Origin of the sequence: Streptomyces sp. ME02-8801-2C, from assembly GCF_033793965.1 — a bacterium.
Lineage (GTDB): Bacteria > Actinomycetota > Actinomycetes > Streptomycetales > Streptomycetaceae > Streptomyces.
In genome coordinates, this window is the sequence record NZ_JARAXP010000007.1 from 393,030 (window position 1) to 450,283 (window position 57,254).

Sequence of the window (57,254 nt, forward strand, 5' to 3'; positions counted from 1 at the left end):
CCAGCGCGTTGAGGCCGGTCGGCTTGGCGGCGGTGCGCCCGATGGAGATGGCGATGCGGTCGATGGTCGACTCGCGCTTGCCGTTGAGCGGACCGACGATCGCGTTCTGGACGAAGTTGGGGCCGCCCTGACCCTGGGTGTTCACGAGCCGCGTGTTCGCCTCGGCGATCTGCGTGTTCAGCAGCGCCAGGTTGCGGGTGACCTCGGCCTGCGCCGACGCCGGGATCGCGGGCAGCTTCGAGGCCACGTCCGGGCAGCTGATGGTGCCCGCGCCGCCGTTGTTGCCGGCGTTGCCCGCGTTGCCCGTGTTTCCGGCGTTGCCGGTGTTCCCCGCATTGCCGGCGTTACCGGCGTTGCCGCCCGCCTGCTGGGGCGGCGTCGCGGCAGGCGCGGCCACCCCGGCCCCGTTGAGCGTGCAGGGCGCCAGCGCGTCGAGGCCGACCGGCTTGGCGGCGGTGCGGCCGATGGCGGTGGCGATGCGGTTGATGGTCGCCACACGCTTGTCCTTGAGCGGACCGACGATCGCGTTCTGGACGAAGTTGGGGCCGCCCTGGCCCTGCGTGTCGACGATGCGCTTGTTGGCCTCGGCGATCTGCGTGTTCAGCAGGGCGAGGTTGCGGTCGACCTCGGCCTTGGCCGACGCCGGGATCGCGGGCAGTCTGTTCGCGACCGCCGGGCAGTTCACCGTGGCGACGGCGGCCTTGGTGGTGGCCTGCGCGGTGGTGTTGCTCTTGGACGTTTCCCCGGCAAGGGCGGAGCCGGCGACGATCGCACCGGACAGAGCCACCGCGGCGGCGCCGCCGATGATGCCCACACGACGCTTGTTGTACTTCGGAAGAGCCCTGGACATGCGGATGCCTCACTCGGGTCAGGGGTGGGTGCGTGCTTCAACTCGCTTTACAGACGCGGCGCCTGCGTCGGCGTGAAGTACGGGCAAGCGGTTTCCAGTGTTCAAAGCCTCGTCAAACATCTGGAAGAAAATTTCCCGAGATTGACGAACCATGCAGACTCCTGCATACTCATGCATGTCAGCGAATGCACTGTGAGGAGAAAACCCGTGACCGAGCGCGTCGTACTCGCCTACTCAGGCGGTCTGGACACCTCCGTCGCCATCGGCTGGATCGCCGAGGAGACGGGCGCCGAGGTCATCGCGGTCGCGGTCGACGTCGGCCAGGGCGGCGAGGACCTGGACGTCATCCGCAAGCGCGCCCTCGCCTGCGGCGCCGTCGAGGCCGAGGTCGCGGACGCCAGGGACGAGTTCGCCGAGGAGTACTGCCTCCCGGCGATCAAGGCCAACGCCCTCTACATGGACCGCTACCCGCTGGTCTCCGCCCTCTCCCGGCCGACGATCGTCAAGCACCTCGTCGCCGCCGCCCAGAAGCACGGCGCCACCACGGTCGCCCACGGCTGCACCGGCAAGGGCAACGACCAGGTGCGGTTCGAGGCCGGCATCGTCGCCCTCGCCCCCGACCTCAAGTGCATCGCTCCGGTCCGTGACTACGCGATGACCCGCGACAAGGCGATCGCCTTCTGCGAGGAGAAGCAGCTCCCGATCGCCACCACCAAGAAGTCCCCGTACTCCATCGACCAGAACGTCTTCGGACGCGCGGTCGAGACGGGCTTCCTGGAGGACATCTGGAACGCCCCGATCGAGGACATCTACGAGTACACCTCGAACCCGGCCACCCCCCGCGAGGCCGACGAGGTGATCGTCTCCTTCAAGGAGGGCGTCCCGGTCGCCATCGACGGCAAGCCGGTCACCGTCCTCCAGGCGATCCAGCAGCTCAACGAGCGCGCCGGCGCCCAGGGCATCGGCCGGATCGACATGGTCGAGGACCGTCTCGTCGGCATCAAGTCCCGCGAGGTGTACGAGGCTCCGGGCGCGATCGCCCTGATCACGGCCCACCAGGAGCTGGAGAACGTCACGGTCGAGCGCGAGCTCGCCCGCTACAAGCGCCAGGTCGAGCAGCGCTGGGGCGAACTGGTCTACGACGGCCAGTGGTTCTCCCCGCTCAAGCGCGCCCTGGACGGCTTCATCAACGAGGCCAACCAGCACGTCAACGGCGATGTCCGGATGACCCTGCACGGCGGCCGCGCGGTCGTCACGGGCCGGCGCTCGGACACCTCGCTCTACGACTTCAACCTGGCCACGTACGACACGGGCGACACCTTCGACCAGGCCGCGGCCAAGGGCTTCATCGACATCTACAGCCTGTCGTCGAAGATCGCGGCCAAGCGCGACCAGGCGTAACCGATACGGTTGTTGCGACCGCCTCCCCTCCGTACGGGTGGGGAGGCGGTCGCACATCCACCCCCTGCCTTTCTGTCTTCGAGGAGCAACGCAAGTGAGCAGCAACAGCGGTGACGTACGGCTCTGGGGCGGCCGTTTCGCCGACGGTCCCGCCGAGGCCCTGGCGAAGCTGTCCGCGTCCGTCCACTTCGACTGGCGGCTCGCGCCCTACGACATCGCCGGATCGCGTGCCCACGCGCGCGTGCTGCACAAGGCGGGCCTGCTCACCGAGGACGAGCTGACACGCATGCTGGCCGGCCTCGACCAGCTCGAGGCGGACGTCGCCGACGGCACCCTGGTCGGCACGATCGCCGACGAGGACGTTCACACGGCCCTGGAGCGCGGCCTGCTGGAGCGGATCGGCCCCGACCTCGGCGGCAAGCTCCGCGCCGGCCGCTCCCGCAACGACCAGGTCGCGACCCTCTTCCGCATGTACCTGCGCGACCACGCCCGGATCATCGGCGGGCTGATCGCCGACCTCCAGGAGGCGCTGATCGGCCTCGCGGAGGCCCACTCGGACGTGGCGATGCCCGGCCGCACCCACCTCCAGCACGCCCAGCCGGTCCTGTTCGCCCACCACGTCCTGGCCCACGTCCAGCCGCTGTCCCGGGACGCGGAGCGCCTGCGCCAGTGGGACGAGCGCACGGCGGTGTCGCCCTACGGATCGGGCGCGCTGGCCGGTTCGTCGCTCGGCCTGGACCCGGAGGCAGTCGCCAAGGACCTCGGGTTCGAACACGGCAGCGTCGGCAACTCGATCGACGGCACGGCGTCCCGCGACTTCGTCGCAGAGTTCGCGTTCATCACGGCGATGATCGGTGTGAACCTCTCCCGGATCGCGGAGGAGGTCATCATCTGGAACACGAAGGAGTTCTCCTTCGTGACGCTGCACGACGCCTTCTCCACGGGCTCGTCGATCATGCCGCAGAAGAAGAACCCGGACATCGCGGAGCTCGCGCGCGGCAAGAGCGGCCGCCTGATCGGCAACCTGACGGGCCTCCTGGCCACCCTCAAGGCGCTGCCCCTCGCCTACAACCGCGACCTCCAGGAGGACAAGGAGCCGGTCTTCGACTCCTGCGACCAGCTCGAGGTCCTCCTCCCCGCCTTCACCGGCATGATGGCCACGCTGACCGTCCACCGCGAGCGCATGGAGGAACTGGCCCCGGCCGGCTTCTCCCTCGCCACGGACATCGCCGAGTGGCTGGTCAAGCAGGGGGTCCCCTTCCGGGTCGCCCACGAGGTCGCCGGCGAGTGCGTCAAGGCGGCGGAGGCGGACGGGGTGGAGCTGGACGGCCTCACCGACGACCAGTTCGCGAAGATCAGCGCCCACCTCACCCCCGAGGTCCGCACGGTCCTGAACGTCAAGGGCGCCCTGGCCTCCCGCAACGGCCGAGGCGGCACGGCCCCCACCGCGGTGGCAATCCAACTGGCCGAGGTAAAGGCCAACGTGGCAACCCAGCAGGAATGGGCCACGGCCAAGAAAAAGTGAAGGGCCGCAGGCCTCTTCAGGGGCGCGGGGAACGGCGCGACAAGCCACAACGCACCCGCACCCGCCCACGCACCTCACGAACCGTGCTCCAAGGCGCAAGGGGGTCGAAGGGGCACAGCCCCTGAAGGATGGGACGGGTAGGGGCGGCGGGGGCGAAAACCACCCCGCACCCCATCCGCAGCAACCCCCACGAACTCATCGCGGGTACGTTGGTCGAAAGCCGCACCGGACCGACCGAACGGAACCCGCGATGCCCTTCACCCGACTGGCCACAGCAACCACCCCCACCTGCCACCTCGGACTGGGCCTCGCCGCAGTCGCCCGCCCCGGCTACATCAACCTCGGCCGGACAGAAGACCTCGGAGACAACCGCAGCGTCGAGACACTGCGCACCCGCACCCACGAACTCCTCGACGCCGCCTACGCCCAAGGCGTGCGCTACGTCGACGTAGCCCGCTCGTACGGCCGCGCCGAAGAGTTCCTCGCCGACTGGCTGAAGGCACGCCCCGAAGTCGACGACATCGTGATCGGCAGCAAGTGGGGCTACACCTACACCGCCGGCTGGACCACCGACGCCGAGCGGCACGAGGTCAAGGACCACAGCCTCCAGACGTACGAGCGTCAGCGCGCCGAGACCGACGAACTGCTCGGCGCGCGTCTGGACCTGTACCAGATCCACTCGCTGACCCCCGACAGCCCAGCCCTGTCGGACAAGGAACTCCACGGCCGCCTCGCGGAGGCCGCGGCGGCGGGCCTGACCATCGGCTTCTCCACCACCGGCCCCGCCCAGGCCGACACCGTCCGCGCCGCCCTCGCCGTCACGGTCGACGGCGAGCCGCTCTTCCGTACCGTCCAGTCGACGTACAACGTCCTGGAGACCTCCGTCGGGCCCGCGCTGGCCGAGGCCCACGACGCCGGACTGACGGTGATCGTCAAGGAGGGCATGGCCAACGGCCGCCTCGCCGCCGGGCAGGCCCCGGACGCCGTACGGGCGATCGCCGAGGAGACGGGGCTCGGCGCGGACGCCGTCGCCCTCGCACTGGTGCTGCGGCAGCCGTGGGCGGGAGTCGTGCTGTCCGGCGCGGCCACGGCCGGTCAGCTTGCCTCGAACCTGCACGCGGCGGTCGTCGACCTCGACGAGGACCAGCTGTCACGCCTGGCCGCGCTGGCGGAGGAGCCGCGCGCCTACTGGGAGCGACGCGGGCAGCTGCCCTGGAACTGAGAACCTCACGGAGCGAGCAACGGTAAGACGCCCATGCCCATCCTGAGACATGAGTGTCTCAAGTGGGCTATGCTTGTCTCATGGCTGTCGATCGTGACCACGTGCTGCGCACCGCCGCGGCCCTGCTGACCCGCAAATCCACCGCGACCATGGACGAGGTCGCCAAGTCGGCGGGAATCAGCCGGGCCACGCTGCACCGCCACTTCGCCGGCCGTGACGCGCTCGTGCGGGCGCTGGAGTCGCTGGGCATCGCGGAGTGCGAGGCCGCGCTCGACGCGGCCCGCCTCGAGGAGGGGTCGGCAGCCGACGCCGTACGACGTCTCGTACGCGAGATCGAGCCTGCCGCCGGACTGCTCAGCTTTCTCTACACCGAGAACCAGCTGTTCGAGGGCGAGGAGCAGAACGAGGGCTGGGCCCGGACCGACGCCCGTATCTCCGCGCTGTTCCGGCGCGGACAGCGGGACGGCGAGTTCCGCATCGACCTGACGCCCGCCTGGCTCACCGAAGCGCTGTTCGGCCTGTTGGCCAGCGGGGCCTGGATGGTGCAGAGCGGCAAGGGCGCACCCAAGGACTTTCACCACATGATCGTCGAGCTCTTGCTCGGCGGCGCACTACGGAGAGAGGAATCATGACCAGCACCCTGCAGCCGGCCCACGCGACGGAGGAAGGGAGGCGTCCGGGCCGCTGGCTCGCGCTGTCCGTCCTCGTGCTGGCCGTGCTGCTGGTGGCCGTCGACGCGACCGTTCTCGGTCTCGCGACCCCCTACATCAGCGAGGACCTGAAGCCGTCCGGCACGCAGTTGCTGTGGATGGGCGATGTCTACTCGTTCGTCATCGCGGGCCTGCTCGTCTCCATGGGCAGCCTTGGTGACCGCATCGGCCGCAAGCGGCTGCTGCTCATCGGCTCGACCGCGTTCGGCGCGGTGTCCGTGCTCAACGCCTACGCGACGACACCCGAGTTGATGATCCTGGCGCGTGCGCTCCTCGGTGTCGCAGGCGCGACCCTGATGCCGGCCACGCTCGCCCTGATCCGCAACCTCTTCCACGACCCGCGCGAACGCAGCCTCGCCATCGGCATCTGGGGCGCGACCGCCTCCGCCGGTACGGCAGTAGGCCCCGTCGTCGGCGGCTTCCTGCTCGAACACTTCTGGTGGGGCTCGGTCTTCCTGATCAACCTGCCCGTCATGGCGGTCCTCGTCCTGGTCGGCATCAGGCTGCTCCCCGAGTCGCGCAACCCGGCCCCGGGCCCGTGGGACCTGACGAGCGTCGTCCTGTCGCTCGTCGGCATGGTCGGCCTGGTGTACGGCGTCAAGGAAGCGGCGTCACACGGCTTCTCGTGGCAGGCGCTGGGCGTGGCGGCCATGGGTGCCGGGGCGCTGTACGGCTTCGTACGCCGCCAACTCGCCCTCCCCGTCCCGCTCCTGGACATGCGGTTGTTCCGCGACCGGGGTTTCAGCGGGGCCGTGCTCGCCGACCTGCTGACCGTCCTCGGACTGTCCGGGCTGGTGTTCTTCCTCTCGCAGTATCTGCAACTGGTGCAGGGCCGGGGCCCGTTGGAGGCCGGGCTTGCCGAACTCCCGGCGGCGATCGGCGCGGTCGTGGCGGGCCTGCTCGCCGGTGCGGCGGCCCGGCGTTACTCGGTACGGGCCGTGGTCTCGGGCGGCCTCGCGGCGATCGGCCTGGCCCTGGGGGCGCTCACCCTGGTGGACCAGTCCACCGGCTACCCGATGCTCGGCTCCGCGCTGCTGCTGGTGGGTGTGGGCGCGGGCCTGTCGTTCACGGTGACCTCCGACGTCATCCTGGCCGGCGTTCCCAAGGAACAGGCGGGCGCGGCGGCCGCGGTCTCGGAGACGGCGTACGAACTGGGCGCAGCCCTCGGCATCGCCCTTCTCGGCTCGATCGTCACCGGCGCCTACCGCAACTTCGCCGCCCCACCGGGCACCCCGTCCGAGGCCCACGAATCCCTGGGCGGCGCAGTGGAAACGGCGTCAACCCTGCCACCACACACCGCAGAGCCCCTACTGAACGCGGCCCGCGAATCCTTCACCGAAGGAATAGCCCTGGCCTCGGGCACAGGCGCCCTGGTCCTACTGGCAGCAGCGTGCGCATCCTGGACCCTGCTGAAAGGCCAACGCCTGGAAGGCCGTTTGTAGGGGCGCGGGGAACTGCGCGACAAGCCACAACGAACCCGCACCCGACAGCGAACCTCTGAAAACCCCTACGCAGCCTTGGCCTTGGTGGCGTACATGTCCACATACTCCTGCCCCGACAACCGCATGACCTCAGCCATCACAGAGTCAGTCACCGCCCGCAGCACATACCGATCCCGATCCATCCCCTCGTACCGAGAGAACTCCATCGCCTCACCGAACCGCACCGTCACCCGCCCCGGCCGCGGCATCCCCGCCCCACCCGGCTGCAACTTGTCCGTACCGATCATCGCGAACGGCACAACCGGCGCCCCCGTCATCAGGGTCAGACGGGCGATGCCGGTACGCCCCCGGTAGAGGCGCCCGTCGGGAGAGCGCGTGCCCTCGGGGTAGATCCCGAACATGCGGCCCTCCTCCAGCACCCGGCGACCTGTCATCAGCGCCGCGACACCACCGTTGGCCCCGTCGCGGTCGACCGGGATCATGCCGACGCCGGTGAAGAACCAGGCCATGAGGCGGCCCTTGAACCCCTTGCCCGTGACGTACTCGTCCTTGCCGATGAACACGACCTGCCGGTCACAGACCAGCGGCAGGATCATCGAGTCGATGAATGTGAGGTGGTTTCCGGCCAGGATCACCGGGCCGTCCCCCGGGATGTGCTCCATGCCTTCCACCCGAGGGCGGAACATCAGGCGCATGATCGGTCCGAGCAGTGCCTTGATGAGCGCGAAGCGGGACAACGGGCCCTCCGGTGTCAAGGGATCGGTATAAGTCTGTGCAGGTGAGGACGATACTCGCGCCTCGGGGGGTAGTGCACATCGGGTTCACCCACTGCTTACACACTGTTGACCCGCGTTTACCTGCGGTTGCACGGTGTTGTGGGCAGGTGACGGACCGCCACGATGTGACGGAGATCGCGCGAGTCGCGTGGCACACATCGAACGTGTGCCCGCCATACCCGCGTCGATGCCGACATCCGGCGTCACCCGCGTGTTCCGCCCGAGGCCTCCCTCTCGCCATGTACACGCACCTACGATCGGTCCGCTTGGGACAGATGACGGTGCGGCAGAGGAGCGCTCATGGGCACGCGGGAGTCGAACGGGCATGCGCAGGAGGAGTCGACGGCGACGGGGCGGCGGACGCTGCTCGGAGCCGCGATGCTGGGTGCGGGCGGCGCGGTCCTCGGGCTGCCCGGCGCGGCCAGAGCCGACGCGCAAGGCGCCGGGCCGGACACGCGGCAGGGCGGGAAGCATGGAGGCGTTGGCTTGAAGAGCCTGCCCGTACCGACGATCATCGGCCACCGGGGCGCCAGTGGCTACCGCCCGGAGCACACCTTCGGCTCGTACCAACTCGCCCTCGACCTGGGCGCGGACGTCGTCGAGGCCGGTGACCTGGTGCCCACCAGGGACGGTCACCTCGTCTGCCGCCACGAGCCCGAGATCGGCGGGACGACTGACGTCGCCGACCACCCCGAGTTCGCGGGCCGCAGGACCACCAAGGTGCTGGACGGCGTCTCTCTCACCGGCTGGTTCACCGAGGACTTCACGCTCGCCGAGCTGAAGAGGCTGCGCGCGGTCGAGCGGATTCCGGCCAACCGCCCGCACAACACCCTCTACAACGGCCGCTGGGAGATCCCCACCTTTGAAGAGGTCCTGCGCTGGCAGGACGAGCAGACGCGCAAGCGGGGCAAGCAGGTCTGGATCTACCCCGAGACCAAGCACCCCACCTACTTCCGGGCGCTCGGCCTGGGCCTGGAGGAGCGGGTCGCGAAGCTCCTGAAGAAGCACGGCAAGGACAGGAAGAACTCGCCGGTCATCCTCCAGTCCTTCGAGCCGACCAGCATCCAGCGGCTGAACCGGCTGGTGGACAACCCGCTCGTCGTCCTCCTCTCCGCCGCGAACACCCAGCCCTGGGACTTCAGGACGAACGGCGACCCGCGCACGGTCGCCGACCTGATCAAGCCGGCCGGGCTGAAGGAGATCGCCTCGTACGCGCAGGGCATCGGCCCGACCCTCGACCTGGTCATCCCCAAGGACTCCACGGGCGCCCTCACCACACCGACCACCCTGGTCGCCGACGCACACAAGGCGGGCCTGGTCCTGCACCCGTACACCATGCGCAACGAGAACCCCTTCCTCCCGGCGAACTTCCGCAAGGGCACGGACGAGGACGCGTACGGAGACGTCTTCGGGGCGTACCGGACGTATTTCGCGACGGGTATCGACGGCGTCTTCACGGACAACGCGGACACGGGTGTGCTGGCCCGCGCGGACTACCTGAACGACTGAGGCGGCCCAGGGGTCGCGTCAACAGCTGAGCGCACGGCCCCGGTTGGGGTGACAACCGGCCGCTTCGGCAACCTCCCGCCGGGGCGGCCGCGTCGTGCCGCATATGACCCACGACATGGTTGCCACCCTCAGCCCCCTGCTCGCCGCCGAGGCCTCGGCGGAGGCGTACGCCTACGGCGCCGAGCCGAGCGACCTCGAACAGGCCGTCTGGCTCCGTCTCCTCGAACGCCTCCAGTCCGACGGCCCGCCCGCCGACCCGCACAACTGGCTCCGCCGGGCCGTCCGCTCCGAGGCCCGCCGCAACCGTCGTACCGCTCGCGTCGAACGGCCGTACGGCGATGAGCCCGCTGCCGACGAGGGTCCGGGCCCCGAGCAGCTCGCCCTCACCGCCGCCCGGCACCGCGCCCTGCGTGACGCGGTGCGCCGGCTGCCCGGTCGCTGCCCGAGTCTGCTGGAGGCTCTGCTGTCGCCCAAGGACCTCACCTACAGGGAAATCGCGGGGGAGTTGGGTATCTCACAGGGGAGTCTTGGTCCGGAACGTTCCAGATGCCTGGGATGTCTCCGTCGATTGCTGACGCCGGAGGTTGCGGCCCGCGAAGCGCGGGGATAGGAGTGAGGACATACGACTGAGCAGGTGAGCGGGAGGCGTGCACACATGGGCATGAGCGTGACCATCTCCGTGGCGACGGAACGGGACGTCGAACAGATCTTCCGGCTGCAGTACCTGTGCTTCCAGAGCGAGGCCGCTCTGTACGGCAACTACCGGATCGACCCGCTTGTCCAGAGCCTGGACTCCGTACGGGAGGAAATCGGCACGGACTGCGTCTACGTGGCGCGGCTGGGCGAGGAAGTGGTCGGCTCGGTACGCGGCACGCCGAACGCCGACGGCACGGCGTCCATCGGCAAGCTCTGTGTCCACCCCCGCCTCCAGGGCCACGGCATCGGCGCCAGACTCCTGCGCGCCGCCGAGTCGGCCCTCGCGGAGGAGCGCGGCGCCAAGAGGTTCCGGCTCAGCGCGGGCCACCGCAGCGACAAGGGCCTGCGCCTGTACCGCCGGGTCGGCTACGAAACGGTGGGCACGGACAAGGGCACCGACGGCGTACCGATGATCGTCCTGGAAAAGCCGGCAGAAACGTACGCGGCGACTGCTTGAGGCGGCCCCGACAGGGGCGCGGGGAACTGCGCGACAAGCCCCCACCGGGCCGCAGTCGCGCACACCCTCAGCCAACCTCCCCCTGAGGCGCCCGAGCCTTACGCAACCAGTACATCGCGGAGACCGGCAGCAGCACCGGGATGAACAGGTATCCCACCCCATAGTCGGACCACACGGTCGAGTCGGGGAACGCGGACGGCTCGACCAGGGTCCACGTCCCCACGATCAGCACACCCGCAAGCTCACCCGCGCAACAGACCAGCGCAGCACGTCGCGCCGTCTCGCCACCCCGCACCAGCGAGTACGTGATGAACCCGTACACCACCCCGGCGACAGCCGACAGCGAGTAGGCGAGCGGGGCGTGCCCGAACTCGGTGGAGATCTGCACGGCGGACCGCGACACCGCCCCGACGACCATCACCCCGTACAGCCAGACCAACAGCATCCCCGGCCCACTGATGAGCCGCTTACGCACGGGCTTCTCCTCCGTGGGCTCCGCCATGTGCTCCTCCGTGGTGGCCACTTCACCCTCCCCAGATGTCATAGAGCCGCACCTCAAGGACGGCCAGCACCACACCGCCGGCGGCGACCGTCACCGAGCCCCAGCGGGTGCGTTCCGCGAGCGACATGAACCCCGTCACCGGTACGCACGCCAGTGCGCCCAGCAGATACGCCACGAAGATCGTCGTACCCTGCTCCGGCTTCTCGCCCCGTGCGAGCTGGACGATCCCGACGACCAACTGGACCACGGTGAGCAGGGTGACCACACCCATACCGATGAAGTGCCAGTCCTTGGTGGGCTGATCGCGGGAGGCGGCCCAGCCGCACCAGGCGGCGAGCGCGAGAGCGGCGACGGCGGTCGCCACCGTCAGGGCATCAAGCATGCCGTGACCCTATTACGGGCCAAAAGACCTGGTGCGGTCGGCCCCGCGGGCTCGCGCCACCCAGGTGGCCGCCCGTAACAGCTGTCCGAAATATGGACAGCCGTGAGACACGCTTTCTTGGCCGCGCCTATAGGTCTGCTTTACTGATCGCATGACCACTTCGAGCAGCCGCACCCTTGCGACCGAGGCGACCCTGACGCCCGGTGCTCGTTGTCTGTGTCGAATGTGCGCCTTCTAGAGGGCCCCCGCACCAACCCCTGAGCCTCGCGCCCCGAAGCGAGCCGCCCTGGCATGTCCGTGCGCCGCAGCCGTACGACTCCTCCGATTCGTACCCGGCACCCGCGCGCCCGTGACAGACCCGAGCCGCGCACCTCCTCCTCCGTGTCCGGGCACACCCACGCCCGCGCACTCGACAGTGACGGAACCCCCTGTGATCACCACGTCCGGCCTCACGAAGGTCTACCGCTCCCGCGGTCGTGAAGTCACCGCCCTCGACGGCGTCGACCTGCACGTCCGCGAAGGCGAGGTGTACGGCGTCATCGGCCAGTCCGGCGCCGGCAAGTCCTCGCTCATCCGCTGCGTCAACCTCCTGGAACGCCCCACCGCCGGCACGGTCACCGTCGCCGGGCAGGACCTCACCGCCCTGGCGGGGCGCGGCCCCAGGGCCGGCCGGGAACTGCGCCGGGCGCGCAGCCGTATCGGCATGGTCTTCCAGCACTTCAACCTGCTCTCCACCCGGACCGTCCAGGACAACGTCGAACTGCCGCTCGAGATCCTCGGTGTGTCGGGCAAGGAGCGGTCCCGCAAGGCGCTGGAGCTGCTCGAGCTCGTCGGCCTATCCGGCCAGGCCAAGGCCTACCCGGCCCAGCTGTCGGGCGGCCAGAAGCAGCGCGTCGGCATCGCCCGCGCCCTCGCCGGGGACCCCAAGGTGCTGCTCTCCGACGAGGCCACCAGCGCCCTCGACCCGGAGACCACCCGCTCGATCCTCCAGCTACTGCGCGACCTGAACCGGCAGTTGGGGCTCACCGTGCTGCTCATCACCCACGAGATGGACGTCGTCAAGTCCATCTGCGACTCGGCCGCTCTCATGGAGAACGGGCAGATCGTCGAGTCCGGCACCGTCGGCGAACTGCTCGCCACCCCCGGCTCCGAACTGGCCGCCGCGCTCTTCCCGGTGAGCGGCGACGCCTCCGGGGACGACCGCACGGTCATCGACGTCACCTTCCAGGGGGACGCGGCCACCCGGCCCGTCATCTCGCAGCTCTCGCGCACCTACAACATCGACATCTCGATCCTCGGCGCCGCGATGGACACGGTCGGGGGCAGGCAGGTCGGCCGGATGCGCATCGAACTCCCGGGCGGATACGAGGAGAACGTCGTGCCGATCGGCTTCCTGCGCGAGCAGGGTCTGCACCTGGACGTGCTGGGCCAGGAGTCGCCGCTGCTGAAGGAGGGGGCCAAGTGAACTGGTCCGAGATGCGACCCCTGCTGGAGCAGGCGTGTTGGGACACCCTCTACATGGTCGGCTGGTCCACGCTGATCGCCGTCGTCGGCGGGCTTCCGCTCGGCATCCTGCTGGTGCTGACCGACCGTGGCGGACTGCTCCAGAACGTCGTCGCCAACAAGGTCATCGGGCAGGTCGTGAACATCGCTCGCTCGATGCCGTTCATCATCCTGATGGTCGCGCTGATGAGCTTCACACGGACCATCACCGGTACGACGATCGGCCGGGAGGCCGCCATCGTGCCGCTCGCCATCGGCGCGATCCCGTTCTTCGCCCGCCTTGTCGAGACGGCTGTCCGCGAAGTGGACCACGGGCTCGTCGAGGCCGTCCAGGCGATGGGCGGCAACACCTGGACCGTCGTCCGCAGGGTCCTCGTACCCGAGTCCCTGCCCTCGCTGATCTCGTCGGCCACCACGACCGTCGTCGCCCTCATCGGCTACTCCGCGATGGCGGGCACGGTCGGCGCGGGCGGCCTCGGCGACATCGCCATCCGTTACGGCTACCAGCGCTTCGAGACCGGCCTGATGTGGATCACCGTGGCCGTCCTCGCGGTTGTCATCTCGGTCATCCAGTTCGCCGGCGACTTCGCGGCCCGCAGGCTGCACCGGCGCGGCGGCGGTTCCGGGGTGGCACCCAGGCTCCGGCTGCTGAAGGCCGGGCCGAGCGCGACCGCCGCCGAGGAACCCGCCACCGCGGACGTCGGCAAGGCCGCCTGACGGCTGCCCGCGACCCGTCGGACGCCCGCCCTCATCACCTCCCCCCTTCACCCACCCCCAGATTTCCCCGTACCACCCATCACGGGGACAGCCACACCCAAACGGAAAGGCACTTTTCGTGCGTAACGCCACAAAGTTCACCGCCGTCGTCCTCGCCACCGGAGCCCTCACCCTGGGTCTGACGGCCTGCGGTTCCGACAAGGACTCCGCCTCCTCGGACACCAGCGGCCCGCTGGTCGTCGCCGCGAGCCCCACCCCGCACGCGGAGATCCTCACCTTCGTGAAGGACAACCTGGCGCAGAAGGCGGGCCTCGACCTGGAGGTCAAGGAGTTCACCGACTACGTGACGCCCAACACGGCGACCGAGGACGGCTCTGTGGGTGCCAACTACTTCCAGAACCAGCCCTACCTGGACGACTTCAACAAGAAGAACGGCACCCACATCGTGCCGGCCGTCACGGTCCACCTGGAGCCGCTCGGCCTCTACTCCCACAAGGTCAAGAGCGCGGACGCCCTCAAGAGCGGTGCCACCATCGCCGTCCCGAACGACAGTGTGAACGAGGCGCGCGCCCTCAAACTGCTCGCCGCGAACGGGATCATCACCCTCAAGGACGGCGTGGGAAACGAGGCGACCCCCGCCGACATCACCAAGAACCCCAAGGACCTCAAGTTCAAGGAGCTGGAGGCGGCCCAGACCCCGCGCTCCCTGGACGACGTCGACGCCGCCGTGATCAACGGCAACTACGCCCTCGAGGCCGACCTCTCGCCCGCGAAGGACGCCCTCGTCTCGGAGTCCCCCAAGGACAACCCCTACGGCAACTTCCTCGCCGTGAAGGAGGGCAGCGAGGACGACCCCCGGGTCGCGAAGCTGGCGAAGCTGCTGACCTCCGCCGAGGTCAGGAAGTTCATCGAGGACAAGTACGACGGCTCCGTGATCCCGTCCTTCTGATCGGCCGCACTCCGGTAACTGTCACCCGTTAACCGCCACCTCGGTACTTACCGACACGTACGGGGTCCGTGCCCTCACCGGGTGTGGACCCCGTGCTGGGGTTCCGGCGCCGCATGCTGCATGCTGGGCAGTTCAGCAGGCCGTGCACGTTCGTAGGTTTGTAGGTCTGCAGGATTCGACGGCTACGGAGTGGCGCATGACGAGCACGTTCCCCAACATCTCCATCAGCACGGAGCGGTTGGTACTGCGCCCTCTCGACGAGGACGACGTCCCCGCACTGGCCGAGATGATGAACGACGAACAGGTGGCTGCCTGGACCCACGTCCCCCAGCCTTTCACCGAGGACGCGGCCCGCACCTGGATCACCGAGTACGCGCCCGCCGAACGCACCGGGGGCCGGGGCCTCGACTTCGCCGTCACCGAGTTCCTCACCCAGCGCCTGGTCGGCGTCGTCCAACTGTCCAAGACGAACTGGCACATCCGCTCCACCGAGCTCTCGTACATCATCGCCCCCTGGGCGCGCGGCGAGGGCTACGCCTCCGAGGCCGCGCTCGCCACCTCCCAATGGGTGCTCGGCGACCAGAAGTTCGAGCGCGTCGAACTGCGCACGGCCGCCGACAACACCGCCTCCCAGCAGGTCGCCCAGAAGATCGGCTGTATCAGCGAGGGCGTCCTGCGGGGCGCCTGTATAGCGCACGTCCGCACTGAGGACGGCACCTGGACCGACGTACGCACCGACTTCATCGTGTGGAGCCTGCTCCCCGAGGACCTCGAGGGAGCCGGCGACGAACTGGCCGACTCCGGCGGTTTCACCTCGTACTCCGACTGGAACTGACTGCGGGCGGTCGCCGCCGGCACACCAGGTACGCTCACGGAGCCCCGTGACGGCCGACTCCGTACGGCATGTCCTGTTCCATGCTGCCCCGCGCGAACCCTCTGGAGACTGACGACGATGGCCGACCGGGTCACGGTGATCGGCTGGGACGGCTCGCCCCTGACCGCCACGGCGCGCTCCGCACTCGGCGCCGCCACCCTGGTGGCCGGCGCGGCCCACCACCTCGCGCTCCCCGAAGTGCCCCCGGCCGCCGAACGCGTCCGACTCGGCAGCGTCGCGCTCGCCGCCCGCCGGATCGCCGGCCATCGCGGCACCGCCGTCGTCCTCGCCGACGGCGACCCCGGCTTCTTCGGTGTCGTACGCACCCTGCGCAACCCCGAGTTCGGCCTGGAGGTCGAGGTCGTCCCCGCCGTGTCGCCGGTGGCCACCGCGTTCGCCCGCGCGGGCATGCCCTGGGACGACGCCCAGGTGGTCGTGGCCCACCGCCGCACGCTTCGCCGCGCGGTCAACGTGTGCCGCGCCCACGCCAAGGTCGCCGTCCTCACCTCACCCGGCGCCGGCCCCGCCGAACTCGGCCTCCTCCTCGACGGCGTCCACCGCACCTTCGTCATCTGCGAGGAACTGGGCACCGAGCGCGAACAGATCACCGTCCTCACCTCCGACAAGGCCGCCGACCGCATCTGGCGCGATCCGAACGTCGTCATCGTCATCGGCGGCCCCACCGCAGGCGGCGACACCGGCTGGCTCGCCGGCCGCGACCCGGCGGCGGGCCCGCGCGGCTGGACACTGCCCACCGAGGCGTACGGCCACAGCTCCACCGCCGGCGGCCCGCCCGCCCCCGGCGACGGCGAGACCGAGCTGTTGCGGGCCGCCCAACTCGCCCGCCTGGGACCGCGCGTGGGCGACCTGGTCTGGGACATCGGCTGTGGCAGCGGCGCCTTCGCCACCGACGCGGCGCGCGGCGGCGCCGCCGTCATCGCCGTCGACCGGAACGTGGAGGCCTGCGCCCGCACCGACTTCGCCGCCCGCCGCTTCGGCGTCCAGCTCCAGATCGTGCGCGGCGAGGCCCCGCACATCCTGGAGAACCTCCCCGAGCCCGACGTCGTCCGGGTCGGCGGCGGGGGAGCGGCGGTGGTCTCCGCGGTCGCCGACCGGCGCCCCCAGCGCATCGTGACCCACGCGGCGACCCGCGACGACGCCGAACTCATCGGCCGCGACCTGACCGAACACGGCTACCGGGTCGAGTGCGCCCTCCTGCAGTCCGTCGAACTCGACACCCGGGCCTGGACGGAGACGGAGCGGAGCGTCGCGTTCCTGCTCAGCGGAGTCCTCCCCGACCGCGCGCCCTGACGCCGGTTGCCGTCCCGTGATCCTGTTGTCGTACTGCGCGAGGTAGGCTGGCCGACCGTTGTACCGCACTCGGTGGCCCGGCACTTCGTAGCCCAATGTCCGGAAAACGCGCCCGTTTTGGGGTGAGTGTGGTACGGCAGAACCGGTGGGGTGCGCAACGTGGCGCAGTCCACAGCGGACTGTGGCGGATCAAGCTCCCGTTACGACGGAACGACCGCAAGAATGCCAGTTGATGGCGACAATGCCAGTTAATGGCTTTGTCGTCTTTCTGGAGACGGGTCGTTCGTGCCGCTGGGCACGCATGCTCGTTCTTCACTACGGGGCGATCGGTGAGCCGTTACGGGTGAACCGGTCGTAGAAGCACTAACCGATGGGCGAGGGGTACGCATGACCGACACCGGCCAGGTCCCGGCCGAGGGACTGCCGGAGAGCGCAGGCATGGTGGAACAGCCGGGCGTTCCCGCGCACGGTGCGTACACCTACCTCTCCGAGACCACCGCCGAGGACGAAGACCTGCTGCTGCTCCCGGGCGCCCAGAGCGCGTGGGGCAACGAGGTCGCTCCACCCGCCCCCGCGCCCGTCGTCGAGGCGGTCCACGAGCCCGGTCCGCACGAGATGGGCGGCCGCGACAGCGGCTCGGTCGACCTCAGCGCCGTCCGCCTCGCGACGGCGGCGCCGAGCGCGCCCCGCCGCCCGCTGCACCTCGGCCCGCCCACCCCCGACGCCTCCGCGAGCCCGGTCCGCTCCCTCGCCGACCGGGGCCCGGCGGGCGCACCCGCACCGGTACGCCAGCTCGGCACACCGGCACCGGCCCCCGGCCCCGAGTACCTCGACGCGCCCCCACTGCCGGCCGACCCGGCCCCGCAGGGCGCAGCGCCCTGGGGCGCCCAGGCCCAGGCTCCGGCCCATGCAGCGGTACAGGCCGCACCGGCCCCGCTGCTCGTGAGCGAGGAGGCGCACCTGGCGGAAACGGTTGCCCCCCTCCTCGCCGAGACCCCGACCCCGGAGCCGTCCCCCGAGCCGGCCGAGATCCCGGAGCCGACAGACCCCGAACCGCCGCTCCAGGAAACACCGGAGGCCGCGTACGAGGCTCCGCAGGCGGCCTACGAGACGCCCGAGGTCACGCCCGCGCCCGCGTCCGAGAGCGCGTACGCCTTCGAGGCACCCGTTCTTCCGGAGCCCCCCGTGGTGATCCCCGAGGCAGCGGGCCCCGAGGTCGGCGGCGACCTCCCGGCGACCCCGGTGACTCTGGTGGCCCCCGAGGCGGCGCAGGCGGCGCAGGCTGCGCAGGCGACCGAGGAGGCCCCGGTCGTCGTACCGGAGGCGGCACCCGTACAGGCCGCGCCGGTCGCACCGGAAGAGCCGCTCGTGGCGGAAGCGCCGGTTGCGCCCGTAGCGCCGGACCCGCAAGTCGTCGTACCGGAGGCCCAGTTCGCCCCCGAGACGCACCCGGAGGCGACCCCGCAGATCACCCCGGAGATGACCCCGCAGGCCGCCCCCGAGATCACCCCGCAGGCAGTCGACCCCGGCGCACCTGTCGAGGCCTCGGCCGTCCCCGTGGAGGAGGCCCCGGCCGCCCCCGCCGCCGAGGAGCCCCCGGTCGCCCACCTGGCGGACCCGGCGTCCCAACTGGCGGACATCGGCGCTCAGGTGACCGAGGCAGCCCCACCGGCGGAACCCCAGCCCGAGGCCGTACCGGTGGAGGCGCCGCCCGCCCCCGAACCGGAGAACGCCGGGCACGCCCCTGTCGAGGCACAGCCCTCCGTCGCCGTGGCCCCGGAAGAACCGGCAGCAGCGCCCGACGCAGTACCGGCACCGGCGACCGCGAGCGACGAGGAGCCCACACCGGCCGCGCCCGCGATCCCCGCCCCGGAACCCGTTGCCGCGAGCGCTGAAGCGCTCATGCCCGAGCAGCTCACGGAGCCCGCCGAGGAGCCCGCCCAGTTCGTCGAGCCGCAGCCGGCCGAGCCCGTGGGTGAGTTCATCGCGGTGGACGGCACCGTGCCCACCGCCCCGCACCTGGCCCCGACGCCCCCGCACGCCCTCGTCCTCCCGCCGCAGACCGAACCCGTACCGGCGGAGGCGGAGAGCGAGGTCCCGGCCCTGCCCGAGGAACCCGAGGCAGAAGCCGAGGTCGCACCCGACGCCGTGCCGGTGGCCCAGCAGGTGGAAGACCTGGACACAACGGCCGCCGACGAGGACGCGCGGGGAGACCTGGCGGAGGGCGAGGAGAACCCGGCCGCAGCGGAGGCGGAAGAGGTACGGCAGCCCACCGGCCCCGCCGCCCCCGGCTACGACGACGCCGAGCGCGAGGCCGTGCTCAAGGTGATGCGCGAGCGCCGGGACATCCGCAACGGCTTCCGCAGCGACCCGATCCCGCACGACGTACTGCTGCGCGTGCTGGAGGCGGCGCACACGGCGCCGTCCGTCGGCCACTCGCAGCCCTGGGACTTCGTCGTGATCCGCTCGGCGGAGACCCGAGGCACGATGCACGAACTGGCCGCGCGCCAGCGGGAGGCGTACGCGAAGTCGCTGCCCAAGGGCCGGGCGAAGCAGTTCAAGGAACTGAAGATCGAGGCGATCCTCGACACGCCCGTGAACATCGTCGTCACGGCGGACCCGACCCGCGGCGGCCGCCACACCCTCGGCCGGCACACGCAGCCGCAGATGGCCCCCTACTCCTCCGCGCTCGCGGTCGAGAACCTGTGGCTCGCAGCCCGTGCCGAGGGCCTCGGTGTCGGCTGGGTCAGCTTCTTCGACGAGCGCGAGATGGTCCGGACGCTGGGTCTGCCCGAGCACCTGGAGGTCGTGGCCTACCTCTGCGTCGGCTACGTCGACGAGTTCCCGGAGGAGCCCGAGCTGCTGCAGGCGGGCTGGTCCAAGCGCCGCCCGCTGTCGTGGGTCGTCCACGAGGAGACGTACGGCCGTCGCGCACTGCCCGGCGAGGAGCCGCACGACCTGCTCGCCGAGACCGTCGCCAACATCCGCCCGCTGGACGCCAAGGCACTCGGCGAGGCGTGGGAGCGGCAGAAGCGCATGACCAAGCCGGCGGGCGCGCTCGGCATGCTGGAGATCATCTCCGCCCAGCTGTCGGGACTGTCCCGTATGTGCCCGCCCCCGATCCCGGAACCCGCGGCCGTCGCGATCTTCGCGGGCGACCACGGAGTGCACGCCCAGGGCGTCACCCCCTGGCCGCAGGAGGTGACGGGCCAGATGGTCGCCAACTTCCTCGGCGGCGGCGCGGTCTGCAACGCCTTCGCGAACCAGGTGGGCGCCGAGGTCTGCGTCATCGACGTGGGCGTCGCCTCGGACCTGCCGGCCACCCCCGGCCTGCTGCCCCGCAAGATCCGCGCGGGCACGTCCGACATGACGACCGGTCCCGCGATGACCCGCGAGGAGGCCAAGGCGGCCATCGAGGTGGGCATCGAGACGGCCCGCGACCTGGTGGCGGCCGGCAACAAGGCCCTGCTCACGGGCGAGATGGGCATCGCCAACACCACTGCGTCGGCGGCCCTGATCTCGGTCTTCACGGACACGGACCCCGCCGAGGTCACGGGCCGTGGCACCGGCATCAACGACGAGACCCTCGCCCGCAAGACCGAGGTCGTCCGCCGCGCCATCGACTTCCACCAGCCGGACCCGGCCGACCCGATCGGCGTCCTGGCGGCGATCGGCGGCTTCGAACACGCGGCCATGGTCGGCCTCCTCCTCGGCGGCGCCTCACTGCGTACGCCGGTGATCCTGGACGGAGTCAGCGCGGGCGCCGCGGCCCTGGTGGCCCGCGCGATCGCCCCCGAGGTCCTGGCCGCGTGCATCGCGGGCCACCGCAGCGCGGAACCGGGCCACGTCGCGGCCCTGAACAAGCTGGGCCTGCGCCCCCTGGTCGACCTGGACCTCCGCCTGGGCGAGGGCACGGGCGCGTTGCTGGCCCTGCCCCTGGTCCAGAGCACGGCAAGGGCGATGCACGAGGTGGCGACGTTCGACTCGGCAGGAGTAACGGAAAAGTAGCGCCGCGTGGCTGTGGGCAGTCGTTCCGCGGGGCGGAACGGGTGGGCACAGCCGCAAACGGACCCGCATGTACAGGGGGCCTGGGGGCAAAGCCCCCGGTCTCGGGAAGGGGTGGGCTCGGGGAAGAGAGAACCCCCACCCCAGCCCCCACCCACCCCGCACCGTAAAATGCGCACGTCAGGGCCCACGCCAAAACCCCAGGCCCCTGATCAGAACCACCCGCACGAGGGAGCCGCACCCCCATGGCCGAACACCCCGCCTACCCCGTAGGCCTTCGCCTCACCGGCCGCCGAGTGGTGGTCCTGGGCGCCGGCCAGGTGGCCCAGCGCCGCCTCCCCGCCCTCATCGCGGCGGGCGCGGACATCCTCCTCGTATCGCCGGAGGCAACCCCCTCCGTGGAGGCGATGGCCGACGCGGGCGAACTCACCTGGGAGCGCCGCCCCTACGCCGACGGCGACCTGGCGGACGCCTGGTACGCCCTGATCGCGACCAGCGACACGCAGGCCAACGCCCAGGCCTCCGCCGAGGCGGAACGCAGCCGTGTCTGGTGCGTCCGCTCCGACGACGCCGACGCGGCGACCGCCTGGACCCCGGCCACCGGCCACAGCGAGGGTGTCACGGTCGCCGTCCTCACCACGGACGCCAAGGGCCGCGACCCCCGCCACACCGCCGCCATCCGTGACGCGGTCGTCGAGGGCCTGCGCGACGGCACGCTCGTCGCGCCCCACCACCGCACCCGGGCCCCCGGAGTGGCCCTGGTCGGCGGCGGTCCCGGCGACCCGGACCTGATCACGGTCAGGGGCCGCCGCCTGCTCGCCGAGGCGGACGTGGTCATCGCCGACCGGCTCGGCCCGCGCGACCTCCTCGCCGAACTCCCCCCGCACGTCGAGGTGATCGACGCGGCGAAGATCCCGTACGGCCGTTACATGGCCCAGGAGGCCATCAACAACGCGCTGATCGAACACGCGAAGCTGGGCAAGCGGGTCGTGCGGCTCAAGGGCGGCGACCCGTACGTCTACGGCCGGGGCATGGAGGAGGTCCAGGCGCTGGCCGAGGCGGGCATCGCCTGCACGGTGGTCCCCGGCATCTCCAGCTCGATCTCGGTACCGAGCGCGGCCGGCATCCCGGTCACGCACCGCGGGGTCGCCCATGAGTTCACCGTGGTCAGCGGCCATGTCGCCCCCGACGACGAACGCTCCCTCGTGGACTGGCCGTCCCTGGCGAAGCTGACCGGAACGCTCGTCGTCCTCATGGGCGTCGACAAGATCGGCCGGATCGCGGAGACCCTGGTCGCGCACGGCAAGTCCCCGGACACACCGGTCGCCCTGGTCCAGGAGGGCACGACAGCGGCCCAGCGCCGTGTCGACGCGACGCTCGCCACGGTCGCCGAGACGGTCCGTACGCAGGAGGTGAAGCCGCCCGCGGTGATCGTGATCGGCCCGGTCGTGAACGTAGGCCCGGAACCGGAGCTGTAACCCCCGGTAACACAATCCGTCCCCAGCCGTTGGCACCGCACCCAGGACAAGGCAGTATCACCTCTGTGGCCGATCTCATCACCGTCGAGGACCCGGACGACCCGCGCCTGCGCGACTACACGGGCCTGACCGACGTCGAACTGCGCCGCAAACGCGAGCCCGCGGAAGGCCTGTTCATCGCCGAGGGCGAGAAGGTCATCAGACGGGCCAAGGACGCGGGGTACGAGATGCGTTCGATGCTGCTGTCCGCGAAGTGGGTCGACGTCATGCGCGACGTCATCGACGAACTCCCGGCCCCGGTGTACGCGGTCAGCCCGGAGCTCGCCGAACGCGTCACCGGCTACCACGTGCACCGTGGCGCCCTCGCCTCCATGCAGCGCAAACCGCTCCCGACCGCGCACGAACTCCTGCAGACCGCACGCCGGGTGGTGGTCATGGAGTCGGTCAACGACCACACCAACATCGGGGCGATCTTCCGCAGCGCCGCCGCTCTCGGGATGGACGCGGTACTGCTCTCCCCGGACTGCGCGGACCCCCTGTACCGACGCAGCGTCAAGGTCTCGATGGGCGCGGTCTTCTCCGTCCCGTACGCCCGTCTGGACACCTGGCCCAAGAGCCTCGACTCGGTTCGCGAGGCCGGCTTCACGCTCCTGGCGCTCACTCCCGACGAGAAGGCCAAGACCCTCGACGAGACCGCGCCGCACAAGATGGACCGCGTCGCCCTGATGCTCGGCGCGGAGGGTGACGGCCTCTCCACCCAGGCTCTGGTGGCCGCCGACGAATGGGTCCGCATCCCGATGGCCCACGGCGTCGACTCCCTCAACGTGGGCGCGGCAGCCGCGGTCGCCTTCTACGCGGTGGCAACAGGCCGCCCGAGCCTCTAAGGGGGGCGCCCCCGCCCCTAGGGGCGCGGGGAACTGCGCGACAAGCCCCCACCGGCGCACAGCGAACACACCACGCGTGCGCAGGTAACTACACGCACCGGAGGGCTCAGCCGACGTTCGAATCCGAACCCACCTGCGGCCTACCAGGCACCGGCAGTACGTCGCCCCCCGGCCGATCGTCCAACCGCACCTGCTCCGACCGCACCTGCTCCGACCGCACCTGCTCCGACCGCACCTGCTCCTGCCGCTGCTGCCGACTTCCGCCGCTGTCGTCCCCGAGCCCATGACTGGGCCCCTGGCACCCCTGAGCGGCCGCGATCCCCAGGGCGACGAGCAGCGTGACCACGACGAACACGAACAACCGCTGCCGCAGCAGACGCGGATTGGCGGGCCGCCGCCCGGTCCCCGTGCCACGCGGCCCAGGACGCCCGGTACCACTGCGGGGCCCGGGACGGTTCCCGGAACGAGTCGTGTTACGAGCCCCGGGAACCGGCCGCGCCCCGGAACGGGACGAGGGGCCACCACCACGCGAGACCCCGCCACCACCCCGGGACGGCACGCCCCCGCGCGACCCGGAAGTGCCGGCCCCCGAGGCAGGCCCCTGAGGCCGCCGCTGGGACTGTGACGGCGACTGGGACGGGGACGCGGAACGCGGGTGCGACTGCGTCTGGGCGTGATACGGGGGCCGCTGGTCCGGATAGCTCTCGGTGAGCCGCCCCGTCGGCCGGTCCGCCTCGGCGGCACGCGGCCCGGGCGGTCGTACGTCCGCCATCCCCTGTGCCTCGCGCGCCGCGATCTCCTTGAGCCGCAACGACAGTTGAAGCGTGCTCGGCCGCTCCTCGGGATCCTTCGCCAGACATGCCCGTACGAGGGGTGCCAGTGCGTCCGGAACACCCTGCAGGTGGGCCTCCTCGTGCACCACCCGGTACAGCATCACCTCGGAACTGCCGTGCCCGAAGGGCGAGTCGGCCATCGAGGCGTACGCGAGAGTCGCGCCCAGCGAGAACACGTCCGTGGCCGGAGTGACCGCCGCGCCGCGCACCTGTTCGGGTGCCAGGAAGCCCGGCGAGCCGACCGCCGTACCGACGTGGGTGAGGGTCGAGGCGCCGGTCGCCCACGCGATGCCGAAGTCGATGATCCGCGGCCCCTTCGGAGACAGCAGGATGTTGGACGGCTTCAGATCCCGGTGCACGACACCGGCCTCGTGCACTGCGACCAGCCCCTCGGCGAGGGCGGCGCCGATGGAGGCGACGTCGGCCGCGCTGAGCGAGCCCTCGTCGGCCACCTTGTCGTGCAGGGAGGGTCCGGGCACGTACTGCGTGGCGAACCACGGCCGGTCCGCGTCCAGATCGGCGGCGACGAGCCGCGCGGTGCACCCGCCCCTGATCCGCCGGGCAGCCGAGACCTCGCGTGCGAACCGGGAACGGAACTCCTGATCCTCCGCCAGATCGGGCCGGATCACCTTCAGCGCGACCCGCTGTCCCCGCTTGTCGGAGCCCAGGTAGACGACGCCCATCCCGCCCGCGCCGAGCCGTCTGTGAAGCTTGAACGAGCCGACGACGCGCGGGTCCTCGCGCCTCAGGCGCATCATCGCCATGTTCATCCCCGCTGCCCGGTCCGTTTGACGAGCGACAGCTTACGTTTCCGCGGCCGGGTGCGCGCAGAGGCCGCGCCCTCTCGTCCCGACGGATTGTCAGTGCCGGGTGGGAGACTTGAGGAGTGGTCAGGGAGCGCGCGAACAGGGCGGCTTGAGATCGCGTGTGATCCCAACCACCCGTCACAGAAGGGGGATTGGACCCGTGAAGGGTGACCGCGTGGAGATAGTCGTGGATGCCGGGGACACCACACGTACCTACGAGGTGGTGGCGAGCAGGGCGGGCCGCAGGGTGGAGACGGCGGTACGCCGAGGTGTCGTGGAAGTGAGCGAAGTCACCAGGAACGGGTCTGTCGTCCGTACAGCCCGCTTCATGGCGAACCGTGTCCTGGCGCTGGTCGAGCAGCCGGTGCCGAGGGAGGACAGCGCGGAACAGTAGGGACACACCGGGCACCCCTTCCGGGATGACCCTGAGACCTAGGACTCCGTCTCCACCCAGGGGAGTAGTCCGCAGGTCACAGGTCATCCTCCGGGAGGCCCGGCAATCGGTACGAGGGCATGACGACCGCTACCCGTCGGCAGCCTAGATTTGAGGTCAAGCGGCGGGTGCAGCACTCGTCCCCCGAGGTCAGACACCCGCCGCTGCCAACCAAAAAGAGAACGGTCAGGAGAGGGACCAATGGCCCACACGGCATCGCGGACGGCGCTCCGCACACAGGGACGCAAGGCGTACGTAGCCGCGTTCCGCCCGCGCCGACAGGGCCAGCGTCACCCACTGGTGGCGACAGCGATGGTCCTTCCCCTGGCAGCCCTGCTCGTGGTCGTCTTCGGCGGCTGGGAAGCAGTGGTCACACAGGCGTCGTCCGTGGGAGTGATGCTGGGGCGCTGAGCGGCGACCCCAGGCCCGGAAGAGCGGTCCGGGCGGGGACATCCACCCATGAAACCCCGTGGGGACGGGGGTGCGGCGGACGGCAAAAATGCCCGCGCAGCTGGGGAGCTGCGCGGGCATTGCTTTGCCCCTTGCAGCCCGTCCACCCTTCGAGGACGAGGCCACGCCAGGCGCTTTTCAGCCCGTCCGGCGTTTGAGGACGAGGCCGTTCAGGCCGAAGGGGGGTCCAGGGGGCGCAGCCCCTTGGCGGGGTCGAAGGGGCGGAGCCCCTGGGGATGGGACGGGTAGGGGCGGCGGGGGCGAAAAAACACCCCCGGCAACCGGCACCGTACCCTCGCGACCAGACCCACCCACCCCCCCGCCCGCCCCAGGGAGCCCCGTGACAGCCACCCCCTTGCTCTCAGCCCTCACCACCCGAGCCAAGGACCAGGCCCACACACGCACCCCCACCTGCCCCTGCGGCGCAGCCACCCTCACCGACCGCCCCGACGGCACAGTCGTCCGCCACGCCGACACAGTCGCGAAGGCCCACGCCCCTGACACAACCCCCACCGAACTCACCGCCCGCCTCACCACCGCAGCCGACCTCCCCGACATCCTCCTGCCCCCACTCGCCCCGACCCCCGTCGACCTGCACGGCAGACTCGTGACCTTCTGGCCGTACGGCACCCCGGTCGACCCGGAGGACCCGGACGCGGCCCCCTGGGAGGAGGCCGCCATCCTCCTCGCCCGCCTCCACCGCACCCCCGCCCCACCCGGACTCCCGCCCATGCGCGGCCCGGCCAAAGCAGCCCGCGCCATCGCCCGCCTCCAAGCCGCCACCCGCCACCGAGCCGTCACCCCCCAGCCGGCCACCGAGCCCGTACTGCGCGCCTGGGCGGCACTGCCCGCCTGGGCCAGAGCGGAAGCCCCCATGCCGGATCTCCCGGACCGGCCGGACCGGCACGGCCCGCCACCCCACCCGACCCTCTGCCACGGCGACCTCCACCTGGGCCAGCTCGTACGCCACCCGGCCCCGGACGGCCCCTGGCTGCTCATCGATGTCGACGACCTCGGCATCGGCACCCCCACCTGGGACCTGGCCCGCCCCGCCGCCTGGTACGCCTGCGGACTGCTCCCGCCCGACGAGTGGACCCGCTTCCTCACCGCGTACCGCGCGGCGGGCGGCCCGGCCGTACCCGCCGAAGGCGACCCCTGGCCCGCCCTGGACGTCGCCGCCCGTGCCCTCACCGTGCAGACGGCGGCCCTCGCGATCGTCAAGGCCGCGGCGGCGGACCGCCCGCTGGACGAGGTACAGCAGGCCGTCGTCGACGCATGTGCCCGAATGGGTGCGGTACCACCCGAGTTGACCCACGGCCACGCGAAGTAGGGTGCAACCGACCGGAGCCGGACAGAGTCTGTCCTGGCGAGAGGCGAAACCGGATCAAGAAGCAGTACCGACGGCAGGGAGTTGAACCGAGCATGCAGTGTCCGAAGTGTCACGCGCCGATGCACACGTACAACCGCAATGGTGTCCAGATCGAGCAGTGCAGTGGCTGCCGGGGGATCTTCCTCGACTACGGCGAGCTCGAGGCGCTGACCCGCGTGGAGTCCCAGTGGGCGGGGCCCGCCGCGCCGCCGCCTCCGGCCCCGCAGGCCTACCCGTCCGCTCCGGCACCGGCCTGGGGCGCCCCGCAGGGCGGTCACCACGGCGGCCATGGTGGTCACTACGGCCACAAGCGCCACAAGAGCTTCGGCCACATGCTGTTCTCCAGCTGACCGAAACGACGTGTCACCATGACCACGAAGAAGCCCCCAGCCGTACGAGACGGCTGGGGGCTTCTTCGACGTGTGGACGATACTGGGATTGAACCAGTGACCTCTTCCGTGTCAGGGAAGCGCTCTCCCGCTGAGCTAATCGTCCTCGGGACCACGATCCGAAGACCGCGTCGTGATGACAGCGTGCGCGATACTGGGATTGAACCAGTGACCTCTTCCGTGTCAGGGAAGCGCTCTCCCGCTGAGCTAATCGCGCGGAGACCCTTGCGGATCAAGGTCCTTGCGGACCAGTGGACGATACTGGGATTGAACCAGTGACCTCTTCCGTGTCAGGGAAGCGCTCTCCCGCTGAGCTAATCGTCCTTGGAGGTGGAGACGGGATTTGAACCCGTGTAGACGGCTTTGCAGGCCGTTGCCTCGCCTCTCGGCCACTCCACCAGGAATGCGGGGGTTCGGGAAGATCCCCCTCATCCTGCGAGCGGACGACCAGGTTCGAACTGGCGACCTCAACCTTGGCAAGGTTGCGCTCTACCAACTGAGCTACGTCCGCGTGCCGTTTCGGTGCGCTCTCGCGTCCCGGCGACGTGTTGAACTCTAGCGGATTCCGGGGCCAGCACAAAAACGCGTTTGTGCAGCGTGCTGCGCTGTGCCCGCTCGAAGACATGGTCAGGGCACCCGCAGGACACCCGCCATAGACTCGGCGGTGTGTCCGATCTCGCTCCTCTCGCCCGCTTCGGCGGGCTCGTCGCCACCGGTCTCCTCGACGTCACCAGTGATCCCGCGGCCCTCGACTCCACCGGCTTCTGGGCCGTGTGCGCGGACTACGGGGGCCGTCTGACCTGCGCCCGCTTCCGTGACGTACGAGAAGAAGCGGTGCCCGCGCCGGGGTCGGGGCGCGGGATGTGGCGGGGGCCGAACGCGGGTGACTGGACGTCGTCGCTCGACCGCGCCGCGTACACGGCGGGGGTACGCCGGATCCGCGAGCACATCGCGGCCGGTGAGGTCTATCAGGCGAACCTCTGCCGGGTACTGTCCGCTCCCGTCGCACCCGACGCGGATGTGGACGCACTGACCTCGCTGCTGGCGCACGGCAATCCCGCGCCCTTTGCAGGAACGATCCGCCTGCCCGCGCTCGGTGTCGAGATCGCCACCGCGTCCCCCGAACTCTTCCTCCGCCGCGCGGGCCGGACCGTCGAGTCGGGCCCGATCAAGGGCACCGGACGCACCGAGGCGGACCTCCTGGAGAAGGACTACGCCGAGAACGTGATGATCGTGGACCTGGTCCGCAACGACATCGGGCGCGTTTGTACGACGGGTTCGGTGACCGTCCCCGAACTGTGCGTCGTGGAGAAGCACCCGGGGCTCGTCCATCTCGTGTCGACCGTACGGGGCGAACTGGGCCCGGGAACCGGCTGGCCGGAGCTGCTGGCGGCGGCGTTTCCGCCGGGGTCGGTCACCGGCGCGCCCAAGTCGAGCGCCCTGCGAATCATCGACGCTCTGGAACCGGTACCCCGGGGGCCGTACTGCGGCGGCGTCGGCTGGGTCGACGCGGACCGGGGCACCGGCGAACTGGCGGTCGGTATCCGCACCTTCTGGATCGACCGGGCCGACGGCATGCTCCGCTTCGGCACCGGAGCGGGCATCACCTGGGGTTCGGACCCGGAGGCGGAGTGGCGGGAGACCGAGCTGAAGGCATCCCGGCTGCTCGCGATAGCGTCGGGTCCGTACGAGGCGAGTGAAGAGGGGTCGTTGACGTGAAGCTCTGGCTCGACGGCGGGCTGCAGGACACCGAGTCCGCCCGCGTCTCCGTGTTCGACCACGGACTGACCGTGGGCGACGGCATCTTCGAGACGGTAAAGGCGGTCGACGGCCGGCCGTTCGCGCTCACCCGTCACCTGGACCGGCTGACCCGCTCGGCCCGCGGCCTCGGCCTGCCCGACCCCGACCTCGACGAGGTCCGCCGTGCCTGTACGGCCGTGCTCGACGCCAACCCGATGGCACTGGGCCGCCTGCGCATCACGTACACCGGCGGACACGGCCCCCTCGGCTCGGACCGTGGGGAGCACGGCCCGACGCTGGTCGTCGCCGTCGGCGAGTCCGCCCGGCGCCCCGACTCGACCGCCGTGATCACCGTCCCCTGGACGCGCAACGAACGCGGCGCGGTCACCGGCCTGAAGACCACCTCGTACGCCGAGAACGTCGTCGCGCTCGCCAGGGCGCGTGAACAGGGCGCGTCCGAGGCGCTGTTCGGCAACACGGTCGGTCAACTGTGCGAGGGGACGGGGTCGAACGTCTTCGTCGTCCTGGACGGCGAGATCCACACCCCGCCGCTCGCCTCCGGCTGCCTCGCCGGCATCACTCGCGCCCTGGTCGTGGAGTGGACGGGGGCCAAGGAGACCGACCTGCCCCTGGACGTGCTGGAAGGCGCCGACGAGATCTTCCTGACGTCCACGCTGAGGGACGTACAGGCCGTCGGGCGGGTCGACGACCGGCCACTCGCGGGTGCGCCGGGCCCGGTGACGGCCAAGGCGATGCGGGTCTTCGACGAGCGGGCCGGAAACGACCTGGACCCCTGATCGCGGTTAATGAGCTGCCGTTGGTCTCCACAGTGGGTAGAACACCCCTGATGACCACCACCCTGCGGCCGATCGAGCCGCTGCAGCGCGAGACTGACGGGGCGCTTTCACGCCGTTACCAGGTGTGCGTGAACAGCCGTCCCGTCGGCGCGATACACCTTGGCACCGACCCCACGTTTGGGGACCAGGTCGCGAAGATCCTCGACCTCCGCATCGACGAACGCGACCGGCGGCGCGGCCGGGGCACCGTGGCCGCACTCGCGGCGGAGGAGGTCGCGCGCGGCTGGGGCTGCCGGCGCGTCGAGGCGTCGGTCCCGGACGACGCCCCGGCGGCGCTGCGGCTCGCGACCGCGCTCTGTTACGTGCTGCGCAACCGCCGTATGGACAAGGTGCTCGGCGCCACCCCGCCCGAACTGCCCGCCGGAAGCCGCGGTCGGCCCATGACGGAGACCGAGTTCGAGGTGTGGGAGGCGGCAGGCCGGCAGAGCTACGCGGAGAGCTGGATCGCGCGGGGCGTGCCCACTGCGGAGGCGCACGCCAAGGCGAAACGGGATCACGAGCTGCTGCTGCCACGAGGCGTGGCCAGCGAGGGCGTGACGCTCACCGTCCTGGAGCACGAGGGCGACCGGGTCGGCATCCTGTGGCTGGGCTCCCGCGAGGGGCTGGCCTTCGTCTACAAGGTCGAGACCGAACCGGCGCACCGGGGCAGAGGCCACGGCCGCGCCCTCATGCTCCTGGCGGAGGCCCAGGCGATCGCGGCCGGCCGTGCCGCCATCTCCCTGAACGTCTTCGCGGGCAACAGCCCGGCGGAACGGCTCTACGAGTCGCTGGGATACGAGACGGTGACCCACCACATGTACAAGGATCTGCTGTAGACGAACGGTCGAGGGCGGGTGCGAGAGGCTCGGCGCGTGGGCGTCAGGCCTCCGGGCCGGCCAGTAGCCGCTCCACGATCTCCTCGACCCGCTCCCGCAGCCCTTCCTGGCTCTTGCCGCCGTCGAGGCGTTCACCGGCGATGACATACGTCGGCGTGCCCGTCACGCCGATGGCCTTGCCCTCGGCCTGGTCGGCGTCGACGATCAGGATGTGCCGGCCGTCGATCAGCGCGGTGTCGAACTCCTCGGCGTCCAGACCGAGTTCGCGGGCCACCTCGACCAGGAAGGGTTCGCCCCTACGGTCCAGTTCCTCGACCCGGCCGAGCACCGCCTCGACGTACGGCCACGCCTGCCCCTGCTCGGCCGCCTCCTCGGCGGCCTGGGCGGCGGCGAAGGCGTGCTTGTGCCGCTCCAGCGGGAAGTGCCGCAGCCGCACCTCCAGACGGTCTCCGTAGCGGGCGCGCAGGGCGCGTACGTCGTCCAGTGCGGTGCGGCAGTCCGCGCACTGGAGCTCGCACCAGACGTCGAGGACAGGGACGGAGGCCGGGGCGGAAGGGTCGGCGGGGGCGGGGGAGGAGTCGCTCATGGGCACCAGTTTCCCAGCCTCGGCGGGGGGCGTCGTACGAGGGGACCGGGACCTGTGGAGGAGCCGACCCGGAGATGTCCCTGATCTCGGGCCGGAGCATGGCATCACAAGGACCGGGCGGTGCAGGATGGAAGGGACAAAAGCGCGTCTGCGCGACCGAACCCTGCCTGGAGGACCGGATGATTGCCGAGACCCTCTGTTCCGCCGTCTCCGCGGCCGGCCTGGGCATCGCGGTGGTCACGGCATACCGCAAGCGTTTTCTCGCGGCTGCCCGGATCGCCGCCTACTCACTGGTGCCCGTCGGCCTGGTGATGACCGGGGTGGTCGGGTGGGCGGCGGACACCGCCTTCAGTCCCTCCGCCTGGGCGGGCTTCGGCGTGCTCGGCGGCGCCTGGCTGCTCTTCGTGACCACACGCGCGGTGGAGCGACGCAGGGGTGGCAGCCGCAAGGAACGCGGGGAGATACGGACCGCGCAGCGTGACGCGGTGGCTCCGGCGGCGTCGGCGCCCTCGCTGGCGCAGGGGCGCGGCAAAGCCTCCCGCCCCGCGGCTCAGCCGACGGCTCAGCCGCGCGGCGGTGGCGCCGGGGACGACTTCAGCGACATCGAGGCGATCCTGAAGAAGCACGGCATATGAAGCCGCGCGGCGCACGACGAGTGGGGAGGAACCGCTGACGTGCTGAAACGACACAAACGACCGGGAGACGACGACGGTCGCTCGGAAGCGATCATGACTCGCTGCGAACAATAAGGAATTCAGCGAACTACCGCGCATTTCGGATGTGTTGATCGCGTCGAGGGTGCCTGCTGCGTCATCATCGCGGCGAGATGCTGGACACAACACAGAGCGAGGCCGTGCCGCCCAAGGATGAGCCGCGCGGGTGCCTCTTCGCCCTTTCCCAGCCACCGCTGATGATCTTCCTTGCGGTGATCGGGTGTCTGCTGCTCATGGCTTCGTTGCATGATCTGCTGTTGCTGTGAGCTGTACACGTCAGTCCCCGGCGCCACCCGCCGGGGGCTGCGTCAGCACCGGGCCCGGGCCTTTCGCCCGTCAGCTCGCGGACTCCTTGCGGCGCGCCCGGTAGGCCGCGACATGGAGCCGGTTTCCGCAGGTGCGGCTGTCGCAGTAGCGGCGTGACCGGTTGCGGGAGACGTCGACGAAGGCGCGCCGGCAGTCCGGGGCCTCGCAGCGCCGGAGTCGTTCCTGCTCGCCGGCGGTGACGAAGAACGCCAGGGCCATTCCGCAGTCGGCGGCGAGGTGGTCCGCGACGGACGCGCCGGGGGCGAAGTAGTGCACATGCCAGTCGTACCCGTCGTGGTCCGTGAGCCGGGGCGTGGTACCCGCGGCCGCGACCAGCTCGTTGATGAGCGCGGCGGCGGTCCGTGCGTCCTGAGCCGCGAAGACCCCGGCGAAGCGTCCCCGGATCCGGTGCACGGCGGCGAGATCGATCTCGGACAGCACGCCTACGTCGCTGATGTCGTGCTTTCGTACGAACTCCGCGAGCGCCTCGACATCGGGCAGCGCGTCCGTCGTGTCGTCCTCCGGCGCGGTGTTCACCAGATCGACCACGGCGTCGAGGGAGCACCGGGTGTCGTGGGTGATCAGCACGTTGCTCTCCCTGGCCTGCCTGGACGGTCGGGCGGGCGCCCGCCCGCCGATGCTGGCCGATGGTAGTGGCTCACGGCGGCGGAGGCGTCCGTCGGTCCTGACGGGACCAGGTGCGGGACCGGAGCGGCGGCGCCGGGAAAACCACGCGGACGCGCCGCCGCCGCCCCGCGGAGACCCGCGGGGCGGCGGCGGTATGCCATATGCGGTTGAGCCCGAGCCGTCTCCCCGAGTGGACGGCGCCGGGCGGCTCAGCGGGGGCCGTCCTAGCTTTCCGCCAGGATGTGGGACAGCTCCTGGTCGAGGTCGAAGTGGCGGTGTTCCGTGCCGGGTGGCACGGCGGCGTCCGTTCGCTTCAGGAAGGACTCCAGGGCTCGTGCGGGGGCTTCGAGCAGTGCCTCGCCCTCCGGGGAGCTCAGGGCGATGCAGACAACGCCCTGACCGTGGCTCCGGGACGGCCAGACTCTGACGTCACCGGTGCCGGTGGGGCGATGGAGGCCCTCCGCCAGCAGGTCGCGGGCGAACACCCACTCGACGGTTTCCTCGGCTCCGGTGTGGAAGGTGGCGTGCACGGCGTAGGGATCGGCCGTGTCATACCGCAGTCCTGCGGGAACGGGCAGTGAGGACTCGCTCGACACAACGAGGCGCAGGTGCAGCTCGCAGCTGACCGTGGTGTTCATAAGCGCCAAGGCCTTTCGCTCAGTGTGCGCTCGGGGATTCGCACGTCGGCGAAATCGACATGCCACCTACGGTGCCGTTGTAAACCCCTCTGAGTGTTTTGCGTGCGTTTACGTAACTCTTCCGGCCGAGAACCGGTTCGTCGGCTACGACCATTACGGTGACCGGTTTCGGTCCGGTAGGGTTTGGCCGTATGAATACGGGGAGTGACAAGCCGGGTGAGGCTGTCGTGACACCAGATGAGACCGGGGCCGGTGAGGTCATGGACGAGCGGGAGCTCGGGTCGAGAGCACCGGAATTCATCAAGGCGCGCCGTGTGCTGCACATGAGCTGGCAGGTCTGCGTGTTCGTCGTGGGCCTCGCCGTGGTGGTCGCCGGGATCATCATGCTGCCGCTGCCCGGGCCGGGCTGGCTGGTGATCTTCGGTGGTATGGCGATCTGGGCGACCGAGTTCGTCTGGGCCCAGCTGGTGCTGCGCTGGACGAAACGCAAGGTCACCGAGGCGGCACAGCGCGCGCTCGATCCCAAGGTGCGTCGCCGCAACATCATTCTGACGACGATCGGCCTGGTGATCATCGCGGTTCTCGTGGGGATCTACGTATGGAAGTTCGGGCTTGAAATGCCCTGGAAGATCAAGGATCAGTGATCCGGGGCGTGTGCGAGGCACCCCCTGACATGGGGTAATGTTCTCTCTGCGCCCGGGCGATTAGCTCAGTGGGAGAGCGCTTCGTTCACACCGAAGAGGTCACTGGTTCGAACCCAGTATCGCCCACCGGATCAAGTGCGGCCCTGTCCACGGAATCGTGGGCAGGGCCGCACTCGTCGTTTCCGGGCAGGGCTTCGGCGGCTCTCGTGGGACTCGAACGGGGTTCGTTTCTGTGACCCGCCGACTCAGCCGCATCCTTCTCGACCTCTCTCCCGCGGCCCCTCGCGTCGCCCCGCGCTGACCCGAGGAGACCATGCCGAGCCTCCGGGAGGGCGTCCTTCGGCGTCCGTCGACCCTCCGCCGCGCCACTCCTTGAACCTCCGTCGCTCCCGGCTCCAACTCCCCACCCGTGAGGCGCATTTCGGCCCGGCACCAAATAAACACGGGCGGCCCGCCGATGTTCGACCGGTCGACCCCAGCCGCCTCACCTGCAACGTCAACCCCCTTTGTGGGTACGGGAGTCGACTCGCGTACCCTCTCCGACCGGCCCGCTCACAGAAAAATCCTGTCCGAATCATTGACGCATTCCGAGCCCCTCCGTAGCTTGTGCCAGCAAGCGCTTACTTGAAACGATTCACGCAGGCGCCAACGACGTCGCGGGGAGGGCCCGACTATGCCTAAGAACGGGAATGTTGAGAGGCGAACGATCCTCAAGGCGGCCGGAGCCTCGGCCGCCGCGCTGGGGCTTGCGGCCACGACCGGGTGCGGTGGTGACAGCGGTGCCGGGGACGGGAATGTGACGCTCCGTTATGCGTGGTGGGGCGGCGAGCCGCGCACCATCGCCATCAAGAAGACGATCGCGCTCTTCGAGAAGAAGTACCCGAAGATAAAGATCAAGCCGGAATTCACCGACTACGAGTCGTTCTGGGAGAAGTTCCAGACCCAGGCCTCCGGTGGTAATCCGCCGGACGTTTTCCAGAATGCGGTCGGATTCCTGCGCAAGTACGACAAGCGCGGCGTTCTGCTGGATCTCAAGGCGCAGGCGGACGCCGGGAATCTGAACCTGGAGAACTTCCGCAACGGCGTTCTGGCGAACGGTCAGGTCGACGGCAAGCAGATCGGCATACCGGTCGGCGCCAACACGATGGCACTCGTCATCGACCTCAAGGCCTTCGAGAAGGCGGGCGTCGAGGCGAAGTTCGGCTGGACCTGGGACGACTACTTCGCCGCTCTGCAGAAGATCCAGGACAAGCTGAAGATCGCCGGTGACACCGGCTACTTCGCGATCATGTACCTCTACGACCTCTACCTGCGCCAGAACGGCAAGGCCTTCTTCACCGACACCGACCTCGGCTTCACCGAGGACGACCTGACGCAGTGGTGGACGGACGGCTACAAGCGCGTGAAGTCCGGCCTGGTCGCCGACCCCAAGAAGATCGAGCAGGCGAAGCCCAAGTCCGGTCTGTCGGCGGGCCTCGCCGCGTCCGAATTCACCTGGGACAACTTCTCCATCCGGTACGAGGGCGAGGGCGAGTCCGACTACGGCCTCGCGCCGATCCCCACCACGGACGGCAAGGCCACCGGCCAGTACCTCGGTTCGCTGATGCTCAGCGGATTCTCCGGGACCAAGCACCCGAAGGAGGTCGCCCAGTTCATCAACTTCATGGTCCACGACCCCGAGGTCGGCAAGATCATGGGCTACGACCGAGGCATCCTCGCCACCACCGAGCAGTTCGACGCCTTCAAGCCGACCGACCCCAACAACAAGGGTGTCGCCGCCTACGAGGACGAGGTCGCCAAGGCCGGCGTCCTCGGGAAGATCACCCCGCACCCGTCCGGCGCGGACGTCATCGAGGCGGCCTTCCTGCGTATCGGCGGCGAGGTCGCCCAGGGCAAGACCAAGCCGGCCGACGCCGCCAAGGCTCTGTTCGGCGAGGCCAAGGCCGCGTTCGCGGGCTGAGGGGACGTACCACCATGACGCTCGTCAAAGAAGCGCCCGCGCCCCCGGCGCAGAAGCGGTCCGCCGCTCCTGCCGCCGGGCGGCGCGGGCGGCGCCGCGAGAACCTCGCCGGCTATCTCTTCATGTCGCCGTGGATCGCGGGGTTCCTGCTGCTCACGGCGGGGCCGATGATCGCGTCGCTGTACTACGCGTTCACCAGCTACAACCTGTTCACACCGCCCAAGTGGGTGGGGCTGGACAACTTCACGACGATGTTCCAGGATCCGCGCTGGCAGAAGTCGGTCGAGGTCACCCTGAAGTACGTCGTCGTGGCCACACCGCTGAAGCTGCTGCTGGCCCTCGGAGTGGCGCTGCTGCTCGCGCAGAACCGGCGCGGTCAGGCCCTGTACCGGGCCGCGTTCTACATGCCGTCGCTCATCGGGGCCAGCGTCTCCGTGGGCTTCGTCTGGCGGGCACTGTTCTCCGACGACGCCGTGGTGGACCGTACGCAGAAGGTCTTCGGGCTCGATGTCGGCGGCTGGATCGGCAATCCGGACTACGTTCTCTACGCCCTGGTGGCGCTGAGCATCTGGCAGTTCGGCGCACCGATGGTCATCTTCCTGGCCGGGCTCAAGCAGGTGCCGCAGGAGCTGTACGAGGCCGCCGAGATGGACGGCGCCGGCCCCTTCCGGCGGTTCTGGAACATCACCCTGCCGATGATCTCCCCGGTGCTGTTCTTCAACGTGCTGCTGGAGTCCATCCACGCGTTCCAGGTGTTCGGCTCCGCCTATGTCGTCTCCGACACCAGGTGCGGGCCCGCCGACGCGACCCTCGTCTACACCTGCTACCTCTACCAGAAGGGCTTCAAGGAGTCCCAGATGGGCTTCGCCTCCGCGATGGCCTGGACGCTGGTGGTCGCGGTGGCGCTTGTCACGGCGGTCCTGTTCTGGTCGCAGAAGAAGTGGGTGCACTACGAGGAGGCCGGCAAGTGACCACCGCCACCAGTCCTGTTGCGAACACCGCGAACGAGCGGCGGCGCGTCGGATCCCTCGCCTGGCACGTGGGCGCGCTCCTCGTGCTCGCCGTCGTCCTCTACCCGGTGATCTGGGTGCTCGGCGCCTCGTTCAAGCCGAGCAAGGACATCATCGCCAGCATCGACCTGCTGCCCACCAAGCCGGTCTGGGCGAACTTCTCCGGGCTCGCCGACGGCATCTCCGGCATCTCCATCACCAGCTTCTTCACCAACTCGCTGATGTACGCGGGCCTGGCCGTGGTCGGCGTGGTGATCTCCAGCTCGCTGACCGCGTACGCCTTCGCCAAGATCCGGTTCGCCGGGCGGAACCTGCTGTTCACGCTGATGATCGGCACGCTGCTGCTGCCGTACCACGTGCTGCTCATCCCGCAGTACGTGCTGTTCCGCAACCTCGGCTACATCGACACCCTCGTGCCGCTCGTCGCGGGCAAGTTCCTCGCCACGGAGGCGTTCTTCGTCTTCCTGATGGTGCAGTTCATGCGCGGGCTGCCGCGCGAACTGGACGAGGCCGCCAAGCTCGACGGGTGCGGGCATCTGAGGACCTACTGGTCGATCGTGCTGCCGCTGAGCCGGCCGGCCATCATCACCAGCGCCATCTTCACCTTCATCAACGCGTGGAACGACTTCATGGGGCCGTTGATCTACCTCAACACCCCCTCCAAGTACACCGTTTCGCTCGGCCTGATGATGTTCCGCGACCAGGAGGGCATCTCCAACTACGGCAGCATGATCGCCATGTCGCTGGTGGCGCTGGTGCCGGTCGTCGCCTTCTTCATGGCCTTCCAGCGCTACCTCATCGACGGTATGGCGACCTCCGGACTGAAGGGCTGAGGCGGCCACCATGGCCCAAGCACGCGTGAAGGGACACGCCCCGCGCAAGGAGCGCAAGGAGTCCCTGTTCGGCGAGCGCTTCGCGGTCTTCGCCGAGTGTCTGCTCACCGGCGTGTGGATCGCCGTGGCCTGTCTCGGCGTCGTCACCTACCCTGCGGCATTCGCCGCCGGGGCACGGCATCTGCGGCGTCGTACGACCCATGTGGGCGGCGGCCGACGGGAGTTCGTCGCGGACTTCCGGGCCGCCCTGCGCGGCGGCTGGCTCGTCGGGCTCGTCGGCTGGACGCTGGCCGCCGCGGTCTGGGTGGACGTCCTTGCCGCGCGCGCCGGGATCCCCGGCGGGCAGTTCGTCGGGGCCGTCGGCATCTTCGCGCTGATCGGCGCCGCTGTGGCCCTGCTGCGGGCGGCGGCAGTCTGGACACCGGGCGCCTCCTGGCGGGCGCTGCTCACGGACGCCGGGCGCCGCACCGTCCGCGATCCCGCCGGGTCCTTCCTGGTCGTCTGCGGGCTGGCCGTCGTGGCTCTGTCCGCAGGGTTCCTGCCGCCGCTGGCGGTTCCCGTCCTCGGGGCCGTCGCGGCGGCGGCCCTCGCCGTGGAGGAGCGCTACCAGCACCGCTGACGGGCGGTGCCCTCGCACAAGGTCGGCGCCTCGAGCGCCGTACCTCTCTCCGCCATGCCCCTCTCCGCCATGCCCCTGACCACCTCCGCATCCGCACGCACAGGAAAGGCCGGTCTCCCATGTCTCCCATCCCCCGCAGGTCACTCCTCAAGGCCGCCGCAGTCGCCGGAGCCGCCGCCCAGTTCAGCTGGGCCCTAGGAGCGAAGGACGCGCAGGCCGCGCCCAGAGCCGCCGAGGCCGCCACCGACCCGGTGACCCTGGACTGGCTGGAGGACGGCGGCCTCGGCGCCGCCCCCGGCTCCACGGTCGGCGTGCCCTGGCCCAAGGGCACCTACGACGCGGACCAGACGTTCGCGCTCACGGACGCCTCCGGCAAATCCGTACCCGTACAGTCGTGGCCGCTCGCCTACTGGCCCGACGGATCCCTCAAGTGGACCGCGCACGCCGTGAGTTCGGGCAACGGCAAGCTCACGCTCGCCGCCGGGACCCCCGACGCCCCCGCCGCGAAGGTCACCGTCGACAAGAGCGGCGGAACCATCGACATCTCGACCGGTGTCATCACCGCACGCATCGGCAAGTCCGGCTCCACGCTGGTCAAGTCGGTGACCCGCGGCTCCACCGAGATCGCGAAGAACGGGCGGCTCGTCCTCATCCGCCAGCCCGAGATCGAGGACGAGGACCAGGGCGCCACCAAGTTCGAACGCTTCGACAGCGCCATCGGCAAGGTGGAGGTCGAACAGGAAGGACCCGTCAGGGCAGTTGTCCGCATCGACGGCAAGCACCGCAAGGGCAGCCGCAGTTGGCTCCCCTTCTCCATCCGCCTCTACTTCTACGCCGGCGCCGACTCGTTCCGCATGGTCCACACCATCACGTACGACGGCACCCAGGAGCCCGGCAAGGCCAGCGGCGACTTCATCCGCGGCATCGGGGTCCGCTTCAGCGTGCCGATGCGGGACGCCTCGTACGACCGGCACATCCGGATCGGCGGCGACGGCACCGGACTGCTGCGCGAGGCCGTCAAGGGCATCACCGGCCTGCGGCGCGACCCCGGGGCGGCCGTCCAGGCGGCCCAGTTCGCGGGGCAGAAGCTGCCCGACCCCTCGACCTGGGACCAGCGGGTCACCACCCGTCTCCAGTACATCCCCGAGTGGGGCGACTACACCCTCTCCCAGCTCTCCGCCGACGGCTACACCCTCCGCAAGCGCACCAAGAAGGGCCACGGCTGGATCGCCGCCGGCGGCGGCAAGCGGGCCTCCGGGTTCGGTTACGTCGGCGGAGCCAGCGGCGGATTCTCCTTCGGCCTGCGGGACTTCTGGGAGAAGCACCCCGCCCAGCTCGACATCCGCGACGCCCAGACCGACGAGGCCGAGGTCACCCTCTGGCTCTGGTCGCCCGAGGCCCAGCCGATGGACCTGCGCTTCTACCACGACGGCATGGGCCAGGACACGTTCGCCGAACAGCTCGAAGGCCTCAACATCACGTACGAGGACTACGAGCCCGAATTCGGCACCCCCTACGGCATCGCCCGTACCTCCGAACTCCTCTTCTGGGCCAACGAGTCGACCCCCAGCCCCGAAAAACTCGCCGAACAGGTCGAAGCCGTACGGGTGCTGCCCCAGCTCGCCGCCCCGCCCAAGCAGCTCATCAAAGCCCAGGTCTTCGGCCCCGGCCTCTACTCCGAGCCCGACCGCTCCACCCCCGCCAAGGCCAAGATCGAGGACCACCTCGACTTCCTCTTCACCTACTACAAGGACCAGGTGGAGCAGCGCCGCTGGTACGGCTTCTGGGACTACGGCGACATCATGCACACGTACGACACCGCCCGGCACCAGTGGCGCTACGACGTCGGCGGCTACGCGTGGGACAACTCCGAACTGTCGCCCGACCTCTGGCTCTGGTTCGCCTACCTGCGCTCGGGCCGCGCCGACATCTTCCGGTTCGCCGAGGCGATGACCCGCCACACCGGCGAGGTCGACGTCTACCACCTCGGACAGTGGGCCGGCCTCGGCACCCGCCACGGCGTGCAGCACTACGCCGACAGCGCCAAGCAGCAGCGCATCGCCAACACCACCTACCGCCGCTACTACTACTTCCTCACCGGTGACGAACGGGTCGGCGACCTCATGCACGCCAACGTCGACAGCGACGAGACCTTCCTCGCCCTGGACCCGCTGCGCAAGATCCGCACCGAGCCCTACACCCCCGACCGGCACGCCCTGTCGATCGGCTTCGGCACCGACTGGAGCGGCCTGGTCTCGGCCTGGCTGACCGAGTGGGAGCGCAAGGGCCCCAAGTGGGAGAAGGCCAAGGCGCGCGTCCTGTCCACCATGGAGACCATCGCCGCCCAGCCCAACGGCTTCGTCCAGGGCAGCGGGCTGTACGACCTCGACACCGGGAAGTTCGCCGTCGCGGCGACGCCCGTCGTCGGCGTCTCGCACCTCTCCGCCGTCTTCGGACTCAACGAACTCTGCGCCGAACTCATCGACCTGGTCGACATGCCCAAGTTCAACGAGGCGTACTTCGACTACTGCCGCTACTTCAACGCCACCAAGGCCGAACAGGCGGCCCGCTACGGCTCCAACTTCGGCACCCTGTTGCTCTTCCAGGGCCACTCACGGCTCGACGCGTACGCGGCCGTGAAGACCGGCGACGCGAAACTCGCCGCCCGCGCGTGGGACAAGTTCTACAACTCCGACGGCTACCGGGAGTCCGCCCCCTGGAAGACCGAGCAGATCAGTGGCCCGGTCGCCCTCGTCCCGGGCAGCGAGGCCACCTGGGTGGCCACCAACGACACCGCCCTCTACGGCCTCGCCGCCATCGAGAACCTCGCCCTGCTGGGCCACAAGATGCCCTCGTAGCGCGACACCGCGTTCCCGCTCCCGTCGCACAGCGCGCGGCGGGAGCGGGAACGCGGGCACACTCCCCCCATGGACTGGAGCCACTACCGCTTCCGCACCTCGTGGACGCTCACCGCACCGCCCGACCTCGTGTACGCGGCCCTCGAGCAGGCCGAGGACTACCCCCGCTGGTGGCCGCAGGTACGCGAGGTCAACCGCGTCGACGACACCAGCGGGATCGTCCGCATCCGCTCCCTGCTGCCGTACGACCTGACCTTCACCGCCCGCGAGGTGCGCCGTGACCAGGCCGCCGGAATCCTGGAGATCGCCATGAGCGGCGACCTCGACGGCTGGGCCCGCTGGACCCTCACCCAATCCGGCTCCGGCACCCTCGCCGACTACGACCAGGAAGTCGACGTCACCAAACCTCTCCTGCGCCGCCTGGCCGTGCTCGGCCGGCCTTTCTTCCGCGCCAACCACGCCCTGATGATGCGCGCGGGACGGCGCGGACTGACCGCACACCTCCAGACGGGCTGAACGCGGGGGCCCGCACGAAGCGGTTTGAACGAAGCCCGTCCGGACCTGTATTGTTCGGTGCGTTCCCGGGCGATTAGCTCAGTGGGAGAGCGCTTCGTTCACACCGAAGAGGTCACTGGTTCGAACCCAGTATCGCCCACCGGGATAAAGCCGGTCCGTCATCGACGGACCGGCTTTTTCGTGCCCCCGCTCATGCCGCCGCCGGCATCTCCGGGCGCAGCGGCCACGCCGGATCGACCGCCTCCGGCGTACCGCTCTTCGCGAACCACGCCTGCAGTCCGCGGGCCTGCGCCGCGTGCCACACGGCCTGGAGCGTGTGCAGCTCGGCGGGGGAGAGGCGCTCCAGCCGGGTCGCGAACCGGCGCCCGACCGCCCGTACGACCTCCAGGGAGGCCATCGCGTCCGCCGCCGCGTCATGGGCGCCCTCCAGCGTGACCCCGTAGTGCGCGCACAGGTCCGTGAGGGTGCGGCGGCCCTTGCGGTAGCGGTCCAGATGCTTGTCCAGGACCCGGGGGTCCAGCACCAGCAGCGGTGCCGACTCGAACCAGCGATCGAGGGACGAAGCGCGATGGCGGCGCAACTCCCGGTCCAGCATGGTCAGATCGAAGGGCGCGTTCATGATGACCAGCGGGCGGCCCGCCGCGGACTGCTCGGCCAGCGCCCGGGCTATCTCCTCCACCACAGGGGACGGCCAACGGCCGTTGCGCTGCAGATGTTCGTCCGTCAGCCCGTGCACCGCCGTCGCCGAAGCGGGTACCGGCACACCCGGGTTGATCAGCCAGCGGCTGATCCTCGGCCGGACGGCCGGACCTTCCTGGACCACGACGGAAGCCGACACGATCCGGTCGGTCTCGACGTCCACACCCGTGGTCTCCGTGTCGAACGCGGCCAAAGGGCCCTCGTACCAGCACGTCATACCTATGCAACTCCTCGTTCACCCACGGCAGCTGACGCACCGTCTTCTGCCCGTTTGGTGATACCCGGGCTGTTTGCGCCGTACGCCGGAAGGAGACAACAGAGGTACAGGTTTACGCACTTCAATGGCCTGTCATGGTAATTCAGCCGGTTTGGAAGGCATTTGGTCATGGCGATAGCGCAGCCCGAACGGGGCGGGCTGCTGCCCGAGCGGACGGCGGCACCCCATCGAGGCACCCTCGCCACCACCGCCTGCATGGAGACACTGCAGGTGGGCTATCTGCACGCCGTCGCCGCCGCGGCCGGCTGCTCGCTGTCCCAGCCCTTCCCCGACAACGGCATCGACTGGCACGTCAGCCACGGCTCTCCCGGGCACACGGTCGACGATGAGGTCACCATCAAGGTCCAGCTGAAGTGCACCTACCAGATCGCACCGAACCCGCCGGGCCCGTACTTCTCCTTCACGCTCGACAACGCCCATCTGGCGAAGCTCGCCCGCACCCCGGTCTCGGTGCACAAGATCCTGGTCGTGATGCTCGTACCGCGCTCGCAGGACGACTGGCTGCGCGCCGGCCACGACCGCCTCGACCTGCGGCACTGCTGCTACTGGATCAACCTGGCCGGCCAGCGGATCACCGGCCGGTACCGGACCACCGTGCGGATACCGACCTCACGCATCTTCGACGACCGCGCGCTCTGCGAGATCATGACGCGCGTCGGGACGGGAGGCAGACCGTGACGCACCGGCCGGGCGAGGAGCCCCTGCGGCCCGTCCGCCCGCACCCTGTGGACACCACCTGGCACGACGAACCGCCCGCGCCCGAGCAGGTCGACCCCGCCGTACTCGGCGCCCTGCTGCGCCGCCACGGCTGGCAGCGGCGCGGCGGAGCCGTCGGACGGTACGGCCGCTGGACCCCACCCGGGCCCGGCGGCACCGGGACGAGCCTGCTCGTGCCCGAGAGCCGGGCCTTCCCCGACAGCGACGACCTGCTCGCCGAGGCCCTCGTCGCACTCACCCGCAGCGGATCGCCCGCCGCCCGCGAGGTGCTCGTCGGCCTCGCCGTACCCAGCGACGAGATCCGCTGGTGGCGTGACGTCCCGACCGGCCCCGCGGGGGTCGCCTCCTGGCCCGTGGAGGAGCAACTGCGTTCGGCCGCCCGCCGGATGATGCTCGCCGGAGCGCTCGCCACACGCGCGCGTGCCGGCTACTACGGCGCCCGCCACCGCAGGACCGCGGACGCCCTCCTCGACCACGTACTCGTCGGCGCCGCCCCCGCCGGACGCAGCCTCACCGCGTTCGTCCCCGTCGGCACGGGCCGCCCCCTCGCCGTACGGCTCCACCAGGCCCTGTACGCGGCCCGGGAGGCCATCGACTACCACCGGGCCACCGGCGGCATGGACGCCTTCGACGGCGCCGTGGAGGCAGGCGTCAGCCATGAACTGACGGAGGCCCTCGTCGCCCTGGTCCGCGGTACGGAGGGCGCCCGGATCGCCGTCGAGTGGGCACCCGGCGCCGATGTCCCCGAAGGCTGCTCGGTCGGTGCCGAACCCGTCGAGTTCTCGCCCGGCGACCTGCCCGCCCTGCGCGCGGCAGGCTCCCGCTATCTGCGCGAGGAACCGTCGGTGGCGGTCAGGATCACCGGCGCGGTGGTACGGATGCGCAGGTCGGGGCCGCGCGGTGAGGGTGCCGTACGGCTGCGGGTGCTGGCCGGCGCCGAGATCCCGCACGTCCGGATGACGCTGGACGAGGAGGCGTACCGGATCGCGGGGCACGCCCATCTGATCGGGCTGCCGGTACGTGTGCACGGCCGACTCGAGAGCCGGGGCGGCTTCCGCCGGCTGACCCAGGCCTCCGGGCTCGTACCCGTCCAGGTCGACGAGGCGGAACGGGACCGGCTGCTGAAGTCGCTGCAGGAGAACCTCGATTTCTTCGAGGAGGCGTGCAGCGGGGACGACTGAGGGCAGTGGAGGCGGGGGCCTTCCGTTATCTGTTTCGCGGTGGGCGGGCACGGGTCGGTACGATCCCTACCTGCGCGCGCTCCCGGTATGGCGCCCGCACCCCCCTGCAGTCAGGAGAGACCGGTGTCAGACGTCCGTGTGATCATCCAACGCGATTCCGAGCGGGAAGAGCGCGTGGTGACGACGGGGACTACGGCCGCCGACCTCTTCGCCGGCGAACGTTCCATCGTCGCCGCGCGCGTGGGCGGGGAGCTCAAGGACCTCGCGTACCTGGTGGCGGACGGCGAGGAGGTCGAGCCCGTCGAGATCTCCTCGGAGGACGGCCTCAACATCCTGCGCCACTCCACCGCCCACGTCATGGCCCAGGCCGTGCAGGAGCTCTTCCCCGAGGCCAAGCTCGGCATCGGCCCGCCGGTCAAGGACGGTTTCTACTACGACTTCGACGTCGAGAAGCCGTTCACGCCCGAGGACCTCAAGGTCATCGAGAAGAAGATGCAGGAGATCCAGAAGCGCGGTCAGCGGTTCTCCCGCCGTGTGGTGACCGACGAGGCGGCTCGCGAGGAGCTGGCGTCGGAGCCGTACAAGCTGGAGCTGATCGGCATCAAGGGCTCCGCCTCCACCGACGACGGCGCGAACGTCGAGGTCGGCTCCGGCGAGCTGACGATCTACGACAACCTCGACGCGAAGACCGGCGACCTGTGCTGGAAGGACCTCTGCCGGGGTCCGCACCTGCCGACCACCCGGAACATCCCGGCGTTCAAGCTGATGCGCAACGCCGCCGCCTACTGGCGGGGCAGCGAGAAGAACCCGATGCTCCAGCGCATCTACGGCACCGCCTGGCCCACCAAGGAGGAGCTGAAGGCGCACCTCGACTTCCTTGTCGAGGCCGAGAAGCGCGACCACCGCAAGCTGGGCAACGAGCTCGACCTGTTCTCCATCCCGGACCAGATCGGTTCCGGCCTCGCCGTCTTCCACCCCAAGGGCGGAATCATCCGCCGGGTCATGGAGGACTACTCGCGCCGCCGGCACGAGGAGGAGGGCTACGAGTTCGTCTACACCCCGCACGCGACGAAGGGGAAGCTCTTCGAGACCTCGGGCCACCTGGACTGGTACGCCGACGGCATGTACCCGCCCATGCAGCTCGACGAGGGCGTGGACTACTACCTCAAGCCCATGAACTGCCCGATGCACAACCTGATCTTCGACGCGCGCGGCCGTTCCTACCGTGAACTCCCGCTGCGCCTCTTCGAGTTCGGAACCGTGTACCGGTACGAGAAGTCGGGCGTCGTGCACGGCCTCACCCGCGCCCGGGGCTTCACCCAGGACGACGCGCACATCTACTGCACGCGTGAGCAGATGGCCGAGGAACTCGACCGCACGCTCACCTTCGTGCTCGGGCTGCTGCGTGACTACGGCCTGAACGACTTCTACCTGGAGCTGTCGACCAAGGACCCGGAGAAGTTCGTCGGGTCGGACGAGGTCTGGGAGGAAGCCACCGAGACGCTTCGCCAGGTGGCCGAGAAGCAGGGGCTGCCCCTGGTGCCGGACCCGGGTGGCGCGGCCTTCTACGGACCGAAGATCTCCGTCCAGGCGAAGGACGCGATCGGCCGTACCTGGCAGATGTCGACCGTGCAGCTCGACTTCAACCTGCCGGAGCGGTTCGACCTGGAGTACACGGGTCCGGACGGTTCCAAGCAGCGGCCAGTAATGATCCACCGCGCCCTGTTCGGCTCCATCGAGCGGTTCTTCGCCGTGCTCCTCGAGCACTACGCGGGGGCGTTCCCGGCGTGGCTGGCGCCTGTTCAGGCGGTCGGTATCCCGATCGGCGACGGACACGTGGAGTACCTGCAGAAGTTCGCCGCCGAGGCGAAGAAGCAGGGGCTGCGGGTCGAGGTGGACGCGTCGTCCGACCGTATGCAGAAGAAGATCCGCAATGCCCAGAAGCAGAAGGTGCCGTTCATGGTCATCGTCGGCGACGACGACATGAACGGTGACACGGTGTCCTTCCGCTACCGGGACGGCTCGCAGGAGAACGGCATTCCCTTCGCGGACGCTCTTGCGAAGATCGCGAAGGTCGTGGAGGAGCGGGCGCAGGTCTGAGTCCGGTGAGTGAGGTGAGGGCCTCCGGGAAGCACGGCTTCCGGGGGCCCTTCCCTCTGCTCGCCCCGGCGACACGCCCCCGACAGGCGAAGCAATATGCTGCATGGCATGACGAGTGAGCCGGAGCAGCAGATCGGAGTCGGGACACAGGACGCGTTTCAGCGCCTGTGGACGCCGCACCGGATGGCGTACATCCAGGGCGAGAACAAGCCCACCGGTCCAGGCGCCGACGACGGCTGTCCCTTCTGCTCGATCCCGGCCAAGTCCGACGAGGACGGCCTCGTTCTCCAGCGCGGCGAGCAGGTCTACGCGGTGCTCAACCTGTACCCGTACACGGGTGGCCATCTGATGGTCGTGCCGTACCGGCACGTCGCCGACTACACGGATCTGACGGAGTCCGAGACCGCCGAACTGGCCGAGTTGACCAAGCAGGCGATGACGGCGCTGCGCCGGGCGTCCGGCGCGCACGGGTTCAACATCGGGATGAACCAGGGCACGGTCGCGGGCGCGGGCATCGCGGCCCACCTGCACCAGCACATCGTCCCGCGCTGGGGCGGCGACACGAACTTCATGCCGGTGGTGGGCCACACGAAGGTGCTGCCACAGCTGCTGGGGGACACCAGGAAGATGCTGGCGGAGACGTGGCCTGCTGCTTCCCCCGGTGCCTGAGAGGCAACGGGGGTCCGGGGGCTGCGCCCCCGGACATCACGCGTCGTAGGCGTCGGCTTTTCGCGGCATCGGGTCCTGTACCGCCGTGCTGAGGAACGACGACCGGCTGCCGAACTTCTCCGTGTCGACGCCGTTGTCGTCCAGGACCTTGATCGCCGCCGCGTGCACGACCCGCAGCACCGGCGTCGCCGCCCGCAGTACGTCGTCGGCCATGAACCGGTGCGGCCAGGGCTGATCCGCCCAGGAGTGCCGCAGGCCGAACGGCTCCGGCAGGGTCAGTGAGCCGCCCAGCCAGTTCAGCAGCGGCGGGTACCAGGTGAGAGGCGCGCGCGCGGCGAGGCGTACGACCTCGTCGGCGTCGACCAGCGGCAGCTTCACCTTCCGGGTCTCCCAGAACCTCACCGACTTCTGCACCTCCTTCTCCTTGGCCGCGGGCTTGCTGGTGAAGAGGGAGTGCACAGGACCGAGCGCGTGGCCGGTCAGCTCGATGCGCAGCGTCTCGTGCAGCACGGTCACCGTGATGAGCATGGTGATGATCAACTGCCCGCTCCACAGCGTCCACTGGACGCCGAGGTAGTGCCGCTGGCCGTCGCCGAACTGCTGCTTGTTGCAGATGTCCTGTATGGCGTGGTTCTTGATCTGGTAGGCGTCGACGTCCGTGCCGCTCGGCCGGGAGACCTCCGTGGCGCCCGCGCCGACGGGCGTGACGATCCAGTGCTTCAGGGTCGGCTTCGGGAACCCGCCGGTGTTGAGCGGGCCGCGTTCCAGCATGCGCAGCTGGTCGTGGATGGAACGTATGACGTCCCAGCTGCGGAAGGGGTGGATCTCCTTGGCCGGGTCGCGGGGGACCAGGTTCTCGGCGAGCTGCCAGCTGCCCCACCGGGTGCCCATGCCGAGTATGCCCTTGTGGCCGGCGTAGAAGACGGAGTTGGACTGCTGCTCGGCGCTGAGCCGGGCCAGTTCCTTGCGCAGGTGTTCGGCGGCGGTCTCGCCGGGGCTGCCGGGGACCGCCTCGGGGATCTTGGCGCCGACGCCACCGCCGGAGAGCAGGGCGTCCCAGCGTTCGCGCAGGTCCTTCGCGGTGCGTTCGCAGATCTGCTTGGCCCACAGCCAGCCGACGACGGGCAGGACGAGGCACGCGCGTGCGTACAGGGCCCAGAAGCCGGTGAACGGCATCTTGATCAGGAAGATCACGGCGAAGGCGCCGACCGCGACGAGCAGGGTGGTGGCGATCGCGGAGGCCCGCTTGTCCTCGCGTTTGGCGATGTTCGCGCGGCCGATGAAGACCAGCAGCCACAGCAGGAGGCCGGGGAGGAAGAGCACTCCGCACAGCACCATCACCGCGGCGAGCCAGTTGTCGCGGTCCCGCCGGATGCGATGGGCCGCGAGGGCGTGCTCCACGACGACCTGGGGTTCGGTGCCGAATGACTGGATGAGGGGCTTGCGGCCGGCACCGAGCATGCGGTCGATCACGGCCCGGGAGAAGGCCTCACCGAGTTTGGGACGGAAGATCTTGGCCCATGGGCCTCGGGGTCCCTTCACCGTCGACTTGTGCCACTCGTTGTCGGCTTCCAGGATCTTGGTGACCTCGTCGTCCTCACGGTAGGCCGCCGAGGCCAGCGCGAAGGTCGCCGCCGTCTGGCCCGCGGAACCCGACAGGGGCACCTGCGCCCCGGGACTGAAATCGAAACCGTCGTCCGCCACTGTGCCGCCCCCTCGCCGCCGAACCCGCTTCTGCGGCCTTCCCGACTTCCTTGCTCCGCACACCTGTTGAACAGGTCATCACGTTGATCGAGTCTCAACTTGATCAGGTGATCAGCGTATCCGCAGCCACCGACAATTGGGTGGCGGACGGCACAAGCCGTCCGCCGATGTGGAGGAGATCGTTCCGTAGAGGCCGCCTGTCGGGTCCCGGTCGTCAACTACGAGGCGTTTTTGGCCTGTTCACGGACCTTCTCCGCGACCTGCGGCGGCATCGGCTCGTGCCGCGCGTACTTGCGGTCGAAGCGGGCGGTGCCGTGCGAGAGGGACCGCAGATCGACGACGTACCGGTCGATCTCGATCTCGGGCACCTCGGCGCGTACGAGGGTCCGCCCGCCGCCCGCCTGCTCGGTGCCGACGACCCGGCCGCGCCGTCCGGACAGGTCGCTCATCACGGGCCCCACGTAGTCGTCGCCGACGAGCACCGTGACCTCGGCCACGGGTTCCAGGAGATGGATCTTCGCGTCGGCGGCGGCCTCGCGCAGGGCGAGCGCCCCGGCGGTCTGGAACGCGGCGTCGGAGGAGTCCACCGAGTGCGCCTTGCCGTCGAGCAGGGTGACCCGTACGTCGATGAGCGGATAGCCGGCGGCGACTCCCTTGCCGGCCTGGGCCCGGACGCCCTTCTCCACGGACGGGATGAACTGTCTGGGCACGGCTCCGCCGACGACCTTGTCCACGAACTCGATACCCGAGCCGCCCGGCAGCGGCTCGACCTCGATCGCGCAGATCGCGAACTGCCCGTGCCCGCCGGACTGTTTCACATGGCGTCCCCGTCCCGCCGACGGGCCGCCGAACGTCTCCCGTAGGGAGACCTTGTGCGGGACGACGTCGACCTGGACGCCGTACCGGTTGCGCAGCCGGTCCAGGGCGACGTCCGCGTGGGCCTCGCCGAGGCACCACAGGACCACCTGGTGGGTGTCGGGGTTCTGTTCGAGCCGCATGGTGGGGTCCTCGGCGACGAGCCGGCCGAGGCCCTGCGAGAGCTTGTCCTCGTCCGCCTTGCTGTGCGCCCGGATGGCGAGCGGCAGCAGCGGTTCGGGCATCTCCCACGGTTCCATCAGGAGCGGGTCGTCCTTCGCGGAGAGCGTGTCGCCGGTCTCCGCCCGGTTCAGCTTCGCCACACAGGCCAGGTCACCCGCGATGCAGTGCGTGAGCGTGCGCTGCTGCTTGCCGAAGGGCGTGGACAGGGCGCCGATTCGTTCGTCGGCGTCGTGATCCTCATGGCCGCGGTCGGCGAGGCCGTGCCCGGAGACATGGACCGTCTCGTCGGGCCGCAGGGTGCCGGAGAAGACGCGGACGAGCGAGACCCGGCCCACATAGGGGTCGCTGGCCGTCTTCACGACCTCCGCGACCAGCGGGCCGTCCGGATCGCACAGGTTCAGCTCACGCGGGCGGCCGTCCACCGTGGTGACCCCGGGCGCCTCGCGCTCCAGCGGGGTCGGGAAGCCCCCGGTGACCAGCTCAAGCAGCTCGACCGTACCGAGGCCCTGCCGGGCGCCCTCGGCGGCCGGGGCGGCGGCGAGCACAGGGAAGAAGGTCCCGCGCGCGACAGCCCGTTCCAGGTCGTCGACCAGGGTCTTGACGTCGATCTCCTCGCCGCTCAGATAGCGGTCCATGAGGGTCTCGTCCTCGCTCTCCGCGATGATCCCCTCGATGAGCCGGTTGCGGGCCTCCTGGATGCCCGGGAGCTGCTCGGGAGCCGGATCGGTCTCCTTGCGCTCCCCGGAGGAGTAGTCGAACAGCTTCTGCGACAGCAGCCCCGTCAGCCCGGTCACGGGCGCGTGCCCGTCGGGCCCCGGCGTGCCGTGCAACGGCAGATAGAGCGGCAGTACGGCGTCGGGGTCGTCCGCGCCGAAGACCTCCGCGCAGGTGCGCGTCATGTCGTCGAAGTCCGCGCGCGCGGACTCCAGATGCGTGACCACGATGGCCCGCGGCATGCCGACCGCGGCGCACTCCTCCCACACCATCCGGGTCGAGCCGTCCACCCCGTCCGAGGCCGAGACGACGAAAAGGGCCGCGTCCGCCGCGCGCAGACCGGCCCTGAGTTCCCCGACAAAGTCGGCGTATCCGGGAGTGTCCAGAATATTGATCTTGTATCCGCCCCATTCGACGGGTACCAGTGAGAGCTGTACCGAGCGGTGCTGCCGGTGCTCGATCTCGTCGTAGTCGGAGACGGTGCCGCCGTCCTCCACCCGGCCCGCCCGGTTGACGGCTCCCGCGGTCAGTGCGAGAGCCTCCACCAGGGTCGTCTTGCCCGATCCGGAGTGGCCGACCAGCACCACATTCCGTACGGACGCGGGGTGGTCGGCCGCTGTAGCTCTGCCGGCGGCTCCGGGGTGTGTGTTCGCCTTGTCGCCCATGGTCCTGCCTCCCGTGCACGGTGAGGTCACTGTGGGCGCGGACATCTCCGGATCCGCGTGTGGCGGCGGCACCGATGACGCCCGCGGTGCTTTCGAGCTTGGCACTGGTGACACGGTGCGTCCATACGACGGACGCGATGGCGCGGACGGGAGGGGAAGGCGCGGGATGTCACGCGCGCGGTGCTGGTTGCCGCCGACATCCCGTTGTGACCCGGATGCCGTCAGGACGTGACACGGGGCGCGGGTGCCCGAACGTCGCACATGCGCGCGCGTGGCTACGATGGGCCAGCCGGTGGCCAGTAGGGGCCGCACGGCGAAACCGACCCTCGGGAAGGCCATGCTGAACAAGTACGCGCGTGCATTCTTCACGCGTGTCCTCACACCGTTCGCCGCGTTTCTCATCCGCCGGGGCGTCAGCCCCGACACGGTCACGCTCCTCGGCACCGCCGGAGTGATCGCGGGCGCGCTGGTCTTCTACCCCAGGGGAGAGCTCTTCTGGGGCACGATCGTCATCACGCTGTTCGTGTTCTCGGACCTCGTCGACGGCAACATGGCGCGGCAGCTGGGCCGTTCCAGCCGCTGGGGCGCCTTCCTGGACTCCACCCTCGACCGGGTGGCCGACGGCGCCATCTTCGGCGGGTTCGCGCTCTGGTACGCGGGCGGGGGCGACGACATCGTCCTGTGCGCGGTCTCGATCTTCTGTCTGACCAGCGGCCAGGTGGTCTCGTACACCAAGGCGCGCGGCGAGTCGATCGGCCTGCCCGTCGCTGTCAACGGCCTGGTGGAACGCGCCGAGCGCCTGGTGATCTCGCTGGTCGCGGCCGGTCTCGCGGGCCTGCACAAGTTCGGGGTGCCCGGCATCCAGTACCTGCTGCCGATCGCCCTGTGGATCGTCGCCGTGGGCAGCCTCGTCACGCTGATCCAGCGCGTCGTCACGGTCCGACGGGAGTCCGCGGAGGCGGACGCGGCGGCCTCCCACGAGGGCACCGCCCAGAGCAGCGAGGCGGCCTCGTGACCGACCTGCGGGGGCGGCTGACGGACGGTGCCTACGCGGCCGGCTGGAGCGCCGTCAAGAGGCTCCCCGAGCCCGCCGCCGTCCGGCTCGGGCAGACCATCGCCGACCTCGCCTGGAAGCGGCGCGGAGAGCGCGTACGACGGCTCGAGTCGAACTACGCGCGCGTGGTGCCCGACGCGACACCCGAGCGGCTCGCCGAGCTGTCCCGTGCGGGCATGCGTTCGTATCTGCGGTACTGGATGGAGTCGTTCCGTCTCCCGGCGTGGAGCCCGGAGCGTGTGCGGACGGGTTTCGACCCGGAGGGCCTGCACCACCTGACCGACGGTCTGGCGTCGGGCCGTGGGGTGGTCCTCGCACTTCCGCACCTGGGCAACTGGGACCTGGCCGGTGCCTGGGTCACCACCAAACTGGAGACGCGGTTCACGACGGTCGCCGAGCGTCTGAAGCCGGAGACCCTGTACGACCGTTTCGTCGCCTATCGCGAGGGCCTGGGCATGGAGGTCCTGCCGCACAGCGGCGGCACCGCGTTCGGCACCCTGGCGCGGCGGCTGCGGGACGGCGGCCTGGTCTGCCTGGTCGCCGACCGGGACCTGTCCGCCTCGGGTGTCGAGGTCAAGTTCTTCGGCGACGCGGCCCGGATGCCCGCCGGCCCGGCCCTGCTGGCCCAGCAGACGGGCGCGCTCCTGCTCCCCGTCACCCTGTGGTACGACGACTCTCCGACCATGCGCGGACGTGTTCATCCCCCGATCAAGGTACCCGAGACAGGTACGAAGGCCGAGAAGACGTCTGTCATGACGCAGGCGCTGGCCGATGCCTTCGCCACGGGAATCGCCGACCACCCGGAGGACTGGCACATGCTTCAGCGGCTGTGGCTCGCGGATCTCGACCCCGCGAAGGACCCGGAGAAGAACACCGGGAGCGGACAGGCCGCTGCGGCGGACCCCGGGAAGGGGACCCCGTGAAGATCGGCATCGTCTGTCCGTACTCCTGGGACGTGCCGGGTGGCGTCCAGTTCCACATCCGCGATCTGGCCGACTATTTCATCCGCCTGGGCCACGAGGTCTCCGTCCTCGCCCCCGCCGACGACGACACCCCCCTGCCGCCGTACGTCGTCTCCGCCGGACGTGCGGTCCCGGTGCCGTACAACGGCTCGGTGGCCCGGCTGAACTTCGGCTTCCTGTCGGCGGCCCGGGTGCGGCGCTGGCTGCACGAGGGCGAGTTCGACGTGATCCACATTCATGAGCCGGCCTCGCCCTCGCTGGGTCTGCTGGCCTGCTGGGCGGCCCAGGGCCCGATCGTGGCCACCTTCCACACCTCGAACCCGCGCTCCCGGGCCATGCTCGCCGCGTACTCGATCCTCCAGGCCGCCCTGGAGAAGATCAGCGCCCGGATCGCGGTGAGCGAGTACGCCCGGCGCACGCTGGTGGAACATCTGGGCGGCGACGCGGTCGTCATCCCGAACGGGGTCGACGTCGACTCCTTCGCCGGGGCCAAGCCGAAGCCCGAGTGGCAGGGCGAGACGATCGGCTTCATCGGCCGCATCAACGAACCCCGCAAGGGCCTGCCGGTCCTCATGAAGGCGCTCCCGAAGATCCTCGCCGCCCGTCCCGCGACAAGGTTGCTGGTCGCGGGCAAGGGCGACGAGGAGGAGGCGCTGGAGGGCCTGCCGCCGGAGCTGCGCGCACGGGTCGAGTTCCTGGGCATGGTCAGCGACGAGGACAAGGCACGCCTGCTGCGCAGCGTGGACGTGTACATCGCCCCCAACACCGGCGGGGAGAGCTTCGGGATCATCCTGGTCGAGGCACTGTCCGCGGGCGCCCCGGTGCTGGCCTCGGATCTCGACGCCTTCGCCCAGGTCCTGGACCACGGGGCGGCGGGCGAGCTGTTCCCGAACGAGGACGCGGACGCGTTGGCCGACGCGGCCGTACGGCTCCTGGGCGACCCGGACCGCCGCGCCGAGCTGCGGGAACGGGGCAGCGCCCATGTGCGGCGCTTCGACTGGTCGACGGTGGGCGCGGACATCCTGTCCGTGTACGAGACGGTGACGGACGGTACGACAGCCGTCGCGGCGGACGAGCGGACGACGACGGGGCTGCGGGCGCGACTGGGGCTGGCGCGGGACTGAGCGCGGTGCCGGCCGGCCGTACGAGGGCGCTGCGGCCGTGAACGGTAACCTTGCCGCCCGTGACCGCAACCCTCATCTGGATCCTTGTCGGGCTCGTCGCGATCGGCCTCTACCTGAGCTGGACCGCCGGGCGGCTCGACCGTCTGCACGCCCGTATCGACGCCACGCGCGCCGGCCTCGACGCGCAGCTGCTGCGCAGGGCGTCCATCGCGCAGGAGCTGGCGACATCGGGCGTCCTCGATCCGGCCGCCTCGATCGTGCTGTACGAGGCGGCACACGCGGCGCGGCAGGCCGAGGAGGAGCAGCGTGAGGTCGCCGAGAGCGAGCTGAGCCAGGCGCTTCGGGCCGTATTCGCGGAGGCGGGGCAGGTCGAGGCGGTGCGGGAGGCTCCCGGTGGGGAGGCTGCGGCGGGGGAGCTGACCGAGGCGGTGCGGCGGGTGCCGATGGCTCGGCGGTTCCACAACGATGCGGTGCGGGCGGCTCGGGCGTTGCGGCGGCACCGCAAGGTGCGGTGGTTCCGGCTGGCGGGTCACGCGCCGTTCCCCCTGGCCTTCGAAATGGACGACGAACCCCCGACGGCCCTGGCGGAGCGCACACCGGCGTAGATCCCGGTTTCTTCGCCCCCGCCGCCCCTACCCGTCCCATCCTTCTCGGGGGCGCTGCCCCCGAACCCCCGCTCCTCAAACGCCGGAGGGGCTGAAATACCCAGCGGGGGTCTGGGGGCGCAGCCCCCAGGAAGGGATGGGACGGGTAGGGGCGGCGGGGGCGAAAACGATCCACCGGCTACCCATTGGCCCTTGCTGTGGCCTGCTCCCCTCACGTTTCCTCAAAAGTCGCAACAACCCTCTTTCACCGAGTGAGGTCAACCCGTGTCCAGCACGCTCTCCAACTCCGCCCAGACGCCCGAAACCGGCACCGCGCGCGTGAAGCGCGGTATGGCCGAGCAGCTCAAGGGCGGTGTGATCATGGACGTGGTCAACGCCGAGCAGGCCAAGATCGCCGAGGACGCCGGCGCCGTCGCCGTCATGGCCCTGGAGCGTGTCCCCGCGGACATCCGCAAGGACGGCGGCGTGGCCCGTATGTCCGACCCGGACATGATTGAGGGCATCATCGAGGCCGTGTCCATCCCGGTCATGGCGAAGTCCCGCATCGGTCACTTCGTCGAGGCCCAGGTCCTCCAGTCCCTCGGCGTCGACTACATCGACGAGTCCGAGGTCCTGACCCCCGCCGACGAGGTCAACCACTCCGACAAGTGGGCCTTCACCACCCCCTTCGTCTGTGGCGCCACCAACCTCGGCGAGGCCCTGCGCCGCATAGCCGAGGGCGCCGCGATGATCCGCTCGAAGGGCGAGGCCGGCACCGGCAACGTCGTCGAGGCCGTCCGTCACCTGCGCCAGATCAAGAACGAGATTGCCAGGCTCCGCGGCTACGACAACAACGAGCTGTACGCCGCCGCCAAGGACCTGCGCGCCCCGTACGAGCTCGTCAAGGAGGTCGCCGAGCTGGGCAAGCTCCCGGTCGTCCTGTTCTCCGCCGGTGGCGTCGCCACCCCCGCCGACGCCGCGCTCATGCGTCAGCTGGGCGCCGAGGGCGTCTTCGTCGGCTCCGGCATCTTCAAGTCCGGCGACCCCGCCAAGCGCGCCGCCGCCATCGTGAAGGCGACCACCTTCTACGACGACCCGAAGATCATCGCGGACGCGTCCCGCAACCTCGGCGAGGCCATGGTCGGCATCAACTGCGACACCCTCCCCGAGGCCGAGCGCTACGCGAACCGGGGCTGGTAGCACGCATGTCACCCATGTACGACACCCCTGTCATCGGTGTCCTGGCCCTCCAGGGAGACGTTCAGGAGCACCTCATCGCCCTGGCCGAGGCGGACGCCCTGGCCAGGCCGGTGCGGCGCCCCGAGGAGCTCGCCGAGGTGGACGGCCTGATCATTCCCGGCGGCGAGTCCACCACCATCTCCAAACTGGCCGTCCTCTTCGGCGTGATGGAGCCCCTACGCGCGCGCGTGCGCGCCGGAATGCCCGTATACGGCACCTGCGCCGGCATGATCATGCTCGCCGACAAGATCCTCGACCCGCGCTCGGGCCAGGAGACCGTCGGCGGCATCGACATGATCGTGCGCCGCAACGCCTTCGGACGCCAGAACGAG

The 57,254-nt window shown here is 70.1% G+C and carries 53 protein-coding genes and 7 tRNA genes (2 of these 60 cut by a window edge); 44 read left to right on the forward strand and 16 right to left on the reverse strand.

All coding sequences use genetic code 11. The features are described from left to right. On the reverse strand, nt 1-850 hold the 5' portion of the coding sequence (locus PV396_RS24835; RefSeq protein WP_319208089.1) for a hypothetical protein. Its footprint begins 23 nt before the window's first position; only the first 850 of its 873 coding nucleotides appear in the window; the start codon lies at nt 848-850; the stop codon falls past the left edge of the window. A gap of 207 nt (nt 851-1,057) precedes the next feature. On the opposite strand from PV396_RS24835, the gene PV396_RS24840 reads away from it, so the two are divergent. The 5 genes from PV396_RS24840 to PV396_RS24860 all read left to right on the forward strand — a co-directional run bounded on the left by PV396_RS24840 (nt 1,058) and on the right by PV396_RS24860 (nt 7,150). After that, entirely contained in the window at nt 1,058-2,251 is a 1,194-nt protein-coding gene (locus PV396_RS24840; RefSeq protein WP_319208091.1) for an argininosuccinate synthase, read from the forward strand. A gap of 94 nt (nt 2,252-2,345) precedes the next feature. Continuing rightward, nucleotides 2,346-3,776 carry an argininosuccinate lyase gene (argH, locus tag PV396_RS24845; protein WP_319208093.1) on the forward strand — a complete coding sequence of 477 codons (1,431 nt, stop codon included), beginning with the start codon at nt 2,346-2,348 and terminating at the stop codon, nt 3,774-3,776. A 250-nt stretch (nt 3,777-4,026) separates the two neighbouring features. Further along, the gene (locus PV396_RS24850; protein ID WP_319208095.1) at nt 4,027-4,998 is read left to right on the forward strand and encodes an aldo/keto reductase; all 972 of its coding nucleotides are present in this window, start codon (nt 4,027-4,029) and stop codon (nt 4,996-4,998) included. A gap of 80 nt (nt 4,999-5,078) precedes the next feature. Then, complete coding sequence (locus PV396_RS24855; protein WP_319208098.1) at nt 5,079-5,630, forward strand: helix-turn-helix domain-containing protein; 552 nt, start codon at nt 5,079-5,081, stop codon at nt 5,628-5,630. Further along, a complete protein-coding gene (locus tag PV396_RS24860; protein WP_319208100.1) occupies nt 5,627-7,150 on the forward strand; it encodes an MFS transporter in 1,524 nt (507 codons plus the stop codon). Before PV396_RS24855 ends, PV396_RS24860 begins: the two co-directional genes overlap by 4 nt. Nucleotides 7,151-7,215: 65 nt before the next feature. On the opposite strand, the gene PV396_RS24865 is transcribed toward PV396_RS24860, so the two are convergent. Then, entirely contained in the window at nt 7,216-7,887 is a 672-nt protein-coding gene (locus PV396_RS24865; protein ID WP_319208433.1) for a lysophospholipid acyltransferase family protein, read from the reverse strand. Nucleotides 7,888-8,226: 339 nt separating this feature from the next. On the opposite strand from PV396_RS24865, the gene PV396_RS24870 reads away from it, so the two are divergent. The 3 genes from PV396_RS24870 (at nt 8,227) to PV396_RS24880 (ending at nt 10,588) form a co-directional block, all read left to right on the forward strand. After that, nucleotides 8,227-9,435 (forward strand): glycerophosphodiester phosphodiesterase, encoded by a 1,209-nt coding sequence (locus tag PV396_RS24870; RefSeq protein WP_319208102.1) that lies wholly within the window; start codon nt 8,227-8,229, stop codon nt 9,433-9,435. 103 nt (nt 9,436-9,538) lie between these two features. Then, nucleotides 9,539-10,045, forward strand: coding sequence for an RNA polymerase sigma factor (locus tag PV396_RS24875; RefSeq protein ID WP_319208104.1), 507 nt, complete (start codon nt 9,539-9,541; stop codon nt 10,043-10,045). A gap of 45 nt (nt 10,046-10,090) precedes the next feature. After that, nucleotides 10,091-10,588: a GNAT family N-acetyltransferase gene (locus PV396_RS24880; protein WP_319208106.1), complete on the forward strand. Its 498-nt coding sequence runs from the start codon at nt 10,091-10,093 to the stop codon at nt 10,586-10,588. A 67-nt stretch (nt 10,589-10,655) separates the two neighbouring features. On the opposite strand, the gene PV396_RS24885 is transcribed toward PV396_RS24880, so the two are convergent. Further along, nucleotides 10,656-11,132: a hypothetical protein gene (locus PV396_RS24885; protein ID WP_416071470.1), complete on the reverse strand. Its 477-nt coding sequence runs from the start codon at nt 11,130-11,132 to the stop codon at nt 10,656-10,658. Next, the gene (locus PV396_RS24890) at nt 11,113-11,472 is read right to left on the reverse strand and encodes a hypothetical protein (RefSeq protein ID WP_006373857.1); all 360 of its coding nucleotides are present in this window, start codon (nt 11,470-11,472) and stop codon (nt 11,113-11,115) included. The genes PV396_RS24885 and PV396_RS24890 overlap by 20 nt, the downstream gene beginning before the upstream one ends. A gap of 430 nt (nt 11,473-11,902) precedes the next feature. On the opposite strand from PV396_RS24890, the gene PV396_RS24895 reads away from it, so the two are divergent. From PV396_RS24895 to PV396_RS24930, 8 genes are all read left to right on the forward strand, one after another. Continuing rightward, nucleotides 11,903-12,937 (forward strand): methionine ABC transporter ATP-binding protein, encoded by a 1,035-nt coding sequence (locus tag PV396_RS24895; RefSeq protein ID WP_319208109.1) that lies wholly within the window; start codon nt 11,903-11,905, stop codon nt 12,935-12,937. Further along, a complete protein-coding gene (locus PV396_RS24900) occupies nt 12,934-13,692 on the forward strand; it encodes a methionine ABC transporter permease (protein ID WP_319208111.1) in 759 nt (252 codons plus the stop codon). Before PV396_RS24895 ends, PV396_RS24900 begins: the two co-directional genes overlap by 4 nt. 118 nt (nt 13,693-13,810) lie before the next feature. Then, entirely contained in the window at nt 13,811-14,641 is an 831-nt protein-coding gene (locus PV396_RS24905) for a MetQ/NlpA family ABC transporter substrate-binding protein (protein ID WP_319208113.1), read from the forward strand. Between the two features lie 196 nt (nt 14,642-14,837). Continuing rightward, nucleotides 14,838-15,476, forward strand: coding sequence for a GNAT family N-acetyltransferase (locus PV396_RS24910; protein ID WP_319208115.1), 639 nt, complete (start codon nt 14,838-14,840; stop codon nt 15,474-15,476). A 117-nt stretch (nt 15,477-15,593) separates the two neighbouring features. Beyond that, nucleotides 15,594-16,826 (forward strand): precorrin-6y C5,15-methyltransferase (decarboxylating) subunit CbiE, encoded by a 1,233-nt coding sequence (gene cbiE, locus PV396_RS24915; protein WP_319208117.1) that lies wholly within the window; start codon nt 15,594-15,596, stop codon nt 16,824-16,826. Between the two features lie 387 nt (nt 16,827-17,213). Further along, on the forward strand, nt 17,214-20,834 hold the full coding sequence (gene cobT, locus PV396_RS24920; RefSeq protein ID WP_319208119.1) for a nicotinate-nucleotide--dimethylbenzimidazole phosphoribosyltransferase: 3,621 nt from the start codon (nt 17,214-17,216) through the stop codon (nt 20,832-20,834). A 242-nt stretch (nt 20,835-21,076) separates the two neighbouring features. Next, complete coding sequence (cobA, locus tag PV396_RS24925; RefSeq protein ID WP_319208121.1) at nt 21,077-22,309, forward strand: uroporphyrinogen-III C-methyltransferase; 1,233 nt, start codon at nt 21,077-21,079, stop codon at nt 22,307-22,309. A 65-nt stretch (nt 22,310-22,374) separates the two neighbouring features. Continuing rightward, complete coding sequence (locus PV396_RS24930) at nt 22,375-23,193, forward strand: RNA methyltransferase (RefSeq protein WP_319208123.1); 819 nt, start codon at nt 22,375-22,377, stop codon at nt 23,191-23,193. A gap of 106 nt (nt 23,194-23,299) precedes the next feature. On the opposite strand, the gene PV396_RS24935 is transcribed toward PV396_RS24930, so the two are convergent. Next, nucleotides 23,300-24,796, reverse strand: a complete 1,497-nt coding sequence (locus tag PV396_RS24935; protein WP_319208124.1) for a serine/threonine-protein kinase — start codon at nt 24,794-24,796, stop codon at nt 23,300-23,302. A 196-nt stretch (nt 24,797-24,992) separates the two neighbouring features. Here PV396_RS24935 and PV396_RS24940 point away from each other — a divergent pair, with 196 nt between their 5' ends. The 4 genes from PV396_RS24940 (at nt 24,993) to PV396_RS24955 (ending at nt 27,434) form a co-directional block, all read left to right on the forward strand. Beyond that, on the forward strand, nt 24,993-25,226 hold the full coding sequence (locus tag PV396_RS24940) for a hypothetical protein (protein WP_319208125.1): 234 nt from the start codon (nt 24,993-24,995) through the stop codon (nt 25,224-25,226). A 240-nt stretch (nt 25,227-25,466) separates the two neighbouring features. After that, nucleotides 25,467-25,676 (forward strand): hypothetical protein, encoded by a 210-nt coding sequence (locus PV396_RS24945; RefSeq protein ID WP_053740242.1) that lies wholly within the window; start codon nt 25,467-25,469, stop codon nt 25,674-25,676. A 379-nt stretch (nt 25,677-26,055) separates the two neighbouring features. Further along, the gene (locus PV396_RS24950) at nt 26,056-27,045 is read left to right on the forward strand and encodes an aminoglycoside phosphotransferase family protein (RefSeq protein ID WP_319208127.1); all 990 of its coding nucleotides are present in this window, start codon (nt 26,056-26,058) and stop codon (nt 27,043-27,045) included. A 92-nt stretch (nt 27,046-27,137) separates the two neighbouring features. After that, entirely contained in the window at nt 27,138-27,434 is a 297-nt protein-coding gene (locus tag PV396_RS24955; protein WP_319208128.1) for a zf-TFIIB domain-containing protein, read from the forward strand. 73 nt (nt 27,435-27,507) lie between these two features. Here the strand turns inward: PV396_RS24955 and PV396_RS24960 are convergent. From PV396_RS24960 to PV396_RS24980, 5 genes are all read right to left on the reverse strand, one after another. Further along, a tRNA-Val gene (locus tag PV396_RS24960) sits at nt 27,508-27,579 on the reverse strand. A 39-nt stretch (nt 27,580-27,618) separates the two neighbouring features. Then, nucleotides 27,619-27,690: transfer RNA gene (locus PV396_RS24965), tRNA-Val, on the reverse strand. A gap of 35 nt (nt 27,691-27,725) precedes the next feature. Continuing rightward, a tRNA-Val gene (locus PV396_RS24970) sits at nt 27,726-27,797 on the reverse strand. A gap of 1 nt (nt 27,798) precedes the next feature. Next, a tRNA-Cys gene (locus tag PV396_RS24975) sits at nt 27,799-27,872 on the reverse strand. Nucleotides 27,873-27,911: 39 nt separating this feature from the next. Next, a tRNA-Gly gene (locus PV396_RS24980) sits at nt 27,912-27,984 on the reverse strand. 155 nt (nt 27,985-28,139) lie between these two features. Here PV396_RS24980 and PV396_RS24985 point away from each other — a divergent pair. The 3 genes from PV396_RS24985 to PV396_RS24995 are packed head-to-tail and all read left to right on the forward strand — an operon-like array spanning nt 28,140 to nt 30,885. Further along, nucleotides 28,140-29,192: a chorismate-binding protein gene (locus PV396_RS24985; protein ID WP_319208130.1), complete on the forward strand. Its 1,053-nt coding sequence runs from the start codon at nt 28,140-28,142 to the stop codon at nt 29,190-29,192. Beyond that, nucleotides 29,189-30,010 (forward strand): aminodeoxychorismate lyase, encoded by an 822-nt coding sequence (locus PV396_RS24990; RefSeq protein WP_319208132.1) that lies wholly within the window; start codon nt 29,189-29,191, stop codon nt 30,008-30,010. Before PV396_RS24985 ends, PV396_RS24990 begins: the two co-directional genes overlap by 4 nt. A gap of 50 nt (nt 30,011-30,060) precedes the next feature. Beyond that, complete coding sequence (locus PV396_RS24995; protein ID WP_319208134.1) at nt 30,061-30,885, forward strand: GNAT family N-acetyltransferase; 825 nt, start codon at nt 30,061-30,063, stop codon at nt 30,883-30,885. A 43-nt stretch (nt 30,886-30,928) separates the two neighbouring features. Here PV396_RS24995 and PV396_RS25000 read toward each other — a convergent pair whose 3' ends face one another. Continuing rightward, nucleotides 30,929-31,471, reverse strand: a complete 543-nt coding sequence (locus PV396_RS25000; protein WP_319208136.1) for a DsbA family protein — start codon at nt 31,469-31,471, stop codon at nt 30,929-30,931. A 179-nt stretch (nt 31,472-31,650) separates the two neighbouring features. On the opposite strand from PV396_RS25000, the gene PV396_RS25005 reads away from it, so the two are divergent. Together PV396_RS25005 and PV396_RS25010 are read left to right on the forward strand one after the other, a co-directional pair. Then, nucleotides 31,651-32,106, forward strand: coding sequence for a hypothetical protein (locus PV396_RS25005; RefSeq protein WP_319208137.1), 456 nt, complete (start codon nt 31,651-31,653; stop codon nt 32,104-32,106). 191 nt (nt 32,107-32,297) lie between these two features. After that, a complete protein-coding gene (locus PV396_RS25010; protein ID WP_006375961.1) occupies nt 32,298-32,450 on the forward strand; it encodes a hypothetical protein in 153 nt (50 codons plus the stop codon). Between the two features lie 70 nt (nt 32,451-32,520). Here the strand turns inward: PV396_RS25010 and PV396_RS25015 are convergent, their stop codons facing one another. Then, complete coding sequence (locus tag PV396_RS25015; protein ID WP_319208139.1) at nt 32,521-33,078, reverse strand: CGNR zinc finger domain-containing protein; 558 nt, start codon at nt 33,076-33,078, stop codon at nt 32,521-32,523. Between the two features lie 263 nt (nt 33,079-33,341). Then, nucleotides 33,342-33,755: an SsgA family sporulation/cell division regulator gene (locus PV396_RS25020; protein WP_004002642.1), complete on the reverse strand. Its 414-nt coding sequence runs from the start codon at nt 33,753-33,755 to the stop codon at nt 33,342-33,344. Nucleotides 33,756-33,946: 191 nt separating this feature from the next. On the opposite strand from PV396_RS25020, the gene PV396_RS25025 reads away from it, so the two are divergent. The 9 genes from PV396_RS25025 to PV396_RS25065 all read left to right on the forward strand — a co-directional run bounded on the left by PV396_RS25025 (nt 33,947) and on the right by PV396_RS25065 (nt 42,334). Then, a complete protein-coding gene (locus tag PV396_RS25025; protein WP_319208438.1) occupies nt 33,947-34,399 on the forward strand; it encodes a TIGR02611 family protein in 453 nt (150 codons plus the stop codon). A gap of 54 nt (nt 34,400-34,453) precedes the next feature. After that, nucleotides 34,454-34,525: transfer RNA gene (locus PV396_RS25030), tRNA-Val, on the forward strand. Between the two features lie 547 nt (nt 34,526-35,072). Next, nucleotides 35,073-36,359, forward strand: a complete 1,287-nt coding sequence (locus PV396_RS25035) for an ABC transporter substrate-binding protein (protein WP_319208141.1) — start codon at nt 35,073-35,075, stop codon at nt 36,357-36,359. Between the two features lie 14 nt (nt 36,360-36,373). Continuing rightward, nucleotides 36,374-37,330, forward strand: a complete 957-nt coding sequence (locus PV396_RS25040; RefSeq protein ID WP_319208144.1) for a sugar ABC transporter permease — start codon at nt 36,374-36,376, stop codon at nt 37,328-37,330. Beyond that, on the forward strand, nt 37,327-38,202 hold the full coding sequence (locus tag PV396_RS25045) for a carbohydrate ABC transporter permease (RefSeq protein ID WP_319208146.1): 876 nt from the start codon (nt 37,327-37,329) through the stop codon (nt 38,200-38,202). Before PV396_RS25040 ends, PV396_RS25045 begins: the two co-directional genes overlap by 4 nt. 10 nt (nt 38,203-38,212) lie before the next feature. Continuing rightward, nucleotides 38,213-38,821 (forward strand): hypothetical protein, encoded by a 609-nt coding sequence (locus tag PV396_RS25050; protein WP_319208148.1) that lies wholly within the window; start codon nt 38,213-38,215, stop codon nt 38,819-38,821. 119 nt (nt 38,822-38,940) lie between these two features. Then, nucleotides 38,941-41,679 (forward strand): Tat pathway signal sequence domain protein, encoded by a 2,739-nt coding sequence (locus tag PV396_RS25055; protein WP_319208149.1) that lies wholly within the window; start codon nt 38,941-38,943, stop codon nt 41,677-41,679. Between the two features lie 69 nt (nt 41,680-41,748). Beyond that, entirely contained in the window at nt 41,749-42,195 is a 447-nt protein-coding gene (locus tag PV396_RS25060) for an SRPBCC family protein (protein ID WP_319208150.1), read from the forward strand. A gap of 67 nt (nt 42,196-42,262) precedes the next feature. Further along, a tRNA-Val gene (locus PV396_RS25065) sits at nt 42,263-42,334 on the forward strand. Nucleotides 42,335-42,385: 51 nt separating this feature from the next. Here the strand turns inward: PV396_RS25065 and PV396_RS25070 are convergent. After that, on the reverse strand, nt 42,386-43,111 hold the full coding sequence (locus tag PV396_RS25070; RefSeq protein WP_319208152.1) for a 3'-5' exonuclease: 726 nt from the start codon (nt 43,109-43,111) through the stop codon (nt 42,386-42,388). Between the two features lie 168 nt (nt 43,112-43,279). On the opposite strand from PV396_RS25070, the gene PV396_RS25075 reads away from it, so the two are divergent. From PV396_RS25075 to PV396_RS25090, 4 genes are all read left to right on the forward strand, one after another. Continuing rightward, nucleotides 43,280-43,849: a DUF4365 domain-containing protein gene (locus PV396_RS25075; protein WP_319208153.1), complete on the forward strand. Its 570-nt coding sequence runs from the start codon at nt 43,280-43,282 to the stop codon at nt 43,847-43,849. Beyond that, a complete protein-coding gene (locus PV396_RS25080; protein ID WP_319208155.1) occupies nt 43,846-45,069 on the forward strand; it encodes a hypothetical protein in 1,224 nt (407 codons plus the stop codon). The genes PV396_RS25075 and PV396_RS25080 overlap by 4 nt, the downstream gene beginning before the upstream one ends. 123 nt (nt 45,070-45,192) lie before the next feature. Continuing rightward, nucleotides 45,193-47,169: a threonine--tRNA ligase gene (gene thrS, locus PV396_RS25085; RefSeq protein ID WP_319208157.1), complete on the forward strand. Its 1,977-nt coding sequence runs from the start codon at nt 45,193-45,195 to the stop codon at nt 47,167-47,169. 96 nt (nt 47,170-47,265) lie between these two features. Further along, entirely contained in the window at nt 47,266-47,838 is a 573-nt protein-coding gene (locus PV396_RS25090) for an HIT domain-containing protein (RefSeq protein WP_319208159.1), read from the forward strand. A gap of 36 nt (nt 47,839-47,874) precedes the next feature. Here the strand turns inward: PV396_RS25090 and PV396_RS25095 are convergent, their stop codons facing one another. Continuing rightward, nucleotides 47,875-49,542 (reverse strand): hypothetical protein, encoded by a 1,668-nt coding sequence (locus PV396_RS25095; protein ID WP_319208161.1) that lies wholly within the window; start codon nt 49,540-49,542, stop codon nt 47,875-47,877. 218 nt (nt 49,543-49,760) lie between these two features. After that, complete coding sequence (locus PV396_RS25100) at nt 49,761-51,959, reverse strand: elongation factor G-like protein EF-G2 (RefSeq protein WP_319208163.1); 2,199 nt, start codon at nt 51,957-51,959, stop codon at nt 49,761-49,763. 280 nt (nt 51,960-52,239) lie between these two features. Here PV396_RS25100 and pgsA point away from each other — a divergent pair, with 280 nt between their 5' ends. From pgsA to pdxT, 6 genes are all read left to right on the forward strand, one after another. After that, nucleotides 52,240-52,974, forward strand: coding sequence for a phosphatidylinositol phosphate synthase (gene pgsA, locus PV396_RS25105; RefSeq protein WP_319208440.1), 735 nt, complete (start codon nt 52,240-52,242; stop codon nt 52,972-52,974). Beyond that, on the forward strand, nt 52,971-53,936 hold the full coding sequence (locus PV396_RS25110; protein WP_319208165.1) for a phosphatidylinositol mannoside acyltransferase: 966 nt from the start codon (nt 52,971-52,973) through the stop codon (nt 53,934-53,936). The genes pgsA and PV396_RS25110 overlap by 4 nt, the downstream gene beginning before the upstream one ends. Further along, nucleotides 53,933-55,099: a glycosyltransferase family 4 protein gene (locus tag PV396_RS25115; RefSeq protein WP_319208167.1), complete on the forward strand. Its 1,167-nt coding sequence runs from the start codon at nt 53,933-53,935 to the stop codon at nt 55,097-55,099. Before PV396_RS25110 ends, PV396_RS25115 begins: the two co-directional genes overlap by 4 nt. Before the next feature lie 59 nt (nt 55,100-55,158). Beyond that, nucleotides 55,159-55,704 (forward strand): hypothetical protein, encoded by a 546-nt coding sequence (locus tag PV396_RS25120; protein ID WP_319208170.1) that lies wholly within the window; start codon nt 55,159-55,161, stop codon nt 55,702-55,704. A gap of 330 nt (nt 55,705-56,034) precedes the next feature. Then, nucleotides 56,035-56,883, forward strand: coding sequence for a pyridoxal 5'-phosphate synthase lyase subunit PdxS (gene pdxS / locus PV396_RS25125; protein ID WP_416071471.1), 849 nt, complete (start codon nt 56,035-56,037; stop codon nt 56,881-56,883). Nucleotides 56,884-56,897: 14 nt separating this feature from the next. After that, nucleotides 56,898-57,254, forward strand: the 5' portion of a protein-coding gene (gene pdxT, locus PV396_RS25130) for a pyridoxal 5'-phosphate synthase glutaminase subunit PdxT (RefSeq protein WP_319208176.1). It continues 276 nt past the right edge of the window; the window shows 357 of its 633 coding nt (coding positions 1-357); the start codon lies at nt 56,898-56,900; the stop codon falls past the right edge of the window.

Excerpts from the sequence above, each read along its gene's own strand:
- PV396_RS24850 (WP_319208095.1), top strand. The coding sequence starts at position 4,027 with ATGCCCTTCACCCGACTGGCCACAGCAACCACCCCCACCTGCCACCTC.
- PV396_RS24855 (WP_319208098.1), top strand. The coding sequence starts at position 5,079 with ATGGCTGTCGATCGTGACCACGTGCTGCGCACCGCCGCGGCCCTGCTG.
- PV396_RS24860 (WP_319208100.1), top strand. The coding sequence starts at position 5,627 with ATGACCAGCACCCTGCAGCCGGCCCACGCGACGGAGGAAGGGAGGCGT.
- PV396_RS24870 (WP_319208102.1), top strand. The coding sequence starts at position 8,227 with ATGGGCACGCGGGAGTCGAACGGGCATGCGCAGGAGGAGTCGACGGCG.
- PV396_RS24875 (WP_319208104.1), top strand. The coding sequence starts at position 9,539 with ATGACCCACGACATGGTTGCCACCCTCAGCCCCCTGCTCGCCGCCGAG.
- PV396_RS24880 (WP_319208106.1), top strand. The coding sequence starts at position 10,091 with ATGGGCATGAGCGTGACCATCTCCGTGGCGACGGAACGGGACGTCGAA.
- PV396_RS24885 (WP_416071470.1), bottom strand. The coding sequence starts at position 11,132 with ATGACATCTGGGGAGGGTGAAGTGGCCACCACGGAGGAGCACATGGCG.
- PV396_RS24890 (WP_006373857.1), bottom strand. The coding sequence starts at position 11,472 with ATGCTTGATGCCCTGACGGTGGCGACCGCCGTCGCCGCTCTCGCGCTC.
- PV396_RS24910 (WP_319208115.1), top strand. The coding sequence starts at position 14,838 with ATGACGAGCACGTTCCCCAACATCTCCATCAGCACGGAGCGGTTGGTA.
- cbiE (WP_319208117.1), top strand. The coding sequence starts at position 15,594 with ATGGCCGACCGGGTCACGGTGATCGGCTGGGACGGCTCGCCCCTGACC.
- cobT (WP_319208119.1), top strand. The coding sequence starts at position 17,214 with ATGACCGACACCGGCCAGGTCCCGGCCGAGGGACTGCCGGAGAGCGCA.
- cobA (WP_319208121.1), top strand. The coding sequence starts at position 21,077 with ATGGCCGAACACCCCGCCTACCCCGTAGGCCTTCGCCTCACCGGCCGC.
- PV396_RS24935 (WP_319208124.1), bottom strand. The coding sequence starts at position 24,796 with ATGAACATGGCGATGATGCGCCTGAGGCGCGAGGACCCGCGCGTCGTC.
- PV396_RS24945 (WP_053740242.1), top strand. The coding sequence starts at position 25,467 with ATGGCCCACACGGCATCGCGGACGGCGCTCCGCACACAGGGACGCAAG.
- PV396_RS24955 (WP_319208128.1), top strand. The coding sequence starts at position 27,138 with ATGCAGTGTCCGAAGTGTCACGCGCCGATGCACACGTACAACCGCAAT.
- PV396_RS24995 (WP_319208134.1), top strand. The coding sequence starts at position 30,061 with ATGACCACCACCCTGCGGCCGATCGAGCCGCTGCAGCGCGAGACTGAC.
- PV396_RS25000 (WP_319208136.1), bottom strand. The coding sequence starts at position 31,471 with ATGAGCGACTCCTCCCCCGCCCCCGCCGACCCTTCCGCCCCGGCCTCC.
- PV396_RS25005 (WP_319208137.1), top strand. The coding sequence starts at position 31,651 with ATGATTGCCGAGACCCTCTGTTCCGCCGTCTCCGCGGCCGGCCTGGGC.
- PV396_RS25010 (WP_006375961.1), top strand. The coding sequence starts at position 32,298 with ATGCTGGACACAACACAGAGCGAGGCCGTGCCGCCCAAGGATGAGCCG.
- PV396_RS25020 (WP_004002642.1), bottom strand. The coding sequence starts at position 33,755 with ATGAACACCACGGTCAGCTGCGAGCTGCACCTGCGCCTCGTTGTGTCG.
- PV396_RS25025 (WP_319208438.1), top strand. The coding sequence starts at position 33,947 with ATGAATACGGGGAGTGACAAGCCGGGTGAGGCTGTCGTGACACCAGAT.
- PV396_RS25035 (WP_319208141.1), top strand. The coding sequence starts at position 35,073 with ATGCCTAAGAACGGGAATGTTGAGAGGCGAACGATCCTCAAGGCGGCC.
- PV396_RS25040 (WP_319208144.1), top strand. The coding sequence starts at position 36,374 with ATGACGCTCGTCAAAGAAGCGCCCGCGCCCCCGGCGCAGAAGCGGTCC.
- PV396_RS25050 (WP_319208148.1), top strand. The coding sequence starts at position 38,213 with ATGGCCCAAGCACGCGTGAAGGGACACGCCCCGCGCAAGGAGCGCAAG.
- PV396_RS25055 (WP_319208149.1), top strand. The coding sequence starts at position 38,941 with ATGTCTCCCATCCCCCGCAGGTCACTCCTCAAGGCCGCCGCAGTCGCC.
- PV396_RS25060 (WP_319208150.1), top strand. The coding sequence starts at position 41,749 with ATGGACTGGAGCCACTACCGCTTCCGCACCTCGTGGACGCTCACCGCA.
- PV396_RS25070 (WP_319208152.1), bottom strand. The coding sequence starts at position 43,111 with ATGACGTGCTGGTACGAGGGCCCTTTGGCCGCGTTCGACACGGAGACC.
- PV396_RS25075 (WP_319208153.1), top strand. The coding sequence starts at position 43,280 with ATGGCGATAGCGCAGCCCGAACGGGGCGGGCTGCTGCCCGAGCGGACG.
- PV396_RS25090 (WP_319208159.1), top strand. The coding sequence starts at position 47,266 with ATGCTGCATGGCATGACGAGTGAGCCGGAGCAGCAGATCGGAGTCGGG.
- PV396_RS25100 (WP_319208163.1), bottom strand. The coding sequence starts at position 51,959 with ATGGGCGACAAGGCGAACACACACCCCGGAGCCGCCGGCAGAGCTACA.
- pgsA (WP_319208440.1), top strand. The coding sequence starts at position 52,240 with ATGGGCCAGCCGGTGGCCAGTAGGGGCCGCACGGCGAAACCGACCCTC.
- pdxS (WP_416071471.1), top strand. The coding sequence starts at position 56,035 with ATGGCCGAGCAGCTCAAGGGCGGTGTGATCATGGACGTGGTCAACGCC.